We start from the raw sequence: 53,439 nt of genomic DNA, 5'->3' as shown, positions 1-53,439 counted from the left end.
CCCCTCGGGTCTTCGGCGGCGTTCCTAGAAGGGGTCGCAGTCGGGGTCAAGCCCAAAATTCCGCTTTTTTTTCGCGGCTCTGGATTCGTCCGCGCGGCGGGAGTATATGCGCGCCCATGAGCGATCTGGAACATGACGGCCTGCCCTTCATGAAGATGCATGGGCTGGGCAACGACTTTGTCGTTGTCGATGCCCGCGCGCGCGCTGTTTCGATCACGCCGGCGTTGGCGCAGGCGCTGGGTGACCGGCATCGCGGGGCAGGATTCGACCAGCTGGCGGTGATCACCCGCGGCAGCGGCGACGCCCATCTGACCTTCTACAATTCCGATGGTTCGACCTCGGCGGCCTGCGGCAATGCCACCCGCTGCATCGCCCGTTTCCTGATGGAGGAGACCGGCAAGACCGCCCTGACGCTCACCACCGACCGGGGCACCCTGGCGGCGGTCGATGCCGGCGGTGGGCTGACCTCGGTCAACATGGGTGCGCCGCAGCTCGACTGGGCCGAGATCCCGCTGGCCCATGCGATGGACACGCTCTCGCTGCCGATCGCGGGCAACCCGGTCGCCACCGGCATGGGCAACCCGCATTGCACCTTCTTCGTCGACGACGTGATGGCAGTGGACCTCGACCGTTTCGGTCCCGAGCACGAGCATCACCCGCTCTACCCGCAACGCACCAACGTGCAGGTGGCGCAGATCACCGGCCCCGACCGCATCCGGATGCGCGTGTGGGAGCGCGGGGCGGGGCTGACGCTGGCCTCGGGCTCCTCCTCCTGCGCCACCGCCGTGGCGGCGGCCCGGCGTGGCCTCACGGGCCGCCGGGTGACCATCGACCTCGACGGCGGCACGCTGCAGGTCGACTGGCGCGAGGATGGCGTCTGGATGACCGGCCCGACGGCGCATGTCTTCGACGCGCGGCTGACGCCGGCCTTCCTGGCCTCGCTCGCATGAACGCGCCCAAGTTCACCACGCTCGGCTGCCGGCTCAACGCCTACGAGACCGAGGCGATGAAGGAGCTCGCCCAGGGGGCGGGGCTCGAGAATGCCGTCATCGTCAACACCTGCGCCGTGACCGCCGAGGCGGTGCGCAAGGCGCGGCAGGAGATTCGCCGGCTGCGGCGCGAGAACCCCGATGCGCGGGTCATCGTAACCGGCTGCGCGGCGCAGATCGAACCCGAGACCTTCGCGGCCATGCCCGAGGTCGACGCGGTGATCGGCAACACCGAGAAGATGCAGGCCGGCACCTGGGCTGCGCTGAGCGGCGATTTCGGCACCGAGCGCGTGGTGGTCGACGACATCATGTCGGTGACCGAGACCGCAGGCCACCTGATCGACGGATTCGGGCGGCACCGCGCCTATGTGCAGGTCCAGAACGGCTGCGATCACCGCTGCACCTTCTGCATCATCCCCTTCGGGCGCGGCAACTCGCGCTCGGTTCCGGCGGGCGTGGTGGTCGAGCAGATCAAGCGGCTGGTCGACAAGGGCTTCAACGAGGTGGTGCTGACCGGTGTCGACCTGACCAGCTGGGGCGCCGACCTGCCGGGCGAACCGCCGCTGGGCGACCTGGTGCTGCGCATCCTCAAGCTGGTGCCCGACCTGCCGCGCCTGCGGATCTCGTCGATCGATTCGATCGAGGCGGACGACCGGCTGATGCAGGCCATCGCCACCGAGCCGCGGCTGATGCCGCACCTGCACCTCAGCCTGCAGCACGGCGACAACCTGATTCTCAAGCGGATGAAGCGGCGGCATTCCCGCGAAGACGCGATCGCCTTCTGCGAGGACGCCCGGCGGCTGCGGCCCGAGATGACCTTCGGCGCCGATATCATCGCCGGTTTCCCGACCGAGACCGAGGCGCATTTCGACAACTCGCTGAAGCTGGTCGAGGATTGCGACCTCAGCTTCCTGCACGTCTTCCCCTATTCCCGCCGTCCGGGCACGCCCGCGGCGCGGATGCCGCAGGTGGCGGGCCCGGCGATCAAGGACCGCGCCGCACGGCTGCGCACGGCGGGCGAGGCGGCTCTGGGCCGTCACCTGGCGGCCCAGATCGGCCGCAGCCACCGCATCCTGATGGAAAGCCCTCTGATGGGCCGCACCGAGCAGTTCACCGAGGTTCGCTTCGCCCAGCCGCGCGCCGAGGGCGCCATCGTCACCGCCACCATCACCGGCCGCGACGGCGAGGCCCTGACCGCCTGAGCGAATCGTTTGTTGCCCGGCGGGCTGAGGCGTTACGCTGGACGTCCAAGCCGGGGGAGGGCGGGCCATGAGCGCGATCATCGAATGGGTTCTCGAGATGAAGGTGCAGGAGGGGCAGGCGGAGAACGTCATGCCGCTGCTGGAAGAGATGGTGGCCGCCACCCAGGCCGATGAGCCGGGCGCGCTGGTCTACGAATACTACATGAGCGCCGACAAGAGCCGCTGCACGGTGATCGAACGCTATGCCGACAGCGCCGCCGCGATGGTGCACCTGGGCAATTTCGGCGCAAAGTTCGCCGGGCGCTTCCTCAAGGTCTTCGCGCCGGACCGGCTGTATGTCTACGGCCCCGCGGATGCAAAGCTGCGCGCCGCCGTGGCCGGCATGGGGGCGGTGCACTTCGACCGGGCGGCGGGCTTCCACCGCTGAGCTGACGGGCCGCACGCAGTCGGGGAACGCTTGCCGGGGATCATGCGTTGGCGGGGGTGTCCGGTGCCGCTCTGTGCCGGGCTCCCGCCCCAAGGAGACGCCATGACCGCCCAGACCGTGCAACCCGGACCCCAGTCGTCACCCGGCACCGACACCGCGCGGCGCGTCAGCGTCGAGGTGACGCTGGACTACGAGGTGCCCGAGGGCGCCGACATCATGCTGCGCATCGGTGCAGGGCGTCACCAAGGCCAGCGGGTGCTGCAGCACGGCTATACCTCGGAAACCGCCCTGGCGATCCGCGAAGCGCCCTCCAGCACCGTCTGGGCGCGCGCCCAGGGGCAGTTCCGCTGCACCTACCGGGCCGAGGTGGAGGTGGACCGCAGCGCCGCCGAGCTCGCCTCCCTGCCGGCCGTGCCGGTGCAGGAACTGCCGGACGAGGTCCTGCGCTACATGGTGGCCTCGCGCTATTGCCCCTCCGACGAGTTCGCCTCCTTCGTGACCTCCGAATTCGCAGAGACGACTGGCGGGGCGCGGGTGCAAGCCATCGCCGACTGGGTGGCCGAACATCTCACCTATGCCGCCGGCGTCAGCAACGCCCATACCACGGCGCTGGACACTTTCGTCGCGCGGCAGGGCGTCTGCCGCGATTTCGCGCATCTGGTCATCACCCTCGTGCGCGCCTCCTGCATCCCGGCGCGGATCGCCTCGGTCTATGGCGCCACCGTCACGCCGCCGGACTTCCACGCCGTGGCCGAGGTCTACCTCGACGGCAACTGGCACCTGGTCGATGCGACCGGCATGGCAGGGCCGGAAGGGCTGGTGAAGATCTGCGACGGCCGCGATGCCGCCGACATCGCCTTCATGACGATCTATGGCGGCGCGGTGAACCTGACCGAGCAGGTGGTCTCGGTGACCGCAGACAGCTGACGCCGGGCAAGAAAAAACCCCCGCGCGGGTGCGCGGGGGTTCCGGTCTGTCGGGATGATCCCGGATCAGGCGTGCTTCTTGCCCTTGTGCGGGGCCCAGAGCTTCTTGTTGGTCAGGTAGAGCAGCACGGTGAAGATGCCGAGGAACAGAACGCCCAGAAGGCCGGCCTGCTTGCGCTCCATCATCTTCGGTTCCGCGCTCCACATCAGGAAGGCAGCGACGTCCTGCGCGATGTGGTGTGCGTCGTTGCTGTGCCCGTCGGCATATTCGACCAGCCCGTCCGAAACCGGCGGGGCCATACCGATCCAGCCGCCGGGGAAGGCGGTGTTCTCGTACAGCGTCACGCCGGCCTCTTCCTTCGTCTCGCCGGTATAGCCGGTCAGGATCGAGGCGATGTATTCCGGTCCGCCCATGCCCTTGACCAGCTGGTTGATCCCCGAGCCATAGGGCCCGTGGAAGCCTGCGCGGGCCTTGGCCATCAGGCTGAGGTCCGGTGCGCCGGCGCCGGTGTTGGCCGGGAAGTGGTCGGTCGGCTTGCCCGGGCGGGTGTCGTCCAACTCGGGGTCGTAGACATCGAAGTTGGCGGCATAGGCGCGCACCTGATCCTCGGGGAGGCCCAGGCCGCTTTCGTCGGCCAGGGTGCGGATCGGCACGAACTTGAGCCCGTGGCAGGCCGAGCAGACCTCGGTGAAGACCTGCAGGCCGCGTTGCAGCTGGTTGCGGTCATAGGTGCCGAAGGGGCCTTCGAAGGAGAAGGCGAAGTCCTCGACATGGCCTGTGCCTCCCGCCGCCTGGGCGGAAAGCGGAGCCAGGCTCAGGGCGAGGATGCTGCCGAGTGCGAGTTTCTTGAACATCTGTCCCGTCCTTTTCTTATTCGGCAGGCGTGGCGTCGGACTTGCCATAGTGGGCGGCAAAGTCCTCTTCGATGGTCGCCGGGGTCGGCTCGGGCTTCTCGATCACGCCGAGGATCGGCAGGATGACCAGGAAGTAGGCGAACCAGTAGGCCGAGGCGATCAGCGAGAAGCTGGCATAGGGCTCTTCCGCGGGCATGGAACCCAGCCACATCAGCGCAAAGAAGTCGATCACCAGCAGGTAGAACCACCAGCGGAACATCGGGCGGTAACGGCCCGAGCGAACGCTCGAGGTGTCAAGCCAGGGCACCAGGGCCATGGCCAGGATGGCGCCGAACATCGCAAGCACGCCGAAGAACTTGGCGTCGATGATGCCGCCGGTCAGGAAGGACGCGGCCTGCACGACCCAGACCTCGCCGGTGAAGGCGCGCAGGATGGCGTAGAACGGCAGGAAGTACCATTCCGGCACGATGTGCGCGGGCGTCGCCAGCGGGTTGGCCTCGATATAGTTGTCGGGGTGGCCGAGGTAGTTCGGCATGAAGCCGACAACCGCGAAGAAGATCACCAAGACCAGCGCCAGGGCGAAGAGATCCTTGATCACGAAGTAGGGCCAGAAGGGCAGGGTGTCCTTGTTGGCCTCGGCCTTGGAACCACGGCGAACCTCAACACCCGTGGGGTTGTTGTTGCCGGTGGTGTGGAAGGCCCAGATATGCACGATCACCAGGCCCGCGATGACGAAGGGCAGCAGGTAGTGCAGCGAGAAGAAGCGGTTCAGCGTGGCGTTGTCCACAGCCGGGCCGCCCAGGATCCAGGTCTGGATGTCCGGTCCGACGAAGGGAACCGCGCCGAGGATGCCGGTGATAACCGTGGCACCCCAGAAGGACATCTGGCCCCAGGGCAGCACGTAGCCCATGAAGGCGGTGGCCATCATCAGCAGGTAGATCACGATGCCGACGATCCAGGTTATCTCGCGGGGCGCCTTGTAGGAGCCGTAGAACAGGCCGCGGAAGATGTGGATGTAGACGGCGAGGAAGAACAGCGAAGCGCCGTTTGCGTGCAGGTAGCGCAGCATGTAGCCGCCGTTCACGTCGCGCATGATATGCTCGACCGAGGCGAAGGCCAGGCTGACATGCGGCGTGTAGTGCATGGCCAGCACGATGCCGGTCACGATCTGCAGCGCAAGGCAGAAGGCGAGGACGATGCCCCAGATCCACCACCAGTTCAGGTTGCGGGGGGTCGGGATCATCAGGGTGTCATAGAGCAGACCGATCACGGGCAGACGGCTGTCCACCCACTTCTCGATGCCCGATTTCGGTTCGTAATGATCGTGCGGAATACCGGCCATTCTTGCGTTCCCTTATCCCAGCTGGATCGTGTTGTCGTCGATGAACTTGACCACCGGCACCGGCAGGTTGCGCGGTGCGGGGCCTTTGCGGATGCGGCCCGCGGTGTCGTAGTGCGAGCCGTGGCAGGGGCAGAACCAGCCGCCGAAGTCACCCGATGCGTTGCCGAGCGGCACGCAGCCGAGGTGGGTGCAGACACCCATCATGACCAGCCATTCTTCCTTGCCGGGCATTGCGCGGTTCTCGTCGGTCGCCGGGGTGCCGGCACCGAGGTTGGCGTTTTCGGCGTTCTGGTCGGGCAGCGTGGCCAGGTCCACTTCGCGGGCTGCGGCGATCTCTTCCTCGGTCCGGCGGCGGATGAACACCGGCTTGCCGAGGAACTTGACCGTCAGCTGGGTGCCGACTTCGACACCGCTCACATCGACGAGGATCGACGACAGCGCCTGCACGTCGGCCGACGGGTTCATCTGGTTGACCAGCGGCCAGACGGCGGCTCCGGCCGCGACGGCACCTGCACCGGCAGTCGCGAAGTAGAGAAAGTCTCTCCGGGTGCCTTCGTGATCTTCTGCGTGGGACACGAGATTTGCTCCAATTCCAAGGCCCGGCACGGGGCTGACATCCTTAGGGGCCGCATAAGAAATGCGGCGTCACGGTTCGGCTAATTAACGGTGTGTGTTACATTCGTCCAGCGGTCAAAGGCGCACAGGTGGTCGCACAGGACGGGCTTTGTTGCAAAATTCCCGCCAATGTGCGCCATGCCCCGGTTCATCGCGGGTCTGCGGGCCGCGTTGCGGCCAGACTCGGGCGCGATTCGATCCTTGCATACCACTCGGCAAGCGCGGGGTTGTCCTTGCGCCAATCGCGCGCGGCGTGGCGGAAATCGAGATAGCCCAATGCGCAGGCGACGGCGATCTGTCCGGCGTCGAAGGGTCCGGCAAGATGGCTCATCCACATGCGGTCCAGCGCGGCGCAGGCTCTGGCCGCCTTGCCCCATTGCCCCTCCATCCAGTCCGGCACGCGTTTGTCCTCGGGGCGGAAGCGGGCCTCGTAGGTCAGCGAGAGCGCGGCGTCGAGAATGCCGTCGCCCAGGGCCTCCAGCGTGCGGATCTCCCAGTGCCGCGCGCCGCTGCCGTACAGCCCCGCATTGGCGCGGGCGTCGAGAAAGGCGCAGATCACCCGGCTGTCGAACAGCGTCGGCCCGTCGTCGCGCTCCAGCGCCGGGATCTTGCCCAGCGGGTTCTTCCCGATCAGCTCGGCCGAGGGGGCGATGGGCGTCGTCGCGGTCGGCACGAGCTCGACATCGTCAAGCTGGCCGGTCTCGTGCAGCACCACCATCACCTTGCGGACATAGGGCGAGGCGGGGCTGTGGCTGAGTTTCATCGGATAGGGCTCCAGGTCCGGGAATTTCCGTCACCCTAGAAGGCGCCCCGCCTCCTGTCTACGCGTCGCGCATCATCTGCGCCAGCAGCGCGACCTCGGCCCCGAAACCCGCCGCGCCGGCGCCATCGGCGGCGCCAAGGCGCGCGGTCTCGGGCTTGTTCTGCGAGAACTTCCAGGTGCCGTCGACCCCGGTGATGCTCAGCTTGCAGGGCACGATCATCCGCAGCAGCTTGTCCACCGCCTCGGGGTCGACCTTGTCCATGGTCCAGGGCGTCTTCGGCAGCAGCCGCTCCTCGTAGGCCGCCGACTGACGGTCGAGCAAGTCGCGCATCCCCTCCTGCGGTTGCAGGGTCAACTTGCCCTTCAGATGCACGGCGACATAATTCCAGGTCGGCACCTGGTTCTCCATGCCGTACCAGTCGGGCGAGATATAGCTGTCGGGCCCGCTGATCGCCAGGATCGCGTTCAGCGGCGCCTTCAGCGCTCGCGCGATCGGGTTGGAACGGACCAGATGCAGCTCGGCCGTGGTCCCGTCGTCGGACAGCAGAAAAGGCACATGGCTCACCAGCGGCCCCTCGGGCGTCGCCACGCTCAGCGTGCCGAAGGCGCGCGCGCGGGCATAGGCGAGATTCTTGGCGGCATCGGCCGTGTGATAGATCGGGTTCGGATGCATGGCGGTCTCCCTTGCGGGAACTCTTGCCTTCCCATGCGCGCCTTGGCAATCTCCGCCTCGTTCTCAGGGCAGGGTGCAATTCCCCACCGGCGGTATGCGGGGAAACCCCGCGAGCCCGCGAGCGCCCTGGCCGCGAGGCCGGGGGTCAGCAGATCCGGTGAGAGGCCGGGGCCGACGGTTACAGTCCGGATGAAAGAGGACGAGCATGTGTCACCGCAGCCGCGGTGCGCCTGCCCGTGATCGCCTTGGGTGACGTGTCGAACCTATAGGAGTTGATCATGACACACACCCGTTTCGCCTTTGTCAAGGCCGGCTGGCACGCCGATATCGTCGACCGCGCGCTCGACGGCTTCCTTGAACTGATCCCGCAAGCCCAGGTTGACGTCTACGACGTGCCCGGCGCCTTCGAACTGCCGCTGATGGCCAAGCAGCTTGCCCAGACCGGCCGCTATGGCGCAGTCACCTGCGCCGCCTTCGTGGTCGACGGCGGCATCTACCGCCACGATTTCGTTGCCCAGGCGGTGGTCGACGGTCTGATGCGCGCGGGGCTGGATACCGGCGTTCCGGTGCTCTCGGTCTCGCTGACACCGCATCACTTCCAGGAGACCGAGCATCACACCGCCATCTTCCGCGCCCATTTCGTCGAGAAGGGACGCGAGGCCGCGCGGGCGGCGCTGGCGGTCTGCCGGACCCGCGCGGCGCTGGCGGCCTAGTTCGCGGCGGGGACGGCCATCATCCCCGAAATGATCGCGCGGGCATTGTCCGAGGCCCAGTCGGCATCGCCGATAAGCCGCGCGATCTCGCGGCCGTCCCGGTCGATCAGGACCGAGACCGGCAGGCCCATCACGCCCATCTCGCGGGCGACGGCCTGTTTCGGATCCTGGTGCCGGGGCAGGTCGGTCACGCCGATCTCGTCGAAGAACTTGACGATGCCTTCGGGCGAATTGCGCCCGGTCGCCAGCGTCACCACCTGGAAGTCGTCGCCGCCCAGCTCGGTCTGCAACTGCTGCAGCGCCGGCATCTCCTTGCGGCAGGGGGCGCACCAGGTGGCCCAGAAGTTCAGCAGCACCACCTTGCCCCGGTAATCGGCCAGGCTGCCGGTCCCCGCGCCATCGGCCAGCTGGAAGGCGGCCTCCGAGGTGGGCCGCGGTTCGACGTGGAAGGCCAGTTTCTTCATGTCCCCCTCGCGCATGGCCTCCAGACTCGCGATATCCGCCGCCGAGGCGGCGTTTGCAGTGAGCATCAGGGCCATATAAAGGATCAGGGAACGAACGGGACGCATGATATCTCCAAGGGCTGCAACATGACCGACAAGACCGCCAACCAGATGTGGGGAGGCCGCTTCGCCGCCGGACCCGATGCGATCATGGAGGCAATTAATGCCTCGATCGGATTCGACAAGCGTCTGGCGGCACAAGACATCGCCGGTTCGCGCGCCCATGCGGCGATGCTGGCCGCGCAGGGCATCATCAGCGATAGCGATGCCGAGGCGATCCGGGAAGGCCTGCTCACGGTCTTGTCAGAGATCGAGGGCGGCAGCTTCCAATTCTCGACCGCGCTGGAAGACATCCACATGAACGTCGAGGCGCGGCTGAAGGAAATCATCGGCGCACCGGCCGGGCGGCTGCACACCGCGCGTTCGCGCAACGACCAGGTCGCCACCGACTTCCGCCTCTGGGTGCGCGACCAGTTCGACGCCGCCGAGGGCGGTCTGCTGGCGCTGATCCGCGCGCTGATGTCGCAGGCCGAGGCCGGCGCCGACTGGGTGATGCCGGGCTTTACCCACCTGCAGACCGCGCAGCCCGTGACCTGGGGCCACCACATGATGGCCTACGTCGAGATGTTCGGCCGCGACCTCTCCCGCGTCCGCGACGCCCGCGCCCGGATGAACGAATCCCCGCTGGGCGCCGCCGCGCTGGCCGGCACCTCCTTCCCGATCGACCGGCACATGACCGCCAAGGCGCTGGGCTTTGACGCCCCCTGCGCCAACTCGCTGGATGCCGTCAGCGACCGCGACTTCGCGCTGGAATTCCTCTCGGTCGCCTCGATCTCTGCCATGCACCTCTCGCGGCTGGCCGAGGAACTGGTGATCTGGTCCTCGGCCCAGTTCCGTTTCGTGGCGCTCTCCGACCGCTTCTCGACCGGCTCCTCGATCATGCCGCAGAAGAAGAACCCCGACGCGGCCGAGCTGATCCGCGCCAAGGTGGGGCGCATCTTCGGCGCCAATACTGCGCTGATGATGGTGATGAAGGGCCTTGCACTGACCTATTCCAAGGACATGCAGGAGGACAAGGAACAGGTCTTCGACGCCGCCGACAACTGGATGCTCGCGCTGGCCGCGATGACCGGCATGGTCACCGACATGACGGCGCGGCGCGACAACCTTGCCGCGGCGGCGGGCAGCGGCTTTTCCACTGCGACCGACCTGGCCGACTGGCTGGTCCGCGTGCTCAACCTGCCGTTCCGCGACGCGCATCACGTCACCGGCAGCCTTGTCGCCGTGGCCGAGAAGAAGGGCTGCGACCTGCCCGACCTCAGCCTGGCCGAGATGCAGGCGGTGCATGCCGATATCACCGAGGATGTCTTTGCTGTCCTGGGCGTTGAAAATTCGGTAAACTCGCGCATGTCCTATGGCGGGACCGCACCGGCCCAGGTGCGCGCCCAGATCGACAGGTGGAAAGCGAGGCTCGGATGAAACGGGTAGTTGTCCTGCTGATGCTGCTGGCCGGCTGCGGTGCCGATGGCGAGCCGGTGCCGCCGACGATGAACGCCAATGTCGGGGTCGGCAGCTCGGGCACGCATGTCGGCGGCGCGCTTGGCTGGAACCTCGGCAAGGTCGGCCTGACGGTCGGCTTCTGAGCGTGGCGCTGCGGCTGCTCTACCTCGCGCTGGCTGTCTGGGGCGCGGTCATGCCGATGGGCTATTTCCTGGAATGGTTCGCCGCCAACGGCCTTGACCTGATGGGGATGGTCGACGCCTGGCACGCCAACCCGGCCACCAGCGGGCTGGTCTGGGACCTGACCATCGCCGCAATCGCGCTCACCCTCTTCGTGATCGCGGACTGCCGGGCGCGGCGGGCCTGGCTGGGCCTGATCGCCATTCCGGCCACCTGGGGCATCGGGGTCAGCTGCGGACTGCCCCTCTACCTCTTCCTGCGCAGCTTCAGGCGGGGCTAAAGCCGCCTTTCCCCGTGGATTTGCAGGGCAACGGAAACGATCCGGCCCAATTCCCGCCATTTTTGCCCGTTAACCTTTATTAACGCTTCGACACGAACCGGCGAGGGAACAGGGCATGACCACCGCGACGATTGACGCAGTTTCCGCAAAAAACACGGCTTTGCTTGAAGGGCCGGGCAAGGCCTCCGCGCCGGAAAGTTCCGAGATCGTGAAGGTCGCGCGCGAGTATGGCGTCAGCCCGCTGAAGCAGCTGCGCGAGATGATCGCGCTCAATCTCTCGCCCGCGCGCCTGGAGTTCCCGGAGTACTTCTCCAACCGCCTGTTCGACCCCGATATGACAATGGCGCAGAAGCGCGAGTATGTCGGGAAGGCATCCAACTGGCGGCTGAACCAGACACTCTCGCCGCATGGCCTCGTGCGCAGCAACCGGGTGGTCAAGAACAAGCTGCTCTACTCCTCACTCTTGAACAGCCTCGGCCTTCGCAGCACCCGCACCCAGGCGCTGGTCGCGAATTTCCCGCGGGGCGGAGCGATCCCGACCTTCTCGAACGCGGCCGACCTGAAGGCCTTCCTGCTGAACGATGCACGCTACCCGTTGTTCGGGAAACCCAACGGTGGTTCGCTGAGCGCGGGCTCGGCCTGCATTGTCGGCGTTGACGGCGTGGCCGGCACGGCCAAGCTGGCCGACGGCCGGCAGGTTTCGCTCGACGCGCTCTGCACCGAGATGGCCGGCGACCACCGCGGCGGTTTCCTGCTGCAGGACGCGCTGGTGCAGCATCCCGACATGGCGGCCATCATAGGCAAGGCGATCGGTAGCCTGCGCATCGTCACAGTGACCGAGGGCGATATCGCCTATCCGCTCTACTCGGTCTGGAAGATACCCTCGCCGACCGCGATGTCGGACAACTTCTGGCAGGACGGCAGCATGATCGGGGCCATCGATCTCGAAACCGGCAAGGTCACGCGCGCCCGGACCGGCAGCGGCCTGAAGGGGCGCGACATCGAAACCCACCCGGTCAGCGGCAAACACCTGCTCGGGTTCCAGATTCCCCATTTCAGGGAGGCCCTTGCGCTGGCCTGCCGGGCCCATGACGTGTTCCCGGAGTTCGGGGTGCTGGGGTTCGACATGGCGATCACCGCCGACGGGCCCGCGGTGGTGGAGTGCAACGACAACCCGTTCCACATGCTCTACCAGATCGCGAACCAGCGCGGTGTGCGCAATGCAGACTTCAACCCGGTGTTCGCGCGGGTCGCGGCCCGTGCGAAGTGGGAGTTCACGGAATACAGGAAGTCCGTGAAGCGCAGGTACAAGACCATATTCTGATCCGCCGGCCCGTGCCCCGCGCGGCCCGAGGAATCCAATTGATCTGCGCCTCGGTTTGCGTCTAAACGCGCGGAATGGATCACTTTCTCTATCGCGACGGCGCGCTTTACGCCGAGGACGTGCCCGTCGCGGAGATAGCCGCGGCGGTTGGCACCCCGTTCTACGTCTATTCCACCGCGACGCTGCTGCGTCACTACCGCCTGTTCGACGAGGCGCTCGACGGGGTTCCGCACCTCGTCTGCTACGCGATGAAGGCCGCCGGCAACCTCGCCATCCTCAAGACCCTGGCCGAGGCCGGCGCCGGGATGGACGTGGTCAGCCAGGGCGAATACCTGCGCGCCCGCGCCGCCGGCGTGCCGGGCGAGAAGATCGTCTTCTCGGGCGTCGGCAAGACCGCCGAGGAGATGCGCACCGCGCTGACCGGCGGCATCCGCCAGTTCAACGTCGAATCCGAACCCGAGATGGAGCTGCTGAACGCCGTCGCCCTCTCGCTGGGCACGGTCGCGCCGATCACCATCCGGGTGAACCCCGACGTCGACGCCAAGACCCACGCCAAGATCGCCACCGGCAAGTCCGAGAACAAGTTCGGCATCCCGATTTCCCGCGCCCGCGCCGTCTATGCCCATGCCGCGCGGCTGCCGGGCCTGAAGGTGGTTGGCATCGACGTCCACATCGGCAGCCAGCTCACCGACCTCGCCCCCTTCGAACAGGCCTATGCCAAGGTCGCCGAACTCACCGAGGCGCTGCGCGCCGATGGCCACGGCATCGACCGGCTCGACCTCGGCGGCGGGCTGGGCATCCCCTACACCCGGTCGAACGTCGCGCCGCCGCTGCCGACCGATTACGGCGCGATGATCAAGCGCACGCTGGGCCACCTCGGCTGCGAGATCGAGATCGAGCCGGGCCGGCTGATCGCCGGCAACGCCGGTCTGCTGGTCTCCTCGGTGATCTTCGTGAAATCGGGCGAGGGCCGCGATTTCCTGATTCTCGACGCCGCGATGAACGACCTCATCCGCCCGGCGATGTATGACGCCCACCACGACATCATCCCCGTGGTCGAACCCGCGCCGGGCACCGAGCAGCGGCCCTACGACGTGGTCGGCCCGGTCTGCGAGACCGGCGACACCTTCGCCCGCGGCCGCGACCTGCCGCCGGTCAAGTCGGGCGACCTCGTCGCCTTCCGCAGCGCCGGCGCCTATGGCGCGGCGATGGCGAGCGAATACAACGCCCGCCCGCTGGTGCCTGAAGTGCTGGTGAAGGGCGATCAATTCGCGGTTATCCGCCGACGGCCCACCTTTGACGAAATGATAAATCGGGATAGTCTACCCTCGTGGCTCTAGCGCGCTGACGCGCCGCGCCGCCAGGAGACCCGTATGGCCCCAGGACACGGCCCCGATCCCGCGCTGCGCTCGCTGCGCCTGCCACTGGCGCTGACCCGCGCCGGGATGCTGGCCGAGCATGTGCTGCGCGCCTTCTGGCCCCTGTTCTCCGTTCTGATGCTGGCGCTGGCCGTGCTGATGCTGGGCCTGCACGACATGGTCTCGGTCGAGGTGGTCTGGGGCGGCGCGGTTCTGGCGGCGCTCGGGCTGCTCGTCTCGCTGGTCTGGGGTATCCGAACCTTCCACTGGCCCACCCGTGCCCAGGCGCTGGCGCGGCTGGACGAGACCCTGCCGGGTCGTCCGATCCAGGCGCTGATGGACCGCCAAGCCATCGGCGCGACCGACGCGGCTTCGGCCGCCGTCTGGCAGGCGCACCAGGCGCGCATGGCGGCCCGCGCCGCCAGCGCCCGGCCGGTGCGCCCCGATCTGCGCATCTCGCGCGCCGACCCCTTCGCGCTGCGCTACGTGGCAACGCTGGCGCTGGCCGTCGCGCTGATCTTCGGTTCTGTCTGGCGGGTCGGCTCGGTGGCCGAGATGACGCCGGGCGGCGCCCAGGCCGCCAGCGGCCCGACATGGGAGGGCTGGATCGAACCGCCGCGCTACACCGGCAAGCCGACGATCTACCTGGCCGACATTCCGGGCGACCGGCTCGACATTCCGCAGGGCAGCCGCATCACCCTGCGCTTCTACGGCGAGGTCGGCGCGCTGACCCTTGCCGAGACGGTCTCGGGCCGCATCGGCGCGCTGCCGCCGGCCTCGGAGGTGGCGCAGGAATTCGATGTGGTGCAGAACGGCGAGATCCGGATCGACGGTCCCGGCGGCAAGAGCTGGGAGGTCGCCGTGGTGCCCGACGCCGCGCCGCAGGTCAGCGTCACCGGCGCGCCGCAGGCCGAGGCGATGGGCACCATGACGCTGCCCTTTACCGCCAGCGACGATTACGGCGTGGTGGCAGGCTCGGCGACAATCGCGATTGACCTCTCCGAGGTCGACCGCCGCTATGGCCTGACAACCGAGCCGGACCAGCGCGAGCCGATCACCGTGCAGCTGCCGATGCCCATTGCCGGCGACCGCTCCGCATTCACCGAGAAACTGATCGAGGATTTTTCCGAACATCCCTGGGCCAACCTGCCGGTGACATTCACTCTCGACGTGCAGGACGCCGCCGGCCAGACCGGCCAGGGCGAGGTCTTCAAGGCCACCCTGCCGGGCCGTCGCTTCTTCGACCCGCTCGCCGCCTCGGTCATCGAACAGCGCCGCGACCTGCTCTGGGCGCGCGGCAACGCGCATCGCGTGTCGCAGCTGCTCAAGGCGGTCTCCTACAAGCCCGAGGGCGTGTTCCGCTCGGAAACCGCCTACCTGCGGATGCGGGTGATCCTGCGCCGCCTCGATGCGCTGTCGCGGGGCGGGCTCAAGGCCGAGCACCAGGAGGAACTGGGCAAGGCGCTCTGGGACCTGGCGGTGCTGCTCGAGGACGGCGACCTCTCGGACGCGCTCGAACGGCTGCGCCGGGCACAGGAACGGCTGACCGAGGCGATGAAGAACGGCGCCTCGGACCAGGAAATCGCCGAGCTGATGCAGGAACTGCGCCGCGCGACCGACGATTACATCCGCCAGCTCTCGCGGCAGGCGCAGAGCGATCCGCAGAACGGCGCGGACCAGCCCAATTCGGGCCAGAACCAGAACTCGATGCAGATGAGCCAGAACGATCTGCAGAAGATGATGGACCGCATCCAGGAGCTGATGGAACAGGGCCGCATGGCCGAGGCGCAGCAGGCGCTGGAAGAGCTCCAGCAGCTGATGGAGAACATGCGCGTGACGCAGGGCCAGGGCGGCGGTCAGTCGCAGGGCCAGCAGGCCATGGAGGGCCTGGCCGACACGCTGCGCAACCAGCAGGGCCTGTCCGACGAGGCCTTCCGCGACCTGCAGGAACAGTTCAACCCCGGCGCCAACAGCGGCGAGAGCCAGGGCAACCAGGGCCGCAACGGCGGCCAGGGCCGCGGCCGCAGCCACGAGGGGCAGGGCGGCCAGGGCGAGGCGCAGAACGATGGCGAAGGCCAGCCGGGCGGCGGCCAGGGCCAGGATCTCAAGGGCTCGCTCGCCGACCGCCAGCAGGCGCTGCGGCAGGAACTGAACCGCCAGCAGGGCAACCTGCCGGGGCAGGGCACGCCCGAGGGCGATGCCGCGCGCGATGCGCTGGGCCGCGCCGGCCGGGCGATGGACGATGCCGAGCAATCGCTGCGCCAGGACGACCTGGCCGGGGCCATCGACAACCAGTCCGAGGCGATGGAAGCCCTGCGCGAAGGGATGCGCGCGCTGGGCGAGGCTCTGGCGCAGGACCAGCAGCAACAGCCGGGGCAGGGCAACGCCGAGGGCGAACAGCGCGCCCGCAACCGCGACCCGCTGGGGCGCAATGCCGGGTCCAACGGCTCCATCGGCACCGAAGAGAACCTGCTGCAGGGCGAAGACGTCTACCGCCGCGCCCGCGAGCTGCTGGACGAAATCCGCCGCCGCAGCGGCGACACCTCGCGTCCGCAGATCGAACTCGACTATCTCAAGCGGCTGCTCGACCGGTTCTGAGCCTCAGCGCGGCAGGCGGTCCAGCGCGGCGGCAGCCGTCTCAAGCCCCCAGGGCGGGTTGATGACCACCATGCCGCTGCCGATCATCCCATGCCCCTCGCGCGCCGGAGGGAAGCGCAGCTGGTGGTGGAAAACCTCTCCCAAGGCGCCGATTTCCCTTATCAGAGCCTGTTCCGCCCCCGAGGCCAGGATCGGATACCAGAGCATCAGCACCCCCACCGGCCATTTCCGGTGCAGCTGGGCCATCAGCCGCGGCATCGCCGCGAACTCGTCCTTGATCTCATAGCTCGGGTCGATCAGCAGCAGCCCCCGGCGCGGCGTTGGCGGGCAGAGCGACAGCGCCATCTGCACCCCGTCGGTCTCGCGCACGTCGGTGCCGGGAAAGGCCGCGCGCAGGGCGCGGGCCTCGGCCGGGTGACGCTCGGCCAGCACCATGCGGTCGCCGGGCCGCAACAGGGCCTGCGCGATGAATGGAGAGCCGGGATAGGCGTTCGGCCCGCCCTTGGTGCGGGCGGCCTGCAACGCCTTGATATAGGGGTGGCCGGGGTCGAAATGCGGCTCCGCACGGGCAATCCCCGCCGCCGCCTCGCCGGTCTTCAGCGCCTCGGCCGAGGTCAGGTCATAGAGGCCCCGGCCCGAATGCGTCTCGATGTAGACCATCGGCTTGGGCTTCCGGCCCATGTAGTCGAGCGCCGCGGCCAGCAGCGCGTGCTTGTGAACATCGGCCATGTTCCCGGCGTGATAAGCGTGCTGGTAGGAAAGCATGGGCGACGGTCCGAAAGGCGGAAGGCGGGGTAGAACCCCGCCCTACGCAATTGATGTAGGGCGGGGTTTACCCCGCCGCGCCGCCCCGGTCTAGGCGCGCACCAGCTTCTCGTAGCTTTCCGCGATATCCCGCGTCAGCGCGCCGACCTCGAAGTTGTAGTCGCCGATCTGCCCGACCGGAGTCACCTCGGCGGCGGTGCCGGTCAGCCAGCACTGCTCGAAGCCTTCCAGCTCTTCGGGCATGATATGGCGCTCATGCACCTTGATCTGCTTGTCCTGCAGCATCCCGATCACCGTCTGCCGGGTCAGGCCGTTCAGGAAGCAGTCGGCCTTGGGCGTATGCACTTCGCCATCCTTGACGAAGAAGATGTTCGCGCCGGTCGCCTCGGCGACATAGCCGCGGTAATCCATGAACAGCGCGTCCGAGCAGCCCTTGGCCTCGGCGGCGTGCTTGGACATGGTGCAGATCATGTAGAGACCCGCCGCCTTGGCGTGCACCGGGATCGTCTCGGGCGAGGGGCGCTTCCACTTGGAGATGTCGAGCTTGGCGCCCTTGAACTTGGCGTCGCCATAGTAGTTGCCCCATTCCCAGCCGGTGATCGCCAGCCGCACCGGGTTGCGGCGGGCCGAGACGCCCATGTCCTCGCCGGCGCCGCGCCAGGCAACCGCGCGCACATAGGCGTCGGTCCAGCCGTTGGCGGCGAGCATGTCGTATTTCGCCTTCTCGATCTCTTCGACCGTATAGGGGATCTCGAAGTCAAGCATCTGGGCCGAGGCCTTCAGGCGCTTGGAGTGCTCCACGCCCTTGAAGATCTTGCCGTTGTAGCAGCGTTCGCCCTCGAAGACCGAGCTCGCGTAATGCAGCGCATGGGTCAGGATGTGCACATTCGCGTCGCGCCAGTCGATCAGCTTGCCATCCATCCAGATCTTGCCGTCGCGGTCGTCGTAGGTCGTCATTGCAGCTCTCCAAACATGCGCATCGTTTTGCATTTGTTGCGCGGATATATCCGGGCTGGACATAATATTGCGCCCAAATCTGTGGCTGCGTAACGCTTGACCCTTGGAATGTCAACAAGGCTGACATATGCTCGGGCAAATTGGCCCGGGAGATCCCATGTCCGAAACGCGCGCCCCGCAGGGCTTCGGCGAGAGCCTCCTCTACCTGACCGACGAGCAGCTGCGTCAGGGGATCGAGGCGATGTTCTTCGCCTATCGCGGCTTCACCGCCGATCCAGACCGCATTCTCGACGATCTCGCCTATGGCCGCGCCCATCACCGGGCGGTCCATTTCATTAACCGCGCGCCGGGCACCACGGTGAACAACCTGCTGGCGATCCTCGGAGTGACCAAGCAGAGCCTGAACCGGGTGCTGCGCTCGTTGATCGAGGACGGGCTGGTCGAAAGCCGCGTCGGCACCGCCGACAAGCGCGAACGCCACCTCTACCTGACCGAGCGGGGCAAGGCGCTGGAGACCCGTTTGTCGGACGCCCAGCGGGCCCGGATGCGCGCGGCCTTCCGCGAGGCGGGGCCCGAGGCGGTCTCCGGTTTCCGTCAGGTTCTCGAGGCGATGATGGACCCGGACATGCGCCGCGCCTATACAAGGCTTCGAGACAACGGTTGACCTGCGGGGCCACATGAGCGACCTCGACGCGCATCTGCTGATCGTCGATGACGACGAACGGATCCGGGAACTTCTGAAGAAGTTCCTGATCCGTCACGGATTCCTCGTCACCGCCGCGCGCGATGCCGCCCATGCGCGGCGGGTGCTCTCGGGGCTGGACTTCGACCTGATCGTGCTTGACGTGATGATGCCGGGCGAGGACGGGATCAGCCTGACGCGGGCGCTGCGGGCCACCAAGAACACGCCGATCCTGCTGCTGACCGCGCGCGGCGAGACCGAGAACCGCATCGCCGGGCTCGAGGCCGGCGCGGACGACTACCTCGCCAAGCCCTTCGAGCCGAAGGAACTGCTGCTGCGGATCAACGCGATCCTGCGGCGGATGCCCGACACGCCCGCCGAGGCGACCACGCCGAAGATCCTGCACCTCGGCCCGGTGCGCTATGACATCGAGCGCGGCGAGATGTGGCAGGGCGACCAGCTGGTGCGCCTGACCGCCACCGAGAGCCAGCTGATGAAGATCTTCTCGGTGCGCCCGGGCGAGGCGGTGAGCCGGACCAAGCTGGTCGAGGACCTGGGTCGCGACCGCGGACAGGCGCAGGAGCGGGCGGTCGACGTGCAGATCACCCGGCTGCGGCGCAAGATCGAAAGCAACCCGCGCCAGCCGCGCTACCTGCAGACGGTGCGCGGAGCGGGCTACATGCTGGCGCCCGACTGATCCGTTGCGCCGGCGGCGGGCTCGGTCTGGAGTATTTGGAAAGAGAAGAAGCACGAGGGGGAGCTTCATGACGACAGCCCTGATCACCCATGCCGATTGCCTCGCGCATGTCACGCCCGAGGGGCACCCCGAGCGGGTGGCGCGGCTGGAGCATGTGCTGCACGCGCTCGAACCGCTCGACCTGCAGCGGGTGACCGCGCCGCTGGCCGCCGAGGACGACATCCTGCGCCTGCACCCGGCGGCCTATCTCGCCGACCTCAAGCGGCAGAGCCCGGCCGAGGGCTGGGCGCAGCTCGACGATGACACCTTCCTGTCGCCGGGCTCGATGACCGCGGCCTTCCGGGCGGCGGGGGCGGCGCTGCGGGCGGTGGACATGGTGCTGGGCGGCGAGGTGAAGAACGCCTTTGCCGCGATCCGCCCGCCGGGGCACCATGCCGAGACCGCGACGCCGATGGGTTTCTGCATCTTCGGCAATGCCGCGCTGGCGGCGAAACACGCGCTGGATTTTCACGGGCTCAAGCGGGTGGCGGTGGTCGATTTCGACGTGCACCACGGCAATGGCACGCAGGAGCTGCTCTGGGACGAGCCGCGCGCGCTGGTGGTGACCAGCCAGCAGATGCCGCTCTGGCCGGGTACCGGCAAGCCGAGCGAGACCGGGGCGCATGACACCATCCTGAACATCCCGCTGCCGCCGGGCAGCGATGGCGCGGCGATGCGGGCGGAATACGAGCGCCTCGTCTTCCCGCGCCTGCGCGCCTTCGCGCCGGAGCTCATCATCATCTCGGCCGGGTTCGACGCCCATGCCGACGATCCGCTGGCCGAGCTGATGTGGGAGACGCAGGATTTCGCCTGGCTGACCGAGCGGCTTTGCGCCATCGCCGAGGAGGTCTGCGGCGGCCGCGTGGTCTCGACACTCGAAGGCGGCTATGATCTGAGGGCGCTCGCCGTTTCGGCGAAAGCGCATGTGGAAGAACTGATGAAGGCCGGACAATGAGCGAAAGACCCGTCAACGAGATGTCCTTCGAGGAGGCGATGAAGGAACTGGAGTCGGTGGTCGACGCGCTGGAGCGCGGCGACGTGGCGCTGGATGCCTCGATCGCGCTTTATGAACGCGGCGCGCTGCTGAAGAAGCGTTGCGAGGACGAGCTGAAGCGCGCCGAGGAGAAGGTGGCGGCGATCACGCTTGGCGCCGATGGCGCGCCCACCGGATTGAAGCCCGTCGAAGGCCTCTGAATGTTTTCCCAGCGCCTGAGCGAGGCGGCGGCGGCGGTCGAAGCGCATCTGGCCCTCGTGATGGAAGGCTATGGCACGCTGCCGGTGGTCGAGGCGATGCGCTATGGCGCGCGCGGCGGCAAGCGGCTGCGGGCCTTCCTGGTGCTGGAGAGCGCGCGGCTGCACAGTGTCGAGGCGGCGCGGGCGATCTGGCCGGCGGCGGCGATCGAGGCGATGCATGCCTACAGCCTGGTCCATGACGACCTGCCCTGCATGGATGACGACGACCTGCGGCGCGGGCTGCCGACCGTGCACATCGCCTGGGACGAGGCAACCGCCGTGCTGGCGGGCGACGCCCTTCAGGCGCTGGCCTTCGAGTTGGCCGCCCATCCCGGCTGCGGCCCGCCCGAGGTGCGCGCCGAACTGGCGCTGAGCCTGGCCCGCGCGGCCGGGGCCGGTGGCATGGTGCGCGGCCAGGCGCTCGACATGGCGGCCGAGACGGCAGTCGAACCGCTGACCCTGGCGGGCATTACCGAGTTGCAGGCGGGCAAGACCGGCGCGCTCTTCGAATGGTCGGCCTGCGCCGGCGCGCGCCTGGCCGGTGCCGATATCGCGCCGCTTTCGGCCTATGCGCAGGGGCTGGGCCTGGCCTTCCAGATCGCCGACGACATCCTCGACGTCGAGGGCGATGCGGCCAAGACCGGCAAGGCCGTCGGCAAGGATGCGGCGGCGGGCAAGGCCACCTTCGTCTCGCTGCTGGGGCTGGACGCGGCAAGGCGACGCGCCCGCGACCTGGTGGAATCCGCCTGCGCCGCGCTAGATCCCTATGGCAAGCGGGCCGAAAGCTTGCGGGAAGCTGCCCGTTTCGTTATTGCCCGCGAGCATTGAACGAGGACACGCGCGCTTGACCGACCGCCCCGCCACTCCGCTGCTGGACCGGATCCAGCGGCCCGCCGACATGAAGCGGCTCAGCGATCGCGAGCTGGTCCAGCTGGCGGGCGAGCTGCGTGCCGAGACGATCTCGGCGGTTTCGGTCACCGGCGGCCACCTGGGCGCGGGCCTGGGCGTGGTCGAGCTGACGGTGGCGCTGCACGCGGTCTTCGACACCCCGCGCGACAAGATCATCTGGGACGTCGGCCACCAGTGCTATCCGCACAAGATCCTGACCGAACGGCGCGACCGCATCCGCACCCTGCGCATGAAGGGCGGCCTCTCGGGCTTCACCAAGCGCAGCGAAAGCCCCTATGACCCCTTCGGCGCGGCGCATAGCTCGACCTCGATCAGCGCGGCGCTGGGCCTGGCGGTGGCGCGCGACCTGGGCGGCGTCACCCCCGAAGGCATCGGCGACACCATCGCGGTGATCGGCGATGGCGCGATGAGCGCGGGCATGGCCTTCGAGGCGATGAACAACGCCGGCCACCTGAAGAAGCGGATGATCGTCATCCTGAACGACAACGAGATGAGCATCGCGCCCCCGGTCGGCGCGCTGTCCTCCTATCTCTCGCGACTTTATGCCGAGGCGCCGTTCCAGGAGCTGAAGGCGGCGGCCAAGGGCGCCGTCTCGCTGCTGCCCGAGCCGTTCCGCGAGGGCGCCAAGCGCGCCAAGGACATGCTCAAGGGGCTGGCGGTGGGCGGCACGCTCTTCGAATCTCTGGGCTTCTCCTATGTCGGGCCGATCGATGGCCATGACATGAACCAGCTGCTGCCGGTGCTGCGCACGGTGCGCGACCGGGCGACCGGGCCGATCCTGATCCACGTGCTGACCCAGAAGGGCAAGGGCTACGCCCCGGCCGAGAAGGCGCGCGACAAGGGCCACGCCACCGCCAAGTTCGACGTGGTGACCGGGGTGCAGGCCAAGGCCAAGTCGAACGCGCCCTCCTATACCAAGGTCTTCGGGGAAACCCTGACCCGGCTGGCCGCCGATGACAGCCGGATCTGCGCGGTGACGGCGGCGATGCCGGATGGCACCGGGCTGAACCTCTTTGCCGAACGCTATCCCAGCCGCTGCTTCGATGTCGGCATCGCCGAACAGCATGGCGTGACCTTTGCCGCCGGGCTGGCGGCGGGCGGGATGCGGCCGTTCTGCGCGATGTATTCGACCTTCCTGCAACGCGGCTATGACCAGGTGGTGCATGACGTGGCGATCCAGCGCCTGCCCGTGCGCTTCGCCATCGACCGCGCCGGGCTGGTCGGAGCCGACGGCGCGACCCATGCCGGCGCCTTCGACATTGCCTTCCTGGCCAACCTGCCGGGGTTCGTGGTGATGGCGGCGGCGGACGAGGCGGAACTGGTGCATATGGTGGCCACGGCCGCGGCGCATGACGAAGGCCCGATAGCCTTCCGCTATCCGCGCGGCGACGGCACCGGGGTGGACCTGCCCGAGACCGGCCGGGTGCTGGAGATCGGCAAGGGCCGGATCATCCGCGAAGGCGGCCGGGTGGCGATCCTGTCCTTCGGCACGCGGCTCGCCGAGGTCGAGAAGGCCGCCGAGGCCCTGGCCGCGCGGGGCGTCAGCCCGACCGTGGCCGACGCCCGCTTTGCCAAGCCGCTGGACGAGGAGCTGATCCTGCGCCTGGCGCGCGAGCACGAGGCGCTGCTGACCATCGAGGAAGGCGCGGTGGGCGGTTTCGGCAGCCAGGTCGCGCAGCTGCTGGCCGAGCGTGGGGTCTTCGACAACGGGCTGAAGTTCCGCTCGATGGTGCTGCCCGATATCTTCATCGACCAGGCCAGCCCCGAGGACATGTATGCCGTCGCGGGGATGAATGCCGAGCAGATCGAGGCAAAGGTGCTCGACGTGCTGGGCGTGACCCGGATCGGCGAGAAACGCGCCTGAGCGGGCGGCGGGGTGAACCCCGCCCTACGCGCTTGCCGCAGGTCCACGCCCGATGGCCGCCGTCGCCTGGGGGCGCTGCCCCCGCCGCGCGTTCCGCGCGACTCCCCTGGAGATATTTTTGAAGAAGAGAAGCAGGGGGGTTAGTCTTCCTCGGCGTGCAGCAGGGCCTGCAGGCCGGTCCGATAGTCGGGGTAGAGCAGTTTGACCCCGAGTTCCTCCTTGATGCGGGTGTTCCGCACCCGCTTGCTCTCGGCGTAGAAGCTGCGCGCCATCGGGGTCATCTCGGCGCTCTCGTAGGGCACTTCGGGCGGCAGCGGCAGGCCCAGCAGTTCGGCGGCATAGGCGATGACGTCCTGCGGCGCCGCCGGATCGTCGTCGCAGACGTTGTAGACGGCGCCCGGATTGGGCCGCGCGATCGAGGCGGCGAGCACCTGGGCGATGTCCTCGACATGGGTGCGGGAGAAGACCTGGCCCGGCTTGACGATGCGGCGCGCGGTGCCGGCCTTGACCTTGGCGAAGGGGCCCCGGCCGGGGCCGTAGATGCCGGCGAGGCGGAAGATGTGCAGCGGCAGGCCGGGGATGGCCTGCCATTGGGCCTCGGCCAGGACGCGGAGCTGGCCGCGCCGCGTTGCCGGGTCGAGCGGCGCGCTTTCGTCGACCCAGTCGCCGCCGTGGTGGCCGTAGACCCCGGTGGTGGAGAGGTAGCCGGCCCATGCGAGCCTTGGCGCCAGCGCGGCGATCTCGGGCCCGAGTGCCGCCAGCACCGGGTCGCCGGCCTCGGAGGGGGCGGCGGAGGTCAGCAGGTGGGTGGCGCGGTCGAGGCCCTCTGGCGGGCCGTCTCCGGGGAAGAGCACCGGGATCACGCCGGTGGCGCGAATCGCCTGAGCCTTTTCGGGATGCCGGGTGGTGCCGTAGATCGTCCAGCCCTGCGGGATCAGCAGCCGCGCCAGCGCCTGCGAGGAATAGCCATGACCGAAGGAAAACAGTATCTTGTCCATGCGCCTGTTTTCGCAGAGCCGGGCCGCGATGCAAGCGTTACGAAAAATCTTGATTTACAATTTTTCGTAACATATAAATGGCCCACCGGTTTGGAGGAGCCCCAGCCCATGTACAGCCAAGGTCTGATCGGCGCCGATGGGCGCACCGAGGAAAGCCCGGAATTCCTGGCCGCCTTCCAGGCGCGCATCGATGCCGAAGAGAAGATCGAGCCGAACGACGAGATGCCCGAGGGCTATCGCCGCACCCTGGTGCGCCAGATCGGCCAGCACGCGCATTCCGAGATCGTGGGGATGCTGCCCGAGGGCAACTGGATCACCCGCGCGCCCTCGCTGCGCAGGAAGGCCACGCTGCTGGCCAAGGTGCAGGATGAGGGCGGCCACGGCCTCTACCTCTATGCCGCCGCCGAGACGCTGGGCGTTTCGCGCGAGGAGATGACCGAGGAGCTGCTGAGCGGGAAGGCCAAGTATTCCTCGATCTTCAACTATCCGACGCTGTCCTGGGCCGATATCGGCACCATCGGCTGGCTGGTGGATGGCGCGGCGATCATGAACCAGATCCCGCTCTGCCGCTGCTCCTTCGGACCCTACGCCCGCGCGATGATCCGGGTCTGCAAGGAAGAGAGCTTCCACCAGCGCCAGGGCTACGAGATCGTCATGACGCTGGCGCGCGGAACGCCGGAACAGAAGGCGATGGCGCAGGATTCGCTGAACCGCTGGTGGTGGCCCTCGATCATGATGTTCGGCCCCCACGACGCCGACAGCCAGCATTCCGACCAGTCGATGGCCTGGAAGATCAAGCGCTTCACCAATGACGAGCTGCGCCAGAAGTTCATCGACGCCACCGTGCCGCAGGCCGAGTTCCTGGGCCTGACCATCCCCGACCCGGACCTGAAGTGGAACGAGGAGAAGGGCGGCTACGATCACGGCCCGATCGACTGGAGCGAGTTCTGGCGCGTGGTCAAGGGTCATGGGCCCATGGCGCGCGACCGGATCAAGGCGCGCAAGAAGGCCTGGGACGACGGCGCCTGGGTGCGCGAGGCCGCGCTGGCCCATGCCGATAAGCGCCGCGCGCGCAAGATGGCCGCGGAATAGACGGTGAGGCCGGGGGCGCTGCCCCCCGGACCCCCGGAGTATTTATCAAAGAGAAGAAGGAAGGACCGCCATGACTGGTGAAGTGCCCCTTTGGGAAGTGTTCATCCGGCCGCGCAACGGGCTTGCGCACCGGCATGTCGGCTCGCTTCATGCCGCCGACGAGGTGATGGCCCTGCAGGCCGCGCGCGACGTCTATACCCGCCGCGGCGAGGGCAACTCGATCTGGGTGGTGCCGTCGAAGGCGATCACCGCCTCGGATCCCGACCAGGCCGCCGAGAACTTCGAGCCGGGCGAGAAGATCTACCGCCACCCGACCTTCTACGACATCCCCGAAGAAGTGGGGCACATGTGATGGCCCTGTTCGAGGCGCTGCTGGAACTGGCCGACGATCACCTGGTGCTGGGCCATCGCCTCAGCGAATGGTGCGGCCATGCCCCGATGCTGGAAGAGGATCTCGCCATGCCCAACATGGCGCTCGACCTGATCGGCACCGCCCGCAACCTCTACGCCTATGCCGGCGAGGTCGAAGGCAAGGGGCAGAGCGAGGACGATCTTGCCTACCTGCGCGACGAGCGGGCCTATCGCAACCTGCTGCTGGTCGAACGTCCGAACGAGGATTTCGCCCATACCATGCTGCGCCAGCTCTACTTCGCGGCCTTCATGCACCCCTACTGGCAGGCGGCGCTGTCGAGTTCCGACGAGACGGTGCGCGGCATCGCCGGCAAGGCGGTCAAGGAGATGGCCTATCACATCCGCCACGCTGGCGAATGGGTGGTGCGCCTGGGCGACGGCACCGAGGAAAGCGCGCGGCGGATGAAGGATGCCGTCTTTGCGCTGTCGATCTACGTCGACGAGCTCTTCGAGGAAGGCGCCGGAGACGATGCGCTGCCCTCGCGCGCCGCGATCCGGCCGGTCTTCGACAAGACCATCGCGCGGATTTTCGACGAGGCCGGGCTCGAGAGCCTCGAAGTGCCCTTCCCGCAGAGCGGCGGCCGCGACGGGCGCCACGGCGAGGGCTTGGGGCACATGCTGGCCGAGATGCAGTCCGTCTACCGGGCGCATCCGGGCGCGTCGTGGTAGACCAGGCGCAGACCCGCGCCTGGGCGGCGGCGGCCTCGGTCCCCGACCCCGAGGTGCCCTGTGTCACGGTGGAAGACCTCGGCATCCTGCGCTGGGTGCGCGTCGAGGGCAATGTCGCGGTGGCCGGCGTCACGCCGACCTACTCGGGCTGCCCCGCCGTGCTGGCCATCGAGTTCGCCATCGAGGCGGCGCTGCGCGAGGCCGGCTTCGAGGCCCGGATCGAGCGGGTGATGAGCCCGCCCTGGACCACCGACTGGGTCACGCCCGAGGGCCGCGAGAAGCTGCGCGCCTATGGCATCGCCCCGCCGGAACAGGCCACGGGATCAAAGCTCGCGCTCTTCGGCGAGACCACGGTAGCCTGCCCGCGCTGCGGCTCGACCCATACCGAGCGGCTGTCGGAATTCGGCTCGACCGCCTGCAAGGCGCAGTATCGCTGTCTCTCCTGCAGCGAACCCTTCGACTATTTCAAATGCATCTGAGGATCCCATGTTCTACGACCTGACGATCAGCGACGTGCGCCGCGAAACCGATGACGCCGTGGCGATCAGCTTCGAGGTGCCCAGGGCGCTGAGCGAGGCCTATGACTTCGCGCCGGGCCAGTATCTGACGCTGCGCGCCGAGGTGAACGGGCAGGATGTCCGCCGCAGCTACTCCATTGCAAGCGCGCCTGGCGAGCCGCTGACGGTTGGGGTGCGCAAGATCCAGGACGGCACCTTCTCGGCCTTCGCCCACGGGCTGCAGCCGGGGCAGGTGATCTCGGTGATGCCGCCCGAGGGGCATTTCACCTGCACGTCCGAGCGCAACATCGTGCTGATCGCCGCCGGCTCGGGCGTCACCCCGATGATCTCGATCGCCGCCGCTGCCCTGGCGCGCAAGGCGCGGGTGACGCTGGTCTACGGCAACCGCACCACCGACAGCATCATGTTCCGCGAGGCGCTGGCCGCGCTCAAGGACCGCTACATCGACCGCTTCACCCTGCTGCATATCCTCAGCCGCGAGCCGCAGGATGTGCCCTTGTTCAACGGGCGGATCTCGGGCGAGAAGATCGCGGCGCTGGCACAGGCCGGCGCGATCGACCTCGACGGCTCCGACGGGATCTTCCTCTGCGGGCCGACCGAGATGATCCGCGACGTGACCGAGACCCTGCGCGCCCGCGGCATCCGCAGCGCCGGCATCCATTACGAGCTGTTCTACGTCGATGGCGAACCGCAGCGGAAGGCGCGCTCGGCCGAGGCGGTGAGCGCGGCGCAGAAGGGGGTCGAGGTCTCGGTCGTGCTCGACGGCAGCCAGAAGGCCTTCCGCTTCGAATCGGGCGACGAGTCGGTGGTTACCGCGGCGGCCCGCCAGGGGCTCGACCTGCCCTATTCCTGCAAGGGCGGCATGTGCTGCACCTGCCGCTGCAAGGTGGTCGAGGGCAGCGCCGAGATGGCGGTGAACTACTCGCTGGAACAGTGGGAGATGGACGCGGGCTTCACCCTCGCCTGCCAGGCCCGCCCGACCTCCGACCGGCTGGTGCTGGATTTCGACGCCGCGTAAGGCAAAACTTGAGTCGAATCGCGCATCGGCCTTTCATGGGGGCATGACCCGCAAGACGCCCGACCTGACCGCCGCCTATGCGCTGAATTCGCCCGAGGAGTCGCGGCGGCTCTACGCCGAATGGGCGGGCGACTACGACAGCGCCTTCGCCGCGCGCGAGGACTACCAGCTGCATGTCCATACCGCGCGCGCCTTCGTCGGCGCGGGCGGGCAGGGGCCGGTGCTCGACGTCGGCGCCGGCACCGGGCTTTGCGGCGCGGTGCTCTCGGATTTCGGCGTCGGGCCGATCGACGCCACGGATATCTCCGAGGCAATGCTGCGTCAGGCCATGCGCAAGGACATCTACCGCGACGCCATCCCGGCCGATGTGAACGAGGGCATTCCGGTCCCGGCCGAGAGCTATTCCGGCATCGTCTCCTCGGGCACCTTCACCACCGGCCACCTCGGCCCCGAGGCGCTCGACCAGTTGCTGCGGGTGGCGCGGCCGGGCGCCGTCTTCGCGCTCTCGATCAATGCCCGGCACTACGCCGCCGCCGGTTTCGCGGCGGCCTTCGAGCGCCTGGGCCGCGGCGCGATCCAGAAGCTGAGCCTGACCGAGGTGCCGATCTACGGCTCGCTTGCCACCGGCGACCACCGCGACGACCTCGCCCTGATCGCGGTCTTCGAAAAGGCCTGAGCCAGCGCCGCGCCCGCCCTTTCTCTTCTTTCCAAATACCTCCGGGGGAGTCGACCGCAGGGAGACGGGGGCAGCGCCCCCAGGCCACGCCGCCACGGGTGTCGACGCCCGTGGTCGGCGCCTTCCCGGCAGCGTCCCGGATTCACTCCCTCGTGTTTTCAAATGATTCCAATAACTTGACCCCCCGTCCTAGCTGGGACACTCTTGCGGAGGCCGATTATTCGCGGATTTCGTCCTTGCCGACGCCCCAGAGCGCGGTCTTCTCGATCCAGCCCTTGTAGCCTCCGGCCGAGACCCGGCACCACTCCGGCGTGCACTCGCCCAGCCGCGCCACCACGCCGAGTTCGAAGGCCGCATCCACCGGCGACCCGGCATCGGGCCGGGTATGGATCGGCGCCATGTCCTGCTCGATCAGCACGGTCCGCACCCCCGAGAGCAGCGCGTAATGCACCCATCCCCCGGCCCCGTCCCGGTCCTGCACCCGCCGCCAGTGACCATGTTCCGCGGTGATCTCCAGCGGCATGTCCCGCCGCTTGAACACCCAGTCGATCCGATGGGTCAGCGACGGCCCGCGCCGCACGTTCCCCTCGTTCGCCTTCAACGAGACGAAGCGCGGCAGCGGCAGGTTGGTCACCTGCCCGCGCTTCTCTTCCGCCGCCAAGGCTGCGCCGCAGAGCGCCACGAGGCACCCTGCCGCCAGCAGGCGACTCACATGTCTTCGAATTGTCGTCGTCACGAACTGCCTGCCCGTTTGTCCGTCTTGTCCGGCCGTGGATAAATCGGCCCGAGGGTTCTTGTGCCCCGGATGATCCTGCGCCACGATGGCATGGCGGGCCATGATTTGAGAAGCTTCGGGAGAGCCGTCTTGCCAAGAGAACCCTTGAGTGTTGTCGTTACGCGACGGTTGCCGGAACAGGTCGAGGCCCGCCTCGGCGAGTTGTTCAACGTCCGCCTGCGCAGCGACGACACCCCGATGTCGCGCGAGGAACTGGTCGCCGCCGCCAGGACCGCCGACGTGCTGGTCCCGACGATCACCGACACCATCGATTCGACGCTCCTCGCCCAGGCCGGCGACCGGCTCAAGCTGATCGCCAACTATGGCGCCGGGGTGGACCATATCGACGTGGCGACCGCCCGGCAGCGCGGCGTGCTGGTCTCGAACACCCCCGGCGTGCTGACCGATGACACCGCCGACATGACCATGGCGCTGCTCCTCGCCGTGATCCGCCGCATCCCCGAGGGCATGGCCGTGATGCAGAGCGGCAAGTGGGACGGCTGGGCGCCGACCGCCTTCCTGGGCGGCCGCGTCGGCGGGCGGCGGCTTGGCATTCTCGGCATGGGGCGGATCGGTCAGGCGGTGGCACGCCGTGCGGCGGCCTTCGGGATGCAGGTGCATTACCACAACCGCAAGCGCCTGCGCCCCGAGATCGAGGAGGCGCTGGGCGCGACCTATTGGGAAAGCCTCGACCAGATGGTCAGCCGGATGGACGTGATCTCGGTCAACTGCCCCTCGACGCCCTCGACCTTCCATTTGCTGAACGCGCGCCGGCTCAAGCTGCTGAAGCCGACCGCGGTGCTGGTGAATACCTCGCGCGGCGAGGTGATCGACGAACCCGCCCTGACCCGCATGCTGCGCGACGGCGAGATCGCCGGCGCGGGCCTTGACGTCTACGAGCACGGCTCCGAGGGCAATCCGGCCCTGCGCGAGATGCCCAACGTGGTGATGCTGCCGCATATGGGCTCGGCCACGGTCGAGGGCCGGATCGAGATGGGCGAGAAGGTCATCATCAATATCAAGACCTTCGAGGACGGCCACCGGCCACCCGATCTGGTGGTGCCGTCGATGTTGTAGGGCAAAAGTTTCAAGGAAACTTTTGGCAAGACTTTTTCCAAAAGTCTTGCGTCCTGGGGAGGAAGCCGATGCGCAAACTGTCGATGCTTCTGGCCATGCTGGCCGGTTCCGCCGTTGCCCAGCAGGCCGCGGATGCGGTGCAGCCCGAGGTGATGACCCCGGTGGCCGAGGCCGCCCAGTCTCCGGCCGTGGCGGCCGCCTATGCCGCCAAGGCGGCGGGGCGGCCGGTCGAGGCCGCGCATTGGATGGTGGCGGCCGCCAATCCGCTGGCGGTGGAGGCGGGGGCCAAGGTGCTGGCGGCGGGCGGGTCGGCGGCGGATGCGCTGGTGGCGGTGCAGACCGTGCTGGGGCTGGTCGAGCCGCAATCCTCGGGGCTTGGCGGCGGTGCCTTCTTGCTTTGGTATGACGCGTCGACAGGCGCTCTGACCACGATTGATGCGCGCGAGACCGCGCCGCTGGCGGCGACGCCGTTGCTCTTCCTCGACGCGGCGGGCCAGCCGCTGAAGTTCTTCGACGCGGTGGTCGGCGGGCGATCGGTCGGCACGCCGGGCACCCCGGCGCTGCTGGAAGACGTGCACCGGCGCTGGGGCCGGCTGCCCTGGGCCTCGCTCTTCGATCCGGCCATCGGGCTGGCGCGCGAGGGCTTCGCGGTGTCCGAGCGGCTGAACGCGCTGATCGCCGAAGACCGCGACCGGCTGGCCTCGGCTGCGGGGACCTCTGCCTATTTCCTGACGGCGGAGGGCGAGCCGCTGCCCGTCGGGTACCTGCTGCAGAACCCGGATTACGCTGACACGCTGGCGCTGATGGCGGCAGGCGGGGCAGAGGCCTTCTACACCGGCCCGGTTGCCGCCGATATCGTGCGCGCGGTGCAGGGCGCGCTGGGCAATCCGGGTGTTCTCGCGGCGACTGACCTTGCGCTCTACGAGGTAAAGGAGCGTGCGCCGGTCTGCGCGGTCTATCGTGTCTACGAGGTCTGCGGCATGGGGCCGCCGTCTTCGGGCGGGATCACCGTGGGCCAGATCCTCGGCACGCTGAACGGCGCGCCGATGGGGCCGGCCGACGCGCCCGAGACCTGGCGGCGCATCGGCGATGCCTCGCGCCTGGCCTTTGCCGACCGGGAACGTTTCATCGCTGACAGTGACTTCACCCCGGTGCCGTCGCGCGGCCTGCTCGATCCGGCCTACCTTGCCGGGCGCGCGGCACTGCTGGAGGGCGGCAAGGCGCTGGAGGATGTCCAGCCCGGCAGCCCCGAGTTCGACCATGCCTGGGCCGATGGCGAGGCCATCGAGCTGCCTTCGACCAGCCATGTCACCATCGTCGACCAATATGGCAATGTCGCCGCGATGACGGCCAGCATCGAGAATGTCTTCGGCGCGCGGCTCATGGTGCGGGGGTTCCTGCTGAACAACGAACTGACCGACTTTTCCTTCCGCAGCCACAGGGAGGGCGTGCCCGTCGCCAACCGGGTCGAGCCGGGCAAGCGGCCGCGCTCGTCGATGGCGCCGACGGTGGTGATGCAGGACGGCAAGCCGGTGCTGGCCATCGGCTCGCCTGGGGGGAGCCGGATCATCGGATATGTCGCGCGGGCGATCATCGCCTGGGCCGACTGGGGCATGGATGTGCAGCAGGCGGTGAGCATGGGGCACGGGCTGAACCGTTTCGGCACCTTCGACCTGGAATCCGGGACGGAGGCGGAGGCGCTGAAGGACGGGCTGGAGGGCCTGGGCTTCGAGGTAAAGGTGCAGGACCTGAACTCGGGCCTGCACGCGATCGAGATTGGCGCGATGCTGAAGGGCGGGGCGGACCCGCGCCGCGAAGGCATCGCTTTGGGAGACTAGTGAATGGTGAAGGCGACACGGCTGCCGCGCAACGAGGCCGGCATCGAAACCGCGCTGGGCGTGCTGAAGCAGCGTTTCGGCGAGCGACTGAACACCGGCCAGGCGATCCGCGAGCAGCATGGCCATACGACCACCTGGATCGAGAACCAGGCGCCCGACGCGGTGATCTTTGCCCGCGACACCGCCGAGGTCTCGGAAATCGTCAAGGTCTGCGCGGCGCATAAGGTGCCGGTGATCGCCTATGGCACCGGCACCTCGCTGGAGGGCCATGTCAACGCGCCGGCGGGCGGCGTATGCATCGACCTGATGGAGATGAACAAGGTGCTGGCGGTCCATGCCGAGGATCTCGACTGCGTGGTCCAGCCCGGCGTCACCCGCGAGGCGCTGAACACGCATCTGCGCGACATGGGGCTGTTCTTCCCGATCGACCCCGGCGCCAATGCCTCGCTGGGGGGGATGGCCGCAACGCGTGCGAGCGGCACCAATGCGGTGCGCTATGGCACGATGAAGGACAACATCATCGCGCTCGAAGCGGTGATGGCCGACGGCACGGTGATCCGCACGGCGAAGCGGGCCAAGAAATCCTCGGCCGGGTACGACCTGACGCGGCTGCTGATCGGCTCGGAAGGCACGCTGGGCATCATCACCGAGATCACCCTGCGCCTGCAGGGCATCCCCGAGGCGATCCGCGCCGCGCGCTGCTCCTTCCCGACGGTGGATGCGGCCTGTCGGGCGGTGATGGGGACGATCCAGTATGGCGTCCCGGTTGCCCGGATCGAGATCATGGACGCGCTGCAGGTCAAGGCGGTCAACGCCTATTCCAAGCTGAGCCTGCCCGAGACGCCGCTGCTGCTGCTGGAGTTCCACGGCTCGGAAGCCGGCGTGGCCGAGCAGTCTGAGACCTTTGGCGCCATCGCGGAGGAGTTCGGTGCGACCGGCTTCGAGGCGACCACGACGGTGGAAGAGCGCAACCGGCTGTGGAAGGCGCGGCACGATGCCTATTGGTCGGTGCTGGCGCTGCGGCCCGGCGCCAAGGGCATCGGCACCGATGTCTGCGTGCCGATCTCGCGGCTGGCCGATTGCGTGACCCAGGCGCAGACCAAGCTGGAGGAGTTGAAGCTGATCGCGCCGATCGTCGGCCATGTCGGCGACGGCAACTTCCACTGCTCGATCCTGGTCGACATGGAGGACGAGGCAGAGGTCGAGCGCGCCGACGGCTTTGTCGGCTGGCTGAACGACCTGGCGATCTCGATGGATGGCACCTGCACCGGCGAGCATGGCATCGGCCAGGGCAAGCGGCCCTACCTGCAGCGCGAGCTGGGGCCGGCAACGCGATTCATGGCGGCGGTGAAGGCGGCGCTGGACCCGGATCACATCATGAACCCCGGCAAGATCCTCGCCGACTGAGCCCTTTTCTGCGAAGGCGCGGCGGCGGGAGGCCCGCGCCGGAGTATTTATCAAAGAGAAGAAGTCGCAGGGCGCGCGAATCGCCACCAACCCGGTTGACTCGGGGGCTGCGATGAGTAAAAGGCGGGTTTCATGAGATTTCACGGAGGGGCATGTCCTCCGACGCAGGAGAACGACAATGGCCAAGCCGACCACCATCAAGATCCGCCTGAACTCGTCCGCAGGCACGGGCCACTTCTATGTCACCAAGAAGAACGCCCGCACCATGACCGAGAAGATGTCCGTGCGCAAATACGACCCGGTCGTCCGCAAGCACGTCGAATACAAGGAAGGCAAGATCAAGTAAGATCTCGCACTTCAGGTTTTCGGGGCCGCGCAGCGATTGCGCGGCCTTTTTGCGTTTGAGGGCATCGTGATGTTGACGATCCGCACCACCACGCGGGCCGACCTGGCCGAGGTGGACGCGTTGCTGGCGCGCGCCTTTCCGAAGCTGCTGAAGGCGGATTACCCGCCCTCGGTGCTGGTCACCGCCTTGCCGCTGATCTCGCGGGCGCAGCCGGCGCTGCTGGGCTCGGGCACCTACTACGCCGTCCTGCTGGAAGGCCGGATCGTCGGCGTGGGCGGCTGGTCGCGCGACCGGGGCATCGCGGAGCGGGGTCATGTGCGCCATGTCGCGACCGATGCGGGCCAGGTGCGCAGGGGGATCGGGCGGGCGCTGATGACCCATGTGGCGGCGCAGGCGCGGGCCGCGGGGATGCGCGAACTCGAGTGCTGGGCGACCCGGACGGCGGTGCCCTTTTATGCTTCGGTCGGCTTTGTCGAGGAGGGGCCGATGGAGGTGACGTTGCAACCTGGCATCACCTTCCCATCGGTTCGGATGCGCCTGGGCTTGGCGGAAGGCGGGCGCGCGGTTTAACCTCGTCTCCATAAAAACAAGATATCGGGCAGAACATGAAACTCAGGATTGCACTCCTGCTGGTCGCAGGGATGACCCTTGCCGCCTGCCAGGGCGAAAAGGGCGTCGGATTCACCGGCATCGGCAAGGTCTCATCCCGCGCTTTGCAGCCAGGCTATGCGCTTGGCTTTGATGGGCTGGCGCCGGTCGTGCCGGAAGCCGGGCGGACCGAGTAGGTCAGCGTTCGGCCGGGGGCACGTCCTTCAGGCCGACCGAAAAGGCGCGCCGTTCCTCGGCGCTCCACTTGCTGTGGCGGCGCTTGTCGCTGGCAGGGTGATGCGAGAGGCTGACGTTGGGCCGATGCGCCGTTGCCGGCCGGATCGGGCGCGGCTGCAGGTTGCCGCCGCAGTTCGGGCAGACATTCATCAGCTCGCGCGCGCAATCGCTGCAATAGGTGCACTCATAGGTGCAGATATGCGCCTCGCCCGAGGCGGGCGGCAGGTCGCGGTCGCAGATCTCGCAGTTCGGGCGCAGTTCAAGCATGGGTGCAGGATAGCCGGGGCGGCCCAAAAGAAAAGGGCCGGGAAATCCCGGCCCTCGGTCTGTCATGTACGTCCGCTTATTCGCGGTTGCCGAACAGTTGCAGCAGGAACATGAACATGTTGATGAAGTCGAGGTAGAGGTTCAGCGCGCCCATGATGGCGGCCTTGCCCAGCCACTCGCTGTCGCCCGAATGGGCGTGCATCAGGTAGGTGTTCTTGATGTTCTGCGTGTCATAGGCGGTGAGGCCCGCGAAGATCAGCACACCCAGGACCGAGATCGCGAACATGATCGCGGGCGAGCCCAGGAAGATGTTGATGATCGAGGCGACCAGGATACCGATCACACCCATGATCAGGAACGACCCCCAGCCCGAGATGTCCTTCTTGGTGGTGTAGCCCCAGAGCGACAGGCCGGCGAAGGCGATCGAGGTGACCAGGAAGACCTGAGCGATCGAGAAGCCGGTGAAGGCCACGAAGATCCAGCTCAGCGACAGGCCCATCACCGCCGCGAAGGCGTAGAAGAACAGCTGTGCGCCGGCGGCGGAGATGCGGTTCAGCATACCGCTGAACAGGAAGACCATGCCCAGCGGAGCGAACATCACGATCCAGCCGAGGATGTTCGGGCTCAGGGTAACGGGATCGCGGAAGATGCCCAGCAGCGTCGGGTTCGACCCGATCGCCCAGGCCACCGCGAAGGTGATCAGCATGCCCACGGACATCGTGCCGTAGACCTTGTTCATGTGGGCGCGCAGGCCCTCGTCGACTTCGACCGCGCGGGCGCCGGCCATTGTCCGGGTAGCGGCGCGGGTCGGGTTGTAGTCAGCCATAGGTGGTCTCCATCCAGACAAAGAGGCCCGCCGGCAGGATGCTGGCGGTCTTCCTTGCCGAATATTGGAGATCGAAACCCGCATTTCAAGCGGTTCGACAACGATTTAGCCGAGATCACGGAGTTTTTAGAAGGTCCCCGAGACGGCCATCGCGGGCCTCAGCCGAGCCAGTTTGCCGGTGCGTCCCAGACCGGTCGGCGGGCCTCTTTCAGGGCTTCGGCCTCGGTCACGCCGATATCGTTCAGCATGTGCGGGTCGAGTTCGGCCAGCGACTTGCGCTGACGCCAGAGGCCGTGCAGCGCGGCGAGGCGTGCAACGAGGCTGGCGCGGCGAGGGGCGGCGGGGCGGGCAAGCGCGGAAACGGTCATGATGTCTGTCCTTTCGTCGGTTCGTGATGGAAGCGCCCATCCGGATCAATTTCCTTGATGTATATGGTGGAATGTGGTTCATTTTGAAAACGAATGTTCATGAAGTGATTCATCAGGGATCGTGATGATACGCAACCTCGACATAACCACGCTCCGTTCCTTCGTCGCCGTGGCCGACAGTGGCGGCGTCACCCGAGCCGCCGGGATCCTGCACCTGACCCAGTCGGCGGTCTCGATGCAGCTCAAGCGGCTGGAGGAGTTGCTTGGCCTCGAACTGCTCGACCGCTCGGGCCGGGGCGTCGCGCTCACCGCCTCGGGCGAGCAGATGCTGGCCTATGCGCGCCGGATGGTGGCGCTGAACGACGAGGTGATCGCGCGGCTGACCGACCAGGCCTTCGAGGGCGAGATCGTGCTTGGGGTGCCCCACGATATCGTCTATCCCGCCATTCCACGGGTGCTGCAGCAGTTCAACGCGGCTTTCCCGCGCGTGAAGGTGCAGCTGCTGACGTTGAACACGAGCTTTCTCAAGCAGAAGTTCAGCCGCGGCGAATGCGACATGATCCTGACCACCGAGGCCGAAGTGCCGCCGGGGGCCGAGAAACTGGCGACCAAGGAGTTGCTCTGGGTCGGGGCGATTGGCGGCATGGCCTGGCGCAAGCGGCCGCTGGACCTGGCTCAGGCGCGCAACTGCATCTTCCGTCCAATGGTGCTGCGCGCGCTGGATGCGGCCGGGATCGAGTGGAGCACCGCCGTCGATTCAGACTCGGACCGCACGTTGGAGGCGACGGTTTCGGCCGACCTGGGCGTGCTGGCGCTGCTGGAGGGCACGCTGCCCCCGCACCTGGAGCCGGTGCGCCACGACGGGACGCTGCCGGACCTTCCGGCCCATCACATCGTCCTCTACGGTGGCGACACCAAGGGCGAGGTGCACCAGGCGCTGAGCGCGCTTCTGCGCAACGTCTTTGCCGAGACGCAGGCCAAGCCGCGCCTCAAGATCGCCGGCTAGGGCTCAGGAAATCCGGATCACCACCTTGCCCGTCGACTTACGGTCGCGGAGCAGGTTCATCCCCTGCTCGATCTGGTCGAAGGGCAGGACGTGGCTGACATGCGGCTTCAGGCGGCCTTCCTCGTACCAGCGCAGCAGGGTGGCGAGACTCTCCTGCGCCACCTCGGCCCGGAACTTGAAGTAGCCGCCGATATAGAGGCCGATGGCGGTGAGGTTCTTGACCATCAGGTGGTTGGCAGGGATCTGGGGCACGTCACCGCTGGCGAAGCCGATGCAGATCAGCCGGCCCTCGGGGTTGCAGGCGCGGAAGGCGGCGCGGAAGGCGTCGCCTCCGACCGCGTCATAGACCACGTCCGCGCCGCCCAGTTCCAGCACCCGCGCGCGCAGGTCTTCGCTGTCGTCGATCAGGTGGTCGGCGCCGGCCGCCTTGGCCACCGCCAGCTTGTCGGCGCCGCGTGCATGGGCGATGACCCGCGCCCCCATCAGCTTGCCGATCTCCACGGCGGTGAGGCCGACCCCGCCGGCCGCGCCCGTGACCAAAAGCGTCTCGCCGGGGCGCAGGTTGGCCCGGTGCGCGAGCGCGAGATGGCTGGTGCCGTATGCGATCTGGAAACCTGCGGCCTCTTCAAAGCTCATTGAGTCCGGAATGCGGACGGTCCGGGCTGATTCGAAGACGCCCGCCTCGGCAAGCCCGCCCTGTCCAGCGAAAACGGCCACGCGATCTCCGATTGAAAAGCCCTCGACCGACTCACCGATGGCGCTGACGAGGCCTGCGATTTCCATGCCAAGCGTGAACGGTGCGGTTGGAATGTCCTGATAGGTTCCATTCTGGATCAAAAGGTCGGCGTAGTTGAGGCCGGCGCAACGGATGGTCACGCCTAGCTGTCCCGGGCCCGGTTTCGGCGGTTCAATGTCTAAATATTTAGGTTTTTCATTGGCTTGTGAGATTCTGTAAGCGCGCATTGTTCTCTTTCTGGAAATCGTACAGGCTGAGCTTAGATCATTGTTTCCGCGCGCCCAGGTGCAAGGTTCGATTCATTCGCTTGCGCCACGGGGGGTGGAGTAACTAAGCAATATGACAGGTCAGACGGGATTTCATCGAGAAGCACAACCGGCAAGCGTCTTGACGTTTACGTAACTCAACTTGCTTGTCTTGCAAGGGAAACTGCGTAAAGTGAAGAAGCGTCGCCAAGGAGTCGTCGCCCAGGAATATTCGGCGCGGTTGGCTCTGCCAGCTGCCCGTTTTTGTGCTTTTTCGTCTGCGTCCCGTGTGACCCGGTTTGTTGTCAGTATCATATAGGAGAAAAGCATGACCCATCCAGTTGACGTACACGTTGGAAAACGCGTGCGACACCGGCGTTGGCTGATCGGGATGACGCAGCAGCAGCTGGCGGAAAAGGTCGGCATCAAGTTCCAGCAGATCCAGAAATACGAAACCGGTGCCAACCGTGTCAGCGCCTCCCGCCTTTGGGATATCGCCGATGCGCTCGAGGTCCCGGTGGCGTTCTTCTTCGAGGGACTTTCGGACGATCACAAGCCTGCCGAGAATACCCAGGCGATCCCTTCCGACATTCTGGGCGACAAGGAAGCGCTCGATCTCGTGCGGTCCTACTATGCCATTCCCGAGCATCAGCGCCGGCGCCTGTTCGACCTGGCCCGCGTACTCAGCGACGTCGCCTGAATGAACCGGCAACGGTGATCGGCACTCTTGCGGCTGACGCAAGTTGATGGCACTCGGGCAACCATGACACCCGATGCCCTGACCGATCTGGACGTTGCCCATCGTCTCGCCGATGCTGCCCGCAGCGCCATCCTCCCCTGGTTCCGCCAGGACGGATTGAGCGCCGAGAACAAGGCGGCTTCGGGTTTCGATCCCGTGACCGCGGCCGACAAGGCCGCAGAGACGGCCATGCGATCGCTGCTGGCCGAGCTGCGCCCCGAGGACGGTATCCTTGGCGAAGAGTTCGCCCGTGCAGAAGGCACGAGCGGGCGCGACTGGGTCCTCGACCCCATCGACGGAACCCGTGCCTTTCTGTCCGGAACCCCGACCTGGGGGGTGCTGATCGCGCTGGCCGATGCCGACGGTCCGTTCCTGGGCATGATCGACCAACCCTATATCGGAGAGCGGTTCGCCGGCGCCGAGGGCGCTGCAAGCATGACCGGGCCGCATGGGCCGCGCGCCCTGCGCACGCGCGCCACCGCGCGGCTGGACGAGGCCATTCTCTTCACCACCTTCCCCGAAGTCGGCACTCCGTCCGACCGCGCCGGATTCGAGGCGGTTGCGGAGGAGGCGCGGCTCACCCGTTACGGGATGGATTGCTATGCCTATGCGCTGCTCGCCGCCGGGCAGATCGACCTGGTGATCGAGGCGGGGCTGCAGAGCTATGACATCATGGCGCCGATCGCCCTGATCGAGGCTGCCGGGGGCGTGGTCACCAATTGGAACGGCGGCCCTGCGCATGGTGGTGGCCAGGCTCTGGCGGCGGCCAACGCCGAGCTGCACGCGCAGGCGCTGTCCCTGTTGCGGCCCTACGCGGCTTGATGCCGGCGGGGTTCCGTGCCACCTTTCTGCTCTGCCGGATCTTTCCGTTTTCCTCCGGCCTGACCATTGGTCTGAAACGGGGTTCTGCAACACGCGAGGCCCCTACATGCGCGAAATCCTGATCAAGAATGCCGATAACATCCTGACGATGGACGATGATCGCCGCGAGTTGCACGGCGCCGATATCCTGATCCGGGGCGGCGTGATCGCCGCGATCGGCAGCGGCCTGGCCTCGGCGGGCGAAGTGGTGAACGCCGCCGGCTGCGTGCTGACGCCGGGGCTAGTGAACACGCATCACCACCTCTACCAGACCCTGACTCGCGCGGTGCCGGGTGGACAGGACGCGCTGCTGTTCGGCTGGCTGAAAACGCTCTATCCGATCTGGGGGCGCTTCGGGCCGGAAGAGATGCATGTATCGGCGCTTACCGGGCTGGCCGAACTGGCGCTCTCCGGCTGTTCGCTGACCTCGGATCACCTCTACCTCTACCCCAATGGGGCGCGGCTCGACGACACCATCGCTGCCGCCGGCGAGATCGGGCTGCGGTTCCAGGCGACGCGCGGCTCGATGAGCATTGGCGAGAGCAGGGGCGGCCTGCCGCCGGATTCGCTGGTCGAGGGCGAGGCGGCGATTCTCGATGATTGCATCCGGGTAGTCGATGCCTTCCACGACCCCGCAGAGGGGGCCATGGTCCGCGTCGGACTGGCGCCCTGTTCGCCTTTCTCGGTGAGCCGCGAACTGATGCGGGATACCGCGCTGCTGGCGCGCGACAAGGGGGTGATGCTGCACACCCACCTGGCCGAGAATGCCGAGGATATCGCCTATAGCCTAGCCAATTTCGGGTGCCGGCCGGGGCAATATGCCGAGGAGTTGGGCTGGACCGGGCCGGATGTCTGGCACGCCCACTGCGTGCAGCTCGACGCAGGCGAAATCGGGCTGTTCGCGCGCAGCCGCACCGGGGTTGCGCATTGCCCCTGTTCCAACTGCCGACTGGGTTCCGGCATCGCCCCGATCCGCGCGATGCGTGACGCCGGGGTGCCGGTGGGGCTGGGGGTGGATGGTTCGGCCAGCAACGACGCGGGAAACCTGATCGCCGAGGCGCGGCAGGCGATGCTGCTGCAACGGGTGGCGCTGGGCGCCGATGCGATGAGCGCGCGCGAGGCGCTGGAAATCGCGACGCGGGGCGGGGCGGATATTCTCGGACGGCCTGACTGCGGCCGCCTTGCGGTGGGCAAGCGGGCGGACATCGCCATCTGGGACGTGTCAGGCGTCGAAAGCGCCGGCAGCTGGGACAAGGCGGCGCTGCTGCTGGCCGGGCCGACACGGGTGAAGGCGCTGTTTGTCGAGGGCCGCGAGGTGGTGCGCGACGGCCATGTCGTCACGCTCGACCTCGCGCGCGTCGTGGAACGGCAGAACCGGCTGGCGCGGGCGCTGGCGGGCTGAGCCCGCCGCGTCCGGTCTGCCGGATCAGAGCGGCCAGATCAGCGGGATCACCGCCGAGCAGATCAGCGTCATCGTCAGGTTCAGCGGCACGCCGATCCGCAGGAAGTCGGAGAAGCGATAGCCGCCGGGACCATAGACCAGCGTGTTGGTCTGATAGCCGATCGGGGTGGCGAAGGCGCAGGAGGCGGCGATCATCACCGCGATCACCAGCGGGCGTGCGTCCAGCCCCAGCGCCTGAGCGAGGCCGATGGCCAGCGGCGTCATGATGACCGCCACGGCGTTGTTGGAAACAACCTCGGTCAGGGTGGTCGTCAGCAGGAAGACCACGAAAACCACGAGCCAGGGCGGCAGCGTCATCAGGCCCGGCGCGATGCCATCGACCACCATCGACACCGCCCCGGTGTGCTGCAGGCCGGCGCCGACGCCAAGCATCCCGAAGATCAGCGCCAGCAGGCGGCCATCGACAAAGGTAAAGGCTTCGTCGGCGTCGATGCAGCGGGTGACCAGCACCACCGCCACCGCAATGACGGCAAGGAAGAGAATCGGCGCGACGTCGAGTGCGGCCAGCAGCACGATCCCGGCGAGCGCGGCGACGGCGATCGGCGCATGGCCGCGACGGTAGGCGCGGGCCGATGGCTGCGAGACGTCGACCATCTCCATCTCTGCCGCCAGCCGCTGGATATCGGCCGGCGCGCCTTCGAGCAGCAGCGTGTCGCCGACCCGCACGACCAGGTCGTCGAGCTGGCGGCCGATGTTCTGGTTGCGCCGGTGGACCGCCAGCACATAGACGCCATAGCGCCGCCGCAGCCGCATCCCGCCAAGCGCGCGCCCCTCCATCTTGCAGCCCGGCGTGATCAGCACCTCGACCGTGGTGGTCTCGACCGCCGAGACCTGGTCGACGCGCTTCAATTCCTTGTTGGCCTGCAGGCTGAGCAGTTCGGTCATCCGCGTGCGCAGGATCACCCGGTCGCCGACCTGCAGGGTCACGCCCTCGAGGTTGCGGCGCAGCGAGACGTCGCCGCGCACCACGTCGATCAGCCGCACGCCGTCGCGCTTGAAGAGCTGAACGCCCAGCACCTCGCGACCGATCAGGTTGCTCTCGGGCGGGATCACCGCCTCGGTGAAGAACTTCATCTTGGAGCGGTCCGACAGCATGTTCGCCATGCTGTCGCGGTCGGGCAGCAGGCGGGGGCCGAAGATGCCCATGTAGATCAGGCCCCAGATGCACACGACCAGTCCGATGGGCAGGATCTCGACGATGCCGAAAGGTTCCATCCCGTGGCTGCGCGCGACGCCGTCGACCAGCAGGTTGGTCGAAGTGCCGATCAGGGTGAGCGAACCGCCCATGATCGCGGCATAGGACAGCGGAATCAGCAGCTTGGAGGCCTTGCGGCCCAGCGTCTGCGAGAGCTGCACGAAGACCGGGATCATCACCACGACCACCGGCGTGTTGTTCATCACCGCCGAGCCGGCCATGACCATGGCGATGGTCCCCATGACCGCCGCCTTGGGGTGGGTCTTGGCATAGCGCTCGGCCATCCGGGTCAGCACGTCCAGCGCGCCGGTGCGCACCAGGGCGCCCATGATGATGAACATCGCGGCGATGGTCCAGGGCGCCGGGTTCGACAGCACCTTGAGCCCGTCGTCATAGGGCAGGACACCGGTGATCAGCATGACCGAGACGCCGGCCAGGGCGACCACTTCGGTGGGGAAGATCTCTCGCACGAAGAGCACGAGCATCACACCGACGATCACCAGCGCGAGCACGGCACTGGCGGTATCGGACAGGGCAAGAAACTGCATATATGCCTTTGATATGTCGCGCGCGGCGGTTTCGTTTCAGCGGAGGCCAGTTTCCTCTATCGCCGCCCCCGCGGCAACTGCTTCATTGCGACGCGGTTGCACCAGCATCACACCCAACAGGACCAAGCCCATCGCCGCCCAGATATAGGGCGAATAGCTCTCGGACAGGATCGCCATTGCCCAGAGCATCCCGAAGCCGGTGACGAGATAGGCAACCTGCATCGCAAAGACGGCCCCGGCGCGTCCGACCAGCCAGACATAGGCGGCATAGATGAAGACATTGAGAACGGCAGAGAGGATCAGCGCGAATTCCGGCGGGCCGTAGCTGCGCAGGGGCGAGATGAACTGGCCAGAGCCGAGCGCCATGGGCAGAGTGAGCAGCGCCCCGGCAAGCGAGGCGCCGAAGAGAACACGGATGGGATCGACGTCTGCCGTGCCGAAGCGGGCGACATAATTGCCTTCGCAGGCGTAGAAGAACGGCCCCACCAGCGCCAGCGGCACCCAGACGAGCATTGCCGGGTCGGGCAGGCTCGCCTCGGGCACCACCAGCAGCATGACCCCGGCGAGGCCTGCCAGCAGGCCGAACAGCCGACGGGCCGAGAAACGCTCGAGCTTCAGGCCAAGGGCGATCGGGAAGGCCATCATCGGCACCAGCGAGATCACGATGGACATGACGCCCGAGGGCAGATGCGCGATGGAAGTATAGAAGGTCGAGTTCGGGATCACCGTGCCAAGCAGCGCGATCACGAGGTAGGTCAGCAGCGCGCCGCGATGCAGGGGCAGGCGGTGGCCCTGCAGCACCGAGACCAGCGCCATCACCGCTGCGCCTATGGCGCATTGCCAGAAGATGAGCCCGAAATGCTGGTGGCCGGTGCTCACCGCGATCTTGCCCAGTGGCTGGGTCATGCCCCAGCCCATTCCCGCAAGCACGAGAACCAGGCTGTAGAGGGCGATGTCGCGGCGTGTCATGGGATTGCTTCCTGCAACCTCCCGCCCACGCGGATCATCCGCACGGATTTCGCCTTGCCCGTGTTGTCATCCGTCTCGACCAGAACGCCCGAGAGGGTCGCCTCGCCAAGGGCGGGGGTGAACCGCGTCTTGGCCATGCCGGTGATGAAGCGGCGCATCGGTTCGGCCTTGTCCATGCCGATGACCGAGTCGTAGTCGCCGCACATGCCTGCATCGGTCAGATAGGCGGTGCCTCCGGACAGAACCTGGGCGTCGCCCGTCGGGACATGGGTGTGGGTGCCCACCACCAGACTGGCGCGGCCGTCGCAGTAGTGGCCCATCGCCATCTTTTCGGAGGTCGCCTCGCAATGCACGTCGACCACCACCGCCGAGGCCAGCCCCCCGAGCGGGTGCGACTTGAGCACCGTGTCAAGCGCCGAGAAGGGATCGTCGAAGGCGCGCTTCATGAAGACCTGGCCCAGCACCTGGGTCACCAGTACCTTGCGGCCGTTCTTCGAGGTGAACAGCCGCGCACCCTTGCCCGGCGCGGTCTTGGCGAAGTTCAGCGGGCGGATCACCCGCGGTTCGGTCTCGATGAACTGAAACATGTCCTTCTGATCGAAGGCATGGTCGCCCAGCGTCACACAATCGGCGCCGGCATCGAGCAGCAGCTTGGCATGATCGCCGGTCAGGCCCATGCCCGACGAGGCGTTCTCGCCGTTGATCACCACGAAGTCGAGCCGCCACTCGGCGCGCAGTTTCGGCAGCCGCTCTTTCACGGCAGCCCGGCCCGCGCGGCCCATTACATCGCCTAGAAACAGTATTTTCATGCCTGATCCGTAGGCCCGGCGGCGGTCCGGCGCAAGAGAAACCAGAATGCAGGCAGGTTGGCGGCCCGGCTGTGCGCCGGCCCGCCCGGTCCGATCACTCGGGCAGGATGACCTTGTCGATCACGTGGATCACGCCGTTGTCGGCCTCGATATCGGCGGCGAGCACCTTGGCGTCGTTCACGCTCACGCCGCCCTCGGTCATGATCGTGACCTCGCCGCCCTGCACGGTGGCGGCCTTCATGCCGTTGCTGAGGTCGGTGCTCATCACCTTGCCCGGCACCACGTGGTAGGTGAGGATCGACACCAGCTTGTCCTTGTTCTCGGGCTTCAGCAGGTCTTCAACCGTGCCAGCCGGCAGCGCGGCGAAGGCCGCGTCATTGGGCGCGAAGACGGTGAAGGGGCCTTCGCCCTTGAGCGTGTCGACAAGGCCGGCAGCCTGTACGGCGGCGACCAGCGTGGTGAAGTCGCCCGCGCCGACGGCGGTGTCGACGATATCCTTGGAGTGGCCGCCGGCATAGGCGGCACTGGTCAGGCTGGCGGCGGCGGCGAAGGCGATGAAGGTTCTGCGGAACATCATTAGGTCTCCCATTTGTTGTGCACGACCGCGACACATGCGGCTGCACGTAAGACGGGGGGAGGGGACTAGCGGATCACCTGATATGGCGGGCGCCACGGCCTTGACTTTCCGCCATGGCGCGCCAAGCCGGCGTGCTTTCATTCTTCAAGTGAAATCAACGTGAACGGACGCGAGCAGGGCGTGAGCCTTCAGCGGAAGCTCAGCACCCGGCTTTCGGTCACGATCATGTCGAGCGGCTGGTCCGTCGGTTCCAGCGGCAGTTCATCGGCCTCCTGCGCGTCGAAGGCAAAGCCGATCGCCAGCGTCGCCCGCTTTGCGCGCAGCATTTCGAGCGTGCGGTCGTAGAAGCCGCCGCCATAGCCCAGCCGGTTGCCGCGCGCGTCGAAGGCGACCAGCGGGACGATCAGGATCTCGGGTTCGAACCAGTCCTCGACCGCCGGGATGCTTGCGCCGAAGGGGCCGTCCTTCATTGCGCAGCCGGGTTCCCATCGGCAGAAGCGCAGTGGCTGGGCCTTGGCGACGATCACCGGCACGCCGACCGGGCCATGCGCGGCGGCCTCTTCCATCGCCGGGGTCGGGTCGATCTCGGTCCGCATCGCCATGTAGCCCGAGAGCGGCACGCCGCGATAACCGGCCAGCACTTCGGAGAGCTTGCCCGCCTGCGCGCCGCTTGCCGCCGCATGGGCCAGCGCGCGGCGGGCGAAGGCCGCCTCGCGTGCCGCCTTCTTGGCGTCGGACAGCGCGCTCATAGCAGGTAGACCGCGGCAAAGCCGAGGAAGGCGAAGAAGCCGACCACGTCGGTCACGGTTGTGACGAAGGCCCCCGAGGCCAGCGCCGGGTCGACGTTGAAGCGGTCGAGCACCACGGGAATCACCGTGCCGGCCAGACCCGCAATCACCAGGTTGATGATCATCGCCGCCGCCAGCACGATCGCCAGCGAGGTCGAGCCGAACCAGAAATAGCCCACCACCGCCATCAGCAAGGCAAAGGCGAGGCCGTTCGCCAGCCCCACCAGCACCTCGCGCCGGATCACCCGCCAGACGTTCGAGCCGGTGAGGTCGCGCGTGGCGATGGCGCGCACCGCGACGGTGAGCGACTGGGTGCCGGCGTTGCCGCCCATCGAGGCGACAATCGGCATGAGCACCGCCAGCGCCACATATTGCGCGATCACCCCGTCGAACTGGGCAATCACCATCGAGGCCATGATCGCGGTGACAAGGTTGACCGCCAGCCAGGGAAAGCGGCCCTTCACCGTTTCGACCACCCGGTCGGAAAGCGAGCCTTCGCCAACACCGGCAAGGCGCAGGATGTCTTCCTCGTGTTCCTCGTCCAGCACGATCATCGCATCGTCGATGGTGATCTGGCCAACCAGCCGGCCGTCCTCGTTCACCACCGGTGCCGAGATCAGGTGATACTGGTTGAAGGCATAGGCGACGTCTTCCTCGTCCTGAGTCACCGGGATGACGCGGAACATCTCTTCGGTGATCGACTTCAGCGGCACGTCGCGCCCCGAGGCCATCAGCCTGCCCAGCGAGACATTTCCGATCGGGTGCAGGCGCGGGTCAACGAGGATTACGTGGTAGAAGGCGTCGGGCAGCCGGTCCGAACTGCGCATGTGGTCGATGGCCTGGCCGACGTTCCAGTGCTCGGGGGCCATCACCACCTCGGACTGCATCAGGCGGCCGGCCGAGCCTTCGGGATAGGACAGCGCCAGTTCGACCGCCGCCCGGTCGACGTCTTCCAGCACGTCGAGGATGGCTTCCTGCTGCGGCTCGTCCAGGAATTCGACAAGGTCGACCACGTCGTCCGAGTCGAGCTCGCGCACTGCCTCGGCAAGGACCTGGGGCGAGAGGAAGCCGATCACCTCTTCGCGCACGCTCTCTTCGAGTTCCGACAGGATCTCGCCGTCGAATTCGCGGTCATAGAGCTGGATCAGCGCGCGGCGCTCGTCCGAGTGGATCTGTTCGAGAAGGTCGGCGATGTCGGCCGCGTGCAGCGGCTCCATCAGCGCGATCAGGCGCTCGCGGTCACCCTCCTCGACGGCATCGAGAATCGCGGCCACCACCTTGGGCGAGAGCGCATAGGCGTCTTCGTCGCGCTCGGCTTCGGTGTCGATCGGCTGGTCTTCGGCGTCCATCGGCCACCCTCCTTTCCGCGATTGGCCGCAACCTACTGGAAGCTGCTGCTGGAAAACAGCGACAAATCCGGAATTTACCGCGCCTTTTGCGACAGGTAGGTTGTTGCGGTGCAATCAGGCGGCCAGGAGGCAAGGAAGATGGGCGATATGGTGATCCTTGCCGGCCGGGTGCTGTGCTATGAGCGTTCGCCCTTCCTCGGCGAACCCGAGAAGGCGGCCCGCGTGGACGAGGCGGTGGCCCTGTCGGATGGGCGGATCCTGGTGAGCGGCACCCTGTCCGACCTGCGCGCGGCGCATCCCGAGGCGCAGGTCGTCAACCACGGCGACAAGGTGATTCTGCCCGGTTTCGTCGACGCTCACGCGCATTACCCGCAGACCGCCATCATCGCGAGCTGGGGCAAGCGGCTGATCGACTGGCTGAACACCTATACCTTCCCGGAAGAGGTGCGCTTTGCCGATCCGGCCTATGCGGCCGAGATCGCGGCGCGCTATCTCGACCTGGTGACGGCGAACGGCACCACCACGGTCTGTTCCTACTGCACCATCCATCCCGGCAGCGCCGAGGCGCTGTTTGCCGAGGCGCAGAAGCGCGACATGCGGCTTGCCGCCGGCAAGACCTGCATGGACCGCGACACCGCGCCGGAGGGGCTACGCGACACCGCGCAATCGGCCTATGACGACAGCCGCGCGCTGATCGGGCGCTGGCACGGCGCCGGGCGGCTGACCTATGCGATCACGCCGCGTTTCTCGCCGACCTCGACGCAGGAACAGCTCGAGGCGCTGGGCGCGCTCTGGGCCGAGCATCCGGATTGTCTGATGCAGACGCACCTGTCGGAACAGACCGACGAGATCGAATGGGTGCTGGGCCTCTACCCCGAGGCGCGCGACTATCTCGACACCTATGAACGCCATGGGCTGCTGGGGGAGCGCGGCCTTTACGGCCACGCGATCCACCTGGAACCGCGCGAGAAGGACCGCCTGCGCGAGGTGGGGGCAGGGCTGGTGCATTGCCCGACTTCGAACACCTTCATCGGCTCTGGCCTCTTCGACATGGACGGGCTGATGGCGGCGGGGCACCGCGTTGCGCTGGCTACCGATACCGGCGGCGGGTCGTCCTTCTCGATGCTGCGGACGATGGCGGCGGCCTACGAGGTTGGGCAACTGCGGGGCCGGGCGCTGCACGCGGCGGAACTGCTCTGGCTTGCCACAGCCGGATCGGCGCAGGCGCTGCACATGGGCCACGCGATCGGCACCATCGCGCCGGGCATGGAGGCCGACCTCGTCGTGCTCGACCTCGCCGCGACGCCGGCTCTGGCGCAGCGCACGGCGCGGGCCAGGGATATCTGGGAGGCGCTATTTGCCACCATCATGCTCGGCGATGACCGCTGCATCGCCGAGGTGCGCATCAATGGCCGCCTCGCGGGCTAGGCTCTATTCCAGCCCGGCGGCCTTGCGGGCCAGCCCGTCGACCAGCGCCGCCGCCTCCTGCATCGCGCCTTCGGGGAAGCTGCGATAGCCGACGATGGTGTGGGTCTCGTCGCCGGCGACCTTGGCGACGAAGATGCCATAGGGGCAGAAGGCGATGTTCATCGGGTCCGCCTCCATCACGTTGCGCGACACGATGGCCGAGCAGAAGTTGTAGACGTCGGCGCGTTCGAAGATCACCTTGTCCGACCCTACATCCTGTCGCGTGCGCTCCAGCATCTCGCCGACATGGCTGACCCAGTCGACCACCAGCCCGGCGTCGGTGATCGCGTTCTCCAGCTCGAAGATCACGTCGTCGAAGGCCGCTTCTGTCTTGTAAGTGACGGCCTGCTGCGCCGCCGCTGCCTGGGCGGCGAGAGCGAAGGTTGCGGCCAAAAAGACGTGTTTCATCATGATCCTCCCGATTTGTTGCGCCCCGGCTTGCCAGTCGGGGCCGTGACGCTCACTCTCGGATATAGTGCGGCGAAGCACCTTGCGACATGTCAAACCGCAGCGGAGGACGTTCATGGGATTTGCAATGCAGACGCTCGAGGTGATGGCGCTGGCCTTCGTCGTTCTGATCGGGGTGCTGATGGCGCTGGGCGTCACGCTTTTCGTGATCGACCGCACCCAGACCGGCGACGCGATCCGGCGGAACTACCCGGTGATCGGACGGTTTCGCGGGCTGTTCACCGAACTGGGCGAATTCTTCCGGCAGTATTTCTTCGCCATGGACCGCGAGGAGATGCCCTTCAACCGGGCGCAGCGCGACTGGGTCAACCGCGCGGCCGATGCCAAGGGCAATACGGTGGCCTTTGGATCGACCCGCAACCTGTCGCTGCCGGGCACCGCTATCTTCGTCAACGCGGCCTTCCCGCCGCTGGATGACGAGCACGCGAAATCCGAGCCGATGCTGATCGGCCCGCACGCGCGCACTCCTTATATGGCGCCGTCCTTCTTCAATATCTCAGGCATGAGCTATGGCGCGATTTCCAAGCCGGCGGTGATGGCACTTAGCCGGGGCGCGAAGGAGGCCGGGATCTGGATGAACACGGGAGAGGGCGGTCTCAGCCCGCATCACCTCTCGGGCGGCTGCGATATCGTCTTTCAGGTCGGCACCGCGAAATACGGGGTGCGCGATGCACACGGCCACCTCTCGGACGAGAAGCTGCGCGCCATCGCGGCGCATCCGCAGGTGCGCATGTTCGAGATCAAGCTGGCGCAGGGCGCCAAGCCCGGCAAGGGCGGCATCCTTCCCGGCGCCAAGGTGACGGCCGAGATTGCCGCGATACGCGGCATCCAGGAGGGGCAGGATAGTCTCTCGCCGAACCGCCATATAGAAGTGGCCGATTTCGAGCAGCTTCTCGACATGATCGCCCATGTGCGCGAGGTCACGGGCAAGCCGGTCGGAATCAAGACGGTGGTCGGCTCGGTTGACGCCTTCGACGAGCTCTTCGCCGCGGTCGACCGGCGCGGCGAGCAGAGCGCGCCCGACTTCATCACGCTCGACGGGGGCGAGGGCGGCACCGGCGCCGCGCCGATGCCGCTGATCGACCTGGTCGGCATGTCGATCCGCGAGGCGCTGCCCCCGGTCGTCAACCTGCGCGACCGCCACGGGCTGAAGGAGCGCATCCGCATCGTCGCCAGCGGCAAGCTGGTGAACCCCTCGGACGTGGCCTGGGCGCTGGCCGCAGGGGCCGATTTCGTCACCTCGGCGCGCGGCTTCATGTTCAGCCTCGGCTGCATCCAGGCGCTCAAGTGCAACAGGAACACCTGCCCGACCGGCATCACCACCCATGACCCGCGCCTGCAGAAGGGGCTGGTGGTCGAGAACAAATATCTGCGCGTCGCCCATTATGCCCGCGAGATGATCCACGAGGTCGAGATGATCGCCCATTCGGTCGGCGTCTCCGAGCCGCGCCGGATGCGAAGGCGGCATGTGCGGATCGTGCAGGCCGACGGGCGCAGCCTGCCGCTCAACCAGATCCTGCCAAGTTACAATTCCGTCTCCGAAATGTGAGTCGATTTGGTTTGGCCAACCAGTGGGTGCCGCCCTAGTCTCCGTCAAAAGCGCAATACGGAGGACCGCCATGGCCTATCGCTGGACCAACGACCTGACCGCAGCCGATGTGACGCCTGAAGCGGCCTTCGTGAACCGACGGCAGATCACCGGCGGGCTAGCGGCGGCGGGGCTGGTGGGCCTGGGCGCCGGCAGCGTGCGGGCCGAGACGCTGGAGCCGAACGGTTGGGAGGAGATCACCTCCTATAACAACTTCTACGAGTTCGGCACCGACAAGGACGACCCGGCGCGCTATGCCGACCGGCTGACCATCTCGCCCTGGACGGTGAAGATCGACGGCATGGTCGACAAGCCGGGCGACTATTCCTTCGACCAGATCATGTCGGCGATGACGGTCGAGGAGCGGATCTACCGTTTCCGCTGTGTCGAGGCCTGGTCGATGGTGATCCCGTGGAACGGTTTCGAGCTGGCCGACCTGCTGAACATGGCCGGTGTGCAGGCGGGTGCGAAATACGTCGCCTTCGAAACCCTGCTGCGCCCCGAGGAGATGCCGGGCGTGCGCTATCCGATCATCGAGTGGCCCTATGTCGAGGGTCTGCGGCTGGACGAGGCGATGCACCCGCTGACCATCATGGCGACCGGGATCTACGGCAAGCCGATCCCCAAGCAGAACGGCGCGCCGATGCGTCTCGTGGTGCCGTGGAAATATGGCTACAAGTCGATCAAGTCGATCGTGCGGATCTCGCTGGTAGACAAGCAACCGCCCACCGCCTGGAATAAATACAGCGACCGCGAATACGGCTTCTACTCCAACGTGAACCCGAACGTGGACCATCCGCGCTGGAGCCAGGCAACCGAGCGCAAGGTCGGAAGCGGCCTCTTCGCCAAGAAGGTGCCGACGCTGATGTTCAATGGCTACGAGGCCGAGGTGGCCTCGCTCTATGCCGGCATGGACCTGGCGAAGTACCACTGATGAAGGGACTCGGCTTTCTGCTCGCGCTCGGTGTCCTCGCCGCGCCCGAACCGGCGCCGCCGGCCCACCAGGGTGGCGCCTTGCCGCCGCTGGTCACGCCCAACCGTTTCGTCGATGCGGCGGGCGGCAGCGTTTCGGTCGTCACGATCCGCGAACCCGAGGGCTTTGCCGAGGCAGTCCGCGATGCCGACCGCTCCGGCGTGATCGACGCGGTCTGGCAGGCAGGCAAGATCGGCCGCGAACAGGGGCGCGAGGCCGAAGTCTTCGTGGTCTTCGTCGACGACTGGACCGCGGCGCAGGGCTTCGCCAAGGGCATTCGCTCGGGGAAGCTGGCGCAGCATTACGCCGGATTGGCCGACAATACCTCTGTCGACCTGTTCCAGGCCAACCCCAGAGGAGACCGGATGGTGCAATGGATCACCATCGCCCAAAGGCTGGCGCCCTACGAGATCCCGACAGCCTGCTATGCCCGGCTGGTGGTCTCGGTCATCTATACGGCAGGCAATCCCGGCGACTTCGCCATGCGCGATTGCGCCAAGAGCCGGAAATGACCCTGACCGACCAGGCCAACGCGCTGCTGCGCCGGGTCCCGGTCTGGCTGGTCTATATAGTCTGCATGGCCGGCGCGCCCTGGCTGTTCTGGCTGGGTGTCAGTGGCGGCCTGGGCCCCGAGCCGGTGAAGGGGCTGGAGCGCGAGCTGGGCGAGCTGGCGCTCAAGTTCCTGGTGGCCGGGCTGGCAGTGACGCCGCTGCGCCGCTTCCTCGGGCTCAACCTGATGAGGTTCCGCCGGGCGATCGGGCTGGTCACCTTCTTTTATGTCTGCTGCCACCTGCTGGTCTGGCTGGTCCTCGACGTGCAGCTGCTGGCGCAGATCTGGGCCGATATCGTGAAGCGCCCCTATATTACTGTCGGCATGGCGGCCTTCGTTCTTCTCGTGCCGCTGGCCGTCACCTCGAACAACCGCTCGGTGCGCCGGCTCGGGCCGGCCTGGCGCCGGCTGCACCGTCTGGTCTATCCGGCGGCGATCCTGGGCGGGGTGCACTACCTGATGCTGGCGAAAGGCTTCCGGATCGAACCGCTGGTCTATCTCGCCCTGATCGCCGGCCTGCTGCTGCTTCGCCTGCCCTTCCCCCGTCTCCTCGGTTCTTCGTCGCGAGTTGGTGGCGATTCCGGGGTTGGTCGGGGGTGAGTCT

59 protein-coding genes and 1 riboswitch are annotated in these 53,439 nt (G+C 67.3%); of the genes, 38 read left to right on the top strand and 21 right to left on the bottom strand.

The window, feature by feature from the left end; all coding sequences use genetic code 11:
- Nucleotides 1–116: 116 nt before the first annotated feature.
- From dapF to IE266_RS00280, 4 genes are all read left to right on the top strand, one after another.
- Entirely contained in the window at nt 117–950 is an 834-nt protein-coding gene (gene dapF / locus IE266_RS00295) for a diaminopimelate epimerase (protein ID WP_189678031.1), read from the top strand.
- Entirely contained in the window at nt 947–2,191 is a 1,245-nt protein-coding gene (gene mtaB / locus IE266_RS00290; protein WP_189678030.1) for a tRNA (N(6)-L-threonylcarbamoyladenosine(37)-C(2))-methylthiotransferase MtaB, read from the top strand. The genes dapF and mtaB overlap by 4 nt, the downstream gene beginning before the upstream one ends.
- Nucleotides 2,192–2,258: 67 nt before the next feature.
- A complete protein-coding gene (locus tag IE266_RS00285; RefSeq protein ID WP_189678029.1) occupies nt 2,259–2,618 on the top strand; it encodes a putative quinol monooxygenase in 360 nt (119 codons plus the stop codon).
- 102 nt (nt 2,619–2,720) lie between these two features.
- Nucleotides 2,721–3,545: a transglutaminase-like domain-containing protein gene (locus IE266_RS00280; protein ID WP_229863849.1), complete on the top strand. Its 825-nt coding sequence runs from the start codon at nt 2,721–2,723 to the stop codon at nt 3,543–3,545.
- A gap of 65 nt (nt 3,546–3,610) precedes the next feature.
- Here the strand turns inward: IE266_RS00280 and IE266_RS00275 are convergent, their stop codons facing one another.
- From IE266_RS00275 to IE266_RS00255, 5 genes are all read right to left on the bottom strand, one after another.
- On the bottom strand, nt 3,611–4,399 hold the full coding sequence (locus tag IE266_RS00275; protein ID WP_189678028.1) for a cytochrome c1: 789 nt from the start codon (nt 4,397–4,399) through the stop codon (nt 3,611–3,613).
- Between the two features lie 16 nt (nt 4,400–4,415).
- Nucleotides 4,416–5,741 carry a cytochrome b gene (gene petB, locus IE266_RS00270; RefSeq protein ID WP_189678027.1) on the bottom strand — a complete coding sequence of 442 codons (1,326 nt, stop codon included), beginning with the start codon at nt 5,739–5,741 and terminating at the stop codon, nt 4,416–4,418.
- Between the two features lie 12 nt (nt 5,742–5,753).
- Nucleotides 5,754–6,317: a ubiquinol-cytochrome c reductase iron-sulfur subunit gene (gene petA / locus IE266_RS00265; RefSeq protein WP_189678026.1), complete on the bottom strand. Its 564-nt coding sequence runs from the start codon at nt 6,315–6,317 to the stop codon at nt 5,754–5,756.
- A gap of 187 nt (nt 6,318–6,504) precedes the next feature.
- Nucleotides 6,505–7,119: a glutathione S-transferase gene (locus IE266_RS00260; RefSeq protein ID WP_189678025.1), complete on the bottom strand. Its 615-nt coding sequence runs from the start codon at nt 7,117–7,119 to the stop codon at nt 6,505–6,507.
- Nucleotides 7,120–7,177: 58 nt separating this feature from the next.
- Nucleotides 7,178–7,792, bottom strand: a complete 615-nt coding sequence (locus tag IE266_RS00255) for an FMN-binding negative transcriptional regulator (protein WP_189678024.1) — start codon at nt 7,790–7,792, stop codon at nt 7,178–7,180.
- 55 nt (nt 7,793–7,847) lie between these two features.
- A riboswitch (FMN riboswitch) is annotated at nt 7,848–7,997 on the top strand.
- Between the two features lie 73 nt (nt 7,998–8,070).
- Here IE266_RS00255 and IE266_RS00250 point away from each other — a divergent pair.
- Nucleotides 8,071–8,505 carry a 6,7-dimethyl-8-ribityllumazine synthase gene (locus IE266_RS00250; protein ID WP_189678023.1) on the top strand — a complete coding sequence of 145 codons (435 nt, stop codon included), beginning with the start codon at nt 8,071–8,073 and terminating at the stop codon, nt 8,503–8,505.
- Here IE266_RS00250 and IE266_RS00245 read toward each other — a convergent pair.
- Nucleotides 8,502–9,074, bottom strand: a complete 573-nt coding sequence (locus IE266_RS00245) for a TlpA disulfide reductase family protein (RefSeq protein WP_189678022.1) — start codon at nt 9,072–9,074, stop codon at nt 8,502–8,504. The two genes, IE266_RS00250 and IE266_RS00245, sit on opposite strands and share 4 nt — an antisense overlap.
- Before the next feature lie 21 nt (nt 9,075–9,095).
- Between IE266_RS00245 and argH the strand changes: the two genes are divergently transcribed.
- The 6 genes from argH (at nt 9,096) to IE266_RS00215 (ending at nt 16,248) form a co-directional block, all read left to right on the top strand.
- Complete coding sequence (argH, locus tag IE266_RS00240) at nt 9,096–10,487, top strand: argininosuccinate lyase (RefSeq protein ID WP_189678021.1); 1,392 nt, start codon at nt 9,096–9,098, stop codon at nt 10,485–10,487.
- Entirely contained in the window at nt 10,484–10,651 is a 168-nt protein-coding gene (locus tag IE266_RS00235; protein WP_189678020.1) for a hypothetical protein, read from the top strand. The genes argH and IE266_RS00235 overlap by 4 nt, the downstream gene beginning before the upstream one ends.
- Nucleotides 10,652–10,659: 8 nt before the next feature.
- Nucleotides 10,660–10,968, top strand: a complete 309-nt coding sequence (locus IE266_RS00230; protein WP_189678741.1) for a DUF2834 domain-containing protein — start codon at nt 10,660–10,662, stop codon at nt 10,966–10,968.
- Between the two features lie 115 nt (nt 10,969–11,083).
- Nucleotides 11,084–12,292, top strand: a complete 1,209-nt coding sequence (locus IE266_RS00225; RefSeq protein WP_189678019.1) for a sugar-transfer associated ATP-grasp domain-containing protein — start codon at nt 11,084–11,086, stop codon at nt 12,290–12,292.
- A 74-nt stretch (nt 12,293–12,366) separates the two neighbouring features.
- The gene (gene lysA / locus IE266_RS00220) at nt 12,367–13,632 is read left to right on the top strand and encodes a diaminopimelate decarboxylase (protein ID WP_189678018.1); all 1,266 of its coding nucleotides are present in this window, start codon (nt 12,367–12,369) and stop codon (nt 13,630–13,632) included.
- A 33-nt stretch (nt 13,633–13,665) separates the two neighbouring features.
- Complete coding sequence (locus tag IE266_RS00215) at nt 13,666–16,248, top strand: TIGR02302 family protein (protein WP_189678017.1); 2,583 nt, start codon at nt 13,666–13,668, stop codon at nt 16,246–16,248.
- 3 nt (nt 16,249–16,251) lie between these two features.
- Here the strand turns inward: IE266_RS00215 and IE266_RS00210 are convergent, their stop codons facing one another.
- Together IE266_RS00210 and IE266_RS00205 are read right to left on the bottom strand one after the other, a co-directional pair.
- A complete protein-coding gene (locus tag IE266_RS00210) occupies nt 16,252–17,013 on the bottom strand; it encodes a 23S rRNA (adenine(2030)-N(6))-methyltransferase RlmJ (RefSeq protein WP_189678016.1) in 762 nt (253 codons plus the stop codon).
- 90 nt (nt 17,014–17,103) lie between these two features.
- A complete protein-coding gene (locus tag IE266_RS00205; protein ID WP_189678015.1) occupies nt 17,104–17,970 on the bottom strand; it encodes a branched-chain amino acid aminotransferase in 867 nt (288 codons plus the stop codon).
- 157 nt (nt 17,971–18,127) lie between these two features.
- Between IE266_RS00205 and IE266_RS00200 the strand changes: the two genes are divergently transcribed.
- From IE266_RS00200 to dxs, 6 genes are all read left to right on the top strand, one after another.
- Nucleotides 18,128–18,634, top strand: a complete 507-nt coding sequence (locus IE266_RS00200) for a MarR family winged helix-turn-helix transcriptional regulator (RefSeq protein ID WP_189678014.1) — start codon at nt 18,128–18,130, stop codon at nt 18,632–18,634.
- 13 nt (nt 18,635–18,647) lie between these two features.
- A complete protein-coding gene (locus IE266_RS00195; RefSeq protein ID WP_189678013.1) occupies nt 18,648–19,349 on the top strand; it encodes a response regulator in 702 nt (233 codons plus the stop codon).
- Nucleotides 19,350–19,416: 67 nt separating this feature from the next.
- A complete protein-coding gene (locus IE266_RS00190; RefSeq protein WP_189678012.1) occupies nt 19,417–20,343 on the top strand; it encodes a histone deacetylase family protein in 927 nt (308 codons plus the stop codon).
- Entirely contained in the window at nt 20,340–20,582 is a 243-nt protein-coding gene (locus IE266_RS00185) for an exodeoxyribonuclease VII small subunit (RefSeq protein ID WP_189678011.1), read from the top strand. Before IE266_RS00190 ends, IE266_RS00185 begins: the two co-directional genes overlap by 4 nt.
- Complete coding sequence (locus IE266_RS00180) at nt 20,583–21,449, top strand: polyprenyl synthetase family protein (RefSeq protein ID WP_189678010.1); 867 nt, start codon at nt 20,583–20,585, stop codon at nt 21,447–21,449.
- A 16-nt stretch (nt 21,450–21,465) separates the two neighbouring features.
- Complete coding sequence (dxs, locus tag IE266_RS00175) at nt 21,466–23,394, top strand: 1-deoxy-D-xylulose-5-phosphate synthase (RefSeq protein ID WP_189678009.1); 1,929 nt, start codon at nt 21,466–21,468, stop codon at nt 23,392–23,394.
- Nucleotides 23,395–23,534: 140 nt separating this feature from the next.
- Here the strand turns inward: dxs and IE266_RS00170 are convergent, their stop codons facing one another.
- The gene (locus IE266_RS00170; RefSeq protein ID WP_189678008.1) at nt 23,535–24,392 is read right to left on the bottom strand and encodes an SDR family oxidoreductase; all 858 of its coding nucleotides are present in this window, start codon (nt 24,390–24,392) and stop codon (nt 23,535–23,537) included.
- 108 nt (nt 24,393–24,500) lie between these two features.
- Between IE266_RS00170 and paaA the strand changes: the two genes are divergently transcribed.
- The 6 genes from paaA (at nt 24,501) to IE266_RS00140 (ending at nt 28,776) form a co-directional block, all read left to right on the top strand.
- The gene (gene paaA / locus IE266_RS00165) at nt 24,501–25,484 is read left to right on the top strand and encodes a 1,2-phenylacetyl-CoA epoxidase subunit PaaA (RefSeq protein ID WP_189678007.1); all 984 of its coding nucleotides are present in this window, start codon (nt 24,501–24,503) and stop codon (nt 25,482–25,484) included.
- 70 nt (nt 25,485–25,554) lie between these two features.
- Entirely contained in the window at nt 25,555–25,836 is a 282-nt protein-coding gene (gene paaB, locus IE266_RS00160; RefSeq protein ID WP_189678006.1) for a 1,2-phenylacetyl-CoA epoxidase subunit PaaB, read from the top strand.
- A complete protein-coding gene (gene paaC / locus IE266_RS00155; protein ID WP_189678005.1) occupies nt 25,836–26,564 on the top strand; it encodes a 1,2-phenylacetyl-CoA epoxidase subunit PaaC in 729 nt (242 codons plus the stop codon). The genes paaB and paaC overlap by 1 nt, the downstream gene beginning before the upstream one ends.
- Nucleotides 26,558–27,043: a 1,2-phenylacetyl-CoA epoxidase subunit PaaD gene (paaD, locus tag IE266_RS00150; RefSeq protein ID WP_189678004.1), complete on the top strand. Its 486-nt coding sequence runs from the start codon at nt 26,558–26,560 to the stop codon at nt 27,041–27,043. Before paaC ends, paaD begins: the two co-directional genes overlap by 7 nt.
- A 7-nt stretch (nt 27,044–27,050) precedes the next feature.
- The gene (gene paaE / locus IE266_RS00145) at nt 27,051–28,100 is read left to right on the top strand and encodes a 1,2-phenylacetyl-CoA epoxidase subunit PaaE (protein WP_189678003.1); all 1,050 of its coding nucleotides are present in this window, start codon (nt 27,051–27,053) and stop codon (nt 28,098–28,100) included.
- A 43-nt stretch (nt 28,101–28,143) separates the two neighbouring features.
- On the top strand, nt 28,144–28,776 hold the full coding sequence (locus IE266_RS00140) for a class I SAM-dependent DNA methyltransferase (RefSeq protein WP_189678002.1): 633 nt from the start codon (nt 28,144–28,146) through the stop codon (nt 28,774–28,776).
- Nucleotides 28,777–28,993: 217 nt separating this feature from the next.
- Here the strand turns inward: IE266_RS00140 and IE266_RS00135 are convergent, their stop codons facing one another.
- Nucleotides 28,994–29,488 carry an SH3 domain-containing protein gene (locus IE266_RS00135; protein ID WP_373310468.1) on the bottom strand — a complete coding sequence of 165 codons (495 nt, stop codon included), beginning with the start codon at nt 29,486–29,488 and terminating at the stop codon, nt 28,994–28,996.
- Nucleotides 29,489–29,641: 153 nt separating this feature from the next.
- On the opposite strand from IE266_RS00135, the gene IE266_RS00130 reads away from it, so the two are divergent.
- From IE266_RS00130 to IE266_RS00105, 6 genes are all read left to right on the top strand, one after another.
- A complete protein-coding gene (locus IE266_RS00130) occupies nt 29,642–30,628 on the top strand; it encodes a 2-hydroxyacid dehydrogenase (RefSeq protein ID WP_189678000.1) in 987 nt (328 codons plus the stop codon).
- Between the two features lie 68 nt (nt 30,629–30,696).
- Complete coding sequence (gene ggt, locus IE266_RS00125; protein ID WP_189677999.1) at nt 30,697–32,466, top strand: gamma-glutamyltransferase; 1,770 nt, start codon at nt 30,697–30,699, stop codon at nt 32,464–32,466.
- Nucleotides 32,467–32,469: 3 nt separating this feature from the next.
- Entirely contained in the window at nt 32,470–33,873 is a 1,404-nt protein-coding gene (locus IE266_RS00120) for an FAD-binding oxidoreductase (RefSeq protein ID WP_189677998.1), read from the top strand.
- Nucleotides 33,874–34,051: 178 nt separating this feature from the next.
- A complete protein-coding gene (gene rpmG / locus IE266_RS00115; protein WP_139075265.1) occupies nt 34,052–34,219 on the top strand; it encodes a 50S ribosomal protein L33 in 168 nt (55 codons plus the stop codon).
- A gap of 69 nt (nt 34,220–34,288) precedes the next feature.
- A complete protein-coding gene (locus IE266_RS00110; RefSeq protein WP_189677997.1) occupies nt 34,289–34,789 on the top strand; it encodes a GNAT family N-acetyltransferase in 501 nt (166 codons plus the stop codon).
- 35 nt (nt 34,790–34,824) lie between these two features.
- Nucleotides 34,825–35,004: a hypothetical protein gene (locus IE266_RS00105; protein WP_189677996.1), complete on the top strand. Its 180-nt coding sequence runs from the start codon at nt 34,825–34,827 to the stop codon at nt 35,002–35,004.
- A 1-nt stretch (nt 35,005) separates the two neighbouring features.
- Here the strand turns inward: IE266_RS00105 and IE266_RS00100 are convergent, their stop codons facing one another.
- The 3 genes from IE266_RS00100 to IE266_RS00090 form a co-directional block, all read right to left on the bottom strand.
- Entirely contained in the window at nt 35,006–35,311 is a 306-nt protein-coding gene (locus IE266_RS00100) for a DUF1272 domain-containing protein (RefSeq protein WP_189677995.1), read from the bottom strand.
- Nucleotides 35,312–35,387: 76 nt separating this feature from the next.
- The gene (locus IE266_RS00095; RefSeq protein ID WP_189677994.1) at nt 35,388–36,137 is read right to left on the bottom strand and encodes a Bax inhibitor-1/YccA family protein; all 750 of its coding nucleotides are present in this window, start codon (nt 36,135–36,137) and stop codon (nt 35,388–35,390) included.
- A gap of 158 nt (nt 36,138–36,295) precedes the next feature.
- Nucleotides 36,296–36,505, bottom strand: a complete 210-nt coding sequence (locus tag IE266_RS00090; RefSeq protein WP_189677993.1) for a DUF1127 domain-containing protein — start codon at nt 36,503–36,505, stop codon at nt 36,296–36,298.
- A gap of 124 nt (nt 36,506–36,629) precedes the next feature.
- On the opposite strand from IE266_RS00090, the gene IE266_RS00085 reads away from it, so the two are divergent.
- A complete protein-coding gene (locus IE266_RS00085) occupies nt 36,630–37,511 on the top strand; it encodes a LysR family transcriptional regulator (RefSeq protein ID WP_189677992.1) in 882 nt (293 codons plus the stop codon).
- A 3-nt stretch (nt 37,512–37,514) separates the two neighbouring features.
- Here the strand turns inward: IE266_RS00085 and IE266_RS00080 are convergent, their stop codons facing one another.
- Nucleotides 37,515–38,474, bottom strand: coding sequence for an NADPH:quinone oxidoreductase family protein (locus tag IE266_RS00080; RefSeq protein WP_189677991.1), 960 nt, complete (start codon nt 38,472–38,474; stop codon nt 37,515–37,517).
- A 346-nt stretch (nt 38,475–38,820) separates the two neighbouring features.
- Between IE266_RS00080 and IE266_RS00075 the strand changes: the two genes are divergently transcribed.
- From IE266_RS00075 to IE266_RS00065, 3 genes are all read left to right on the top strand, one after another.
- Nucleotides 38,821–39,192, top strand: coding sequence for a helix-turn-helix domain-containing protein (locus IE266_RS00075; protein ID WP_189677990.1), 372 nt, complete (start codon nt 38,821–38,823; stop codon nt 39,190–39,192).
- A gap of 63 nt (nt 39,193–39,255) precedes the next feature.
- A complete protein-coding gene (gene hisN, locus IE266_RS00070) occupies nt 39,256–40,053 on the top strand; it encodes a histidinol-phosphatase (protein ID WP_189677989.1) in 798 nt (265 codons plus the stop codon).
- A gap of 106 nt (nt 40,054–40,159) precedes the next feature.
- Nucleotides 40,160–41,494 carry an 8-oxoguanine deaminase gene (locus tag IE266_RS00065; protein ID WP_189677988.1) on the top strand — a complete coding sequence of 445 codons (1,335 nt, stop codon included), beginning with the start codon at nt 40,160–40,162 and terminating at the stop codon, nt 41,492–41,494.
- Nucleotides 41,495–41,518: 24 nt separating this feature from the next.
- Here the strand turns inward: IE266_RS00065 and IE266_RS00060 are convergent, their stop codons facing one another.
- The 6 genes from IE266_RS00060 to mgtE all read right to left on the bottom strand — a co-directional run bounded on the left by IE266_RS00060 (nt 41,519) and on the right by mgtE (nt 47,789).
- The gene (locus tag IE266_RS00060; RefSeq protein ID WP_189677987.1) at nt 41,519–43,297 is read right to left on the bottom strand and encodes an SLC13 family permease; all 1,779 of its coding nucleotides are present in this window, start codon (nt 43,295–43,297) and stop codon (nt 41,519–41,521) included.
- 36 nt (nt 43,298–43,333) lie between these two features.
- A complete protein-coding gene (locus IE266_RS00055; protein ID WP_189677986.1) occupies nt 43,334–44,266 on the bottom strand; it encodes a DMT family transporter in 933 nt (310 codons plus the stop codon).
- Nucleotides 44,263–45,075, bottom strand: a complete 813-nt coding sequence (locus IE266_RS00050) for a TIGR00282 family metallophosphoesterase (protein ID WP_189677985.1) — start codon at nt 45,073–45,075, stop codon at nt 44,263–44,265. Before IE266_RS00050 ends, IE266_RS00055 begins: the two co-directional genes overlap by 4 nt.
- A gap of 94 nt (nt 45,076–45,169) precedes the next feature.
- Nucleotides 45,170–45,649 carry a fasciclin domain-containing protein gene (locus IE266_RS00045; protein WP_189677984.1) on the bottom strand — a complete coding sequence of 160 codons (480 nt, stop codon included), beginning with the start codon at nt 45,647–45,649 and terminating at the stop codon, nt 45,170–45,172.
- 191 nt (nt 45,650–45,840) lie between these two features.
- Nucleotides 45,841–46,401: a 5-formyltetrahydrofolate cyclo-ligase gene (locus IE266_RS00040; RefSeq protein WP_189677983.1), complete on the bottom strand. Its 561-nt coding sequence runs from the start codon at nt 46,399–46,401 to the stop codon at nt 45,841–45,843.
- Complete coding sequence (gene mgtE / locus IE266_RS00035; RefSeq protein ID WP_189677982.1) at nt 46,398–47,789, bottom strand: magnesium transporter; 1,392 nt, start codon at nt 47,787–47,789, stop codon at nt 46,398–46,400. Before mgtE ends, IE266_RS00040 begins: the two co-directional genes overlap by 4 nt.
- A 138-nt stretch (nt 47,790–47,927) precedes the next feature.
- Between mgtE and guaD the strand changes: the two genes are divergently transcribed.
- The gene (guaD, locus tag IE266_RS00030) at nt 47,928–49,217 is read left to right on the top strand and encodes a guanine deaminase (RefSeq protein WP_189677981.1); all 1,290 of its coding nucleotides are present in this window, start codon (nt 47,928–47,930) and stop codon (nt 49,215–49,217) included.
- Between the two features lie 3 nt (nt 49,218–49,220).
- Here guaD and IE266_RS00025 read toward each other — a convergent pair whose 3' ends face one another.
- On the bottom strand, nt 49,221–49,664 hold the full coding sequence (locus IE266_RS00025) for a DUF302 domain-containing protein (protein ID WP_189677980.1): 444 nt from the start codon (nt 49,662–49,664) through the stop codon (nt 49,221–49,223).
- A 115-nt stretch (nt 49,665–49,779) separates the two neighbouring features.
- On the opposite strand from IE266_RS00025, the gene IE266_RS00020 reads away from it, so the two are divergent.
- The 4 genes from IE266_RS00020 to msrQ all read left to right on the top strand — a co-directional run bounded on the left by IE266_RS00020 (nt 49,780) and on the right by msrQ (nt 53,435).
- Nucleotides 49,780–51,273, top strand: coding sequence for an FMN-binding glutamate synthase family protein (locus IE266_RS00020; RefSeq protein WP_189677979.1), 1,494 nt, complete (start codon nt 49,780–49,782; stop codon nt 51,271–51,273).
- Between the two features lie 70 nt (nt 51,274–51,343).
- A complete protein-coding gene (gene msrP / locus IE266_RS00015) occupies nt 51,344–52,246 on the top strand; it encodes a protein-methionine-sulfoxide reductase catalytic subunit MsrP (protein ID WP_189677978.1) in 903 nt (300 codons plus the stop codon).
- Nucleotides 52,246–52,797: a hypothetical protein gene (locus IE266_RS00010; RefSeq protein WP_189677977.1), complete on the top strand. Its 552-nt coding sequence runs from the start codon at nt 52,246–52,248 to the stop codon at nt 52,795–52,797. The genes msrP and IE266_RS00010 overlap by 1 nt, the downstream gene beginning before the upstream one ends.
- Nucleotides 52,794–53,435, top strand: a complete 642-nt coding sequence (msrQ, locus tag IE266_RS00005; RefSeq protein WP_189677976.1) for a protein-methionine-sulfoxide reductase heme-binding subunit MsrQ — start codon at nt 52,794–52,796, stop codon at nt 53,433–53,435. The genes IE266_RS00010 and msrQ overlap by 4 nt, the downstream gene beginning before the upstream one ends.
- The last annotated feature ends 4 nt before the right edge of the window (nt 53,436–53,439 follow it).

Source organism: Seohaeicola zhoushanensis (assembly GCF_014656415.1).
Lineage (GTDB): Bacteria > Pseudomonadota > Alphaproteobacteria > Rhodobacterales > Rhodobacteraceae > Seohaeicola_A > Seohaeicola_A zhoushanensis.
The sequence above is the reverse complement of the archived record's forward strand: the minus strand, read 5'-3'. Positions and strand labels throughout refer to the sequence as shown.

Excerpts from the sequence above, each read along its gene's own strand:
- dapF (WP_189678031.1), top strand. The coding sequence starts at position 117 with ATGAGCGATCTGGAACATGACGGCCTGCCCTTCATGAAGATGCATGGG.
- mtaB (WP_189678030.1), top strand. The coding sequence starts at position 947 with ATGAACGCGCCCAAGTTCACCACGCTCGGCTGCCGGCTCAACGCCTAC.
- IE266_RS00285 (WP_189678029.1), top strand. The coding sequence starts at position 2,259 with ATGAGCGCGATCATCGAATGGGTTCTCGAGATGAAGGTGCAGGAGGGG.
- IE266_RS00280 (WP_229863849.1), top strand. The coding sequence starts at position 2,721 with ATGACCGCCCAGACCGTGCAACCCGGACCCCAGTCGTCACCCGGCACC.
- IE266_RS00275 (WP_189678028.1), bottom strand. The coding sequence starts at position 4,399 with ATGTTCAAGAAACTCGCACTCGGCAGCATCCTCGCCCTGAGCCTGGCT.
- petB (WP_189678027.1), bottom strand. The coding sequence starts at position 5,741 with ATGGCCGGTATTCCGCACGATCATTACGAACCGAAATCGGGCATCGAG.
- IE266_RS00260 (WP_189678025.1), bottom strand. The coding sequence starts at position 7,119 with ATGAAACTCAGCCACAGCCCCGCCTCGCCCTATGTCCGCAAGGTGATG.
- IE266_RS00255 (WP_189678024.1), bottom strand. The coding sequence starts at position 7,792 with ATGCATCCGAACCCGATCTATCACACGGCCGATGCCGCCAAGAATCTC.
- IE266_RS00250 (WP_189678023.1), top strand. The coding sequence starts at position 8,071 with ATGACACACACCCGTTTCGCCTTTGTCAAGGCCGGCTGGCACGCCGAT.
- IE266_RS00245 (WP_189678022.1), bottom strand. The coding sequence starts at position 9,074 with ATGCGTCCCGTTCGTTCCCTGATCCTTTATATGGCCCTGATGCTCACT.
- argH (WP_189678021.1), top strand. The coding sequence starts at position 9,096 with ATGACCGACAAGACCGCCAACCAGATGTGGGGAGGCCGCTTCGCCGCC.
- IE266_RS00235 (WP_189678020.1), top strand. The coding sequence starts at position 10,484 with ATGAAACGGGTAGTTGTCCTGCTGATGCTGCTGGCCGGCTGCGGTGCC.
- IE266_RS00225 (WP_189678019.1), top strand. The coding sequence starts at position 11,084 with ATGACCACCGCGACGATTGACGCAGTTTCCGCAAAAAACACGGCTTTG.
- lysA (WP_189678018.1), top strand. The coding sequence starts at position 12,367 with ATGGATCACTTTCTCTATCGCGACGGCGCGCTTTACGCCGAGGACGTG.
- IE266_RS00215 (WP_189678017.1), top strand. The coding sequence starts at position 13,666 with ATGGCCCCAGGACACGGCCCCGATCCCGCGCTGCGCTCGCTGCGCCTG.
- IE266_RS00210 (WP_189678016.1), bottom strand. The coding sequence starts at position 17,013 with ATGCTTTCCTACCAGCACGCTTATCACGCCGGGAACATGGCCGATGTT.
- IE266_RS00205 (WP_189678015.1), bottom strand. The coding sequence starts at position 17,970 with ATGACGACCTACGACGACCGCGACGGCAAGATCTGGATGGATGGCAAG.
- IE266_RS00200 (WP_189678014.1), top strand. The coding sequence starts at position 18,128 with ATGTCCGAAACGCGCGCCCCGCAGGGCTTCGGCGAGAGCCTCCTCTAC.
- IE266_RS00195 (WP_189678013.1), top strand. The coding sequence starts at position 18,648 with ATGAGCGACCTCGACGCGCATCTGCTGATCGTCGATGACGACGAACGG.
- IE266_RS00190 (WP_189678012.1), top strand. The coding sequence starts at position 19,417 with ATGACGACAGCCCTGATCACCCATGCCGATTGCCTCGCGCATGTCACG.
- IE266_RS00185 (WP_189678011.1), top strand. The coding sequence starts at position 20,340 with ATGAGCGAAAGACCCGTCAACGAGATGTCCTTCGAGGAGGCGATGAAG.
- IE266_RS00180 (WP_189678010.1), top strand. The coding sequence starts at position 20,583 with ATGTTTTCCCAGCGCCTGAGCGAGGCGGCGGCGGCGGTCGAAGCGCAT.
- IE266_RS00170 (WP_189678008.1), bottom strand. The coding sequence starts at position 24,392 with ATGGACAAGATACTGTTTTCCTTCGGTCATGGCTATTCCTCGCAGGCG.
- paaA (WP_189678007.1), top strand. The coding sequence starts at position 24,501 with ATGTACAGCCAAGGTCTGATCGGCGCCGATGGGCGCACCGAGGAAAGC.
- paaB (WP_189678006.1), top strand. The coding sequence starts at position 25,555 with ATGACTGGTGAAGTGCCCCTTTGGGAAGTGTTCATCCGGCCGCGCAAC.
- paaC (WP_189678005.1), top strand. The coding sequence starts at position 25,836 with ATGGCCCTGTTCGAGGCGCTGCTGGAACTGGCCGACGATCACCTGGTG.
- paaE (WP_189678003.1), top strand. The coding sequence starts at position 27,051 with ATGTTCTACGACCTGACGATCAGCGACGTGCGCCGCGAAACCGATGAC.
- IE266_RS00140 (WP_189678002.1), top strand. The coding sequence starts at position 28,144 with ATGACCCGCAAGACGCCCGACCTGACCGCCGCCTATGCGCTGAATTCG.
- ggt (WP_189677999.1), top strand. The coding sequence starts at position 30,697 with ATGCGCAAACTGTCGATGCTTCTGGCCATGCTGGCCGGTTCCGCCGTT.
- IE266_RS00120 (WP_189677998.1), top strand. The coding sequence starts at position 32,470 with ATGGTGAAGGCGACACGGCTGCCGCGCAACGAGGCCGGCATCGAAACC.
- rpmG (WP_139075265.1), top strand. The coding sequence starts at position 34,052 with ATGGCCAAGCCGACCACCATCAAGATCCGCCTGAACTCGTCCGCAGGC.
- IE266_RS00110 (WP_189677997.1), top strand. The coding sequence starts at position 34,289 with ATGTTGACGATCCGCACCACCACGCGGGCCGACCTGGCCGAGGTGGAC.
- IE266_RS00105 (WP_189677996.1), top strand. The coding sequence starts at position 34,825 with ATGAAACTCAGGATTGCACTCCTGCTGGTCGCAGGGATGACCCTTGCC.
- IE266_RS00100 (WP_189677995.1), bottom strand. The coding sequence starts at position 35,311 with ATGCTTGAACTGCGCCCGAACTGCGAGATCTGCGACCGCGACCTGCCG.
- IE266_RS00095 (WP_189677994.1), bottom strand. The coding sequence starts at position 36,137 with ATGGCTGACTACAACCCGACCCGCGCCGCTACCCGGACAATGGCCGGC.
- IE266_RS00090 (WP_189677993.1), bottom strand. The coding sequence starts at position 36,505 with ATGACCGTTTCCGCGCTTGCCCGCCCCGCCGCCCCTCGCCGCGCCAGC.
- IE266_RS00085 (WP_189677992.1), top strand. The coding sequence starts at position 36,630 with ATGATACGCAACCTCGACATAACCACGCTCCGTTCCTTCGTCGCCGTG.
- IE266_RS00080 (WP_189677991.1), bottom strand. The coding sequence starts at position 38,474 with ATGCGCGCTTACAGAATCTCACAAGCCAATGAAAAACCTAAATATTTA.
- IE266_RS00075 (WP_189677990.1), top strand. The coding sequence starts at position 38,821 with ATGACCCATCCAGTTGACGTACACGTTGGAAAACGCGTGCGACACCGG.
- hisN (WP_189677989.1), top strand. The coding sequence starts at position 39,256 with ATGACACCCGATGCCCTGACCGATCTGGACGTTGCCCATCGTCTCGCC.
- IE266_RS00065 (WP_189677988.1), top strand. The coding sequence starts at position 40,160 with ATGCGCGAAATCCTGATCAAGAATGCCGATAACATCCTGACGATGGAC.
- IE266_RS00060 (WP_189677987.1), bottom strand. The coding sequence starts at position 43,297 with ATGCAGTTTCTTGCCCTGTCCGATACCGCCAGTGCCGTGCTCGCGCTG.
- IE266_RS00055 (WP_189677986.1), bottom strand. The coding sequence starts at position 44,266 with ATGACACGCCGCGACATCGCCCTCTACAGCCTGGTTCTCGTGCTTGCG.
- IE266_RS00050 (WP_189677985.1), bottom strand. The coding sequence starts at position 45,075 with ATGAAAATACTGTTTCTAGGCGATGTAATGGGCCGCGCGGGCCGGGCT.
- IE266_RS00045 (WP_189677984.1), bottom strand. The coding sequence starts at position 45,649 with ATGTTCCGCAGAACCTTCATCGCCTTCGCCGCCGCCGCCAGCCTGACC.
- IE266_RS00040 (WP_189677983.1), bottom strand. The coding sequence starts at position 46,401 with ATGAGCGCGCTGTCCGACGCCAAGAAGGCGGCACGCGAGGCGGCCTTC.
- mgtE (WP_189677982.1), bottom strand. The coding sequence starts at position 47,789 with ATGGACGCCGAAGACCAGCCGATCGACACCGAAGCCGAGCGCGACGAA.
- guaD (WP_189677981.1), top strand. The coding sequence starts at position 47,928 with ATGGGCGATATGGTGATCCTTGCCGGCCGGGTGCTGTGCTATGAGCGT.
- IE266_RS00025 (WP_189677980.1), bottom strand. The coding sequence starts at position 49,664 with ATGAAACACGTCTTTTTGGCCGCAACCTTCGCTCTCGCCGCCCAGGCA.
- IE266_RS00020 (WP_189677979.1), top strand. The coding sequence starts at position 49,780 with ATGGGATTTGCAATGCAGACGCTCGAGGTGATGGCGCTGGCCTTCGTC.
- msrP (WP_189677978.1), top strand. The coding sequence starts at position 51,344 with ATGGCCTATCGCTGGACCAACGACCTGACCGCAGCCGATGTGACGCCT.
- IE266_RS00010 (WP_189677977.1), top strand. The coding sequence starts at position 52,246 with ATGAAGGGACTCGGCTTTCTGCTCGCGCTCGGTGTCCTCGCCGCGCCC.
- msrQ (WP_189677976.1), top strand. The coding sequence starts at position 52,794 with ATGACCCTGACCGACCAGGCCAACGCGCTGCTGCGCCGGGTCCCGGTC.